This is a genomic window from Actinoplanes teichomyceticus ATCC 31121, assembly GCF_003711105.1.
GTDB classification, from domain to species: Bacteria; Actinomycetota; Actinomycetes; order Mycobacteriales; family Micromonosporaceae; genus Actinoplanes; species Actinoplanes teichomyceticus.
Genome location: NZ_CP023865.1, coordinates 7,696,595 through 7,752,497 on the forward strand (window position 1 = coordinate 7,696,595; position 55,903 = coordinate 7,752,497).

The following is a 55,903-nucleotide window of genomic DNA, read 5'->3' on the forward strand; positions in this document are numbered from 1 at the left end:
AGAACGCGACCGCCAGCGCCGGGGCCGCCGCGAACGCGATCAGCGGCGCCGACGAGGAGACCGCGAACACCGCCACGGCCAGCGCCAACACCGTCAGCGGGGCGATCGGTTGCCCGGATGAGCGCATATTCATCACCGGCCGTCGCTTCTTGCACAAGAGAAGAGCAGTGTTTGCCACTGTCGGTTGGCGGACAGTGACGGAATCGCTACAGTCACCGACGGCTCTTCGCCGCTTTCCGCCCTTCGATGCCCGGGAGGCCGATTTCCATGCCCGCATACCGTGCGGTGGTGTTTGACTTCTTCGGCACCCTGACCCGCTCGGTGCAGCGAGGTCCGCAGCACGCCGACATCGCCCGCGCGCTGGGCGCCGACCCGGAGGCGGTGCGCGGGGTGCTGGACCGGACGTTCCGGGCCCGGGCCTGCGGCCGGTACGGCTCCGCCGAGGCCACCCTGCGCTGGGTGATCGAGCAGGCCGGCGGCCGCCCCCGGCCGGGCGCCATCCGGGCCGCGATGCCGGCCCGGGTCGACGCGCTCCGCGCCGACACCCAGCTGCGGCCGGACGCGGTCAGCGCGCTCACCGCGATCCGCCGCCGCGGCATCCGCACGGCACTGATCAGCGACTGCACCCACGAGCTCCCCGCCTTCCTGCCCGGGCTCCCGGTGGCGCCGTTGCTGGACGCCCAGATCTTCTCCGTCGAGCTCGGTGTCTGCAAGCCGGACCCGAGGATCTATCTGGCCGCCTGCGAGCGGCTGGGGGTGGCCCCGGAGGACTGCGTCTACGTTGGTGACGGCGGCAGCCACGAGCTGACCGGCGCCGCCGCGGTCGGCATGACACCGGTCCGGCTGGCCGCCCGCGACCTGGCCGACCACCTGGTGTTCGACGCGGACACCAACTTCGCCGGGCGGACCGTCCGCTCCCTGACCGGGGTGCTGGACCTGCTCGATCACACCTCCGTGCTGGTCTGAGGGCGCGGTCGCGCCGTGCGAGGATGACCCGGTGAGCGGTGTGCTGGACGAGGCGGTCAAGAAGGCGTCGATCGCCTGGATCTCGGTGGGCGACGGCCCGGCGTACGCGCTGTGGTGCATGCCGGTGGAGACGTCACTGGCCGTGATCACCGGTCCCGGGGAGCAGTTCGCGGCCGGGCTGGCCGAGGCGTCACGGGCCACCGTCCGGCTGCGCGGCGACCACGGCGGGCTGATCGTGCGGACCGAGGCCACCGTGACCCGGCTCGACCCGGCCGGCGAGGAGTGGGCGGAGCTGGCGCCGCAGCTCGCCGGCAAACGGCTGAACGCCTCCGGCAGCGCCGAGGAGGTGGTGGCCCGCTGGGCGGCCACCGGCTGCGCGCTGCTGCGGCTCACCCCGGTCGAGGAGACCGTGGTGGCCACCCCGGACCTCCCGGACGATCCGGGCACGGCGGCGCCGCGCGAGACCCCGGCCCGGATCGAGGCCCGTAAGCCGTTCCGCCTGCACAAGGTCGTCCGCCGCTGAGCGCGGGCGAGACGGCGGCCCCGACCGCGGCGAGGTCAGGACCCTCGGCGCGGGGCCGCTGAGCGGAGAGGGCAGGGCCTCGGACCCAGGGCCGGTCCGCGGCGAGGGCAGGGCCCCCCGGCGCGGCGGCAGGTGGGCGGAGCACGACGGGGCCGGAAGCGCTCAGCGCATGGACCCGGGCGGGAAGCGCTCAGCGCATGGACCGGGGTTGGGAAGCGCTCAGCCGATGGACCCGGGCCGGGAAGCGCTCAGCCGATGGACCCGGGCCGGGAAGCGCTCAGCCGATGGACCCGGGCCGGGAAGCGCTCAGCCGATGAAGGGCGGGACGGCGATCCGGCCGGAGGCGACCGGGAAGACCTGGCCGCTGACCGTGGCCGACGTCGCAACCCCACCGGACGCGGTGACCGTGCACTCCAGCAGCGACGGCCGCTTCATCTCGGCGCCCTGGTGCACCCGGTACGCCGAGGTCCCGTCCGCCGGCAGCCATCCCGCTCCCACCAGCCACACCCCGAGCCCGAGCGCCGCCGATCCGGTGGCCGGGTCCTCCGGCACCGCGGAGCCGGGGACGAAGACGCGGGCGTGCGCCTCCCCGTCCTCCCACGAGAACACGCTCAGCTCGGTGACGTCCAGCCGGGCCGCCGCGGGTACGTCGATGTGGATGCCGGCCAGGGCGGACCGTCGTACCGGAAGGAAGACCCAGTCGAGCCCACAGCCGGCCGCGCGGGGCACCGCGGCCCCCGCGCCGGCGTAGTCGGCGGCCGTCAGGCCGGTGATCTCGAGCAACCCGTCGACGTCGACGGGCGCGCCGAGCCGGGGTTGCGCCCCGGTGAGCGTGGCCGCGCCCGCGGCCGTCACCCGCAGCGGCAACAGCCCGGCGTCGCACTCCTGCACCACCGTCCCCGGCCCGAACCGCCCCTGCCGCATCAGCGTCACCGCGGTCCCCACGCTGGGGTGGCCGGCGAACGGCAGCTCCAGCTCGGGGGTGAAGATCCGGACCCGGTACGTCGCCCCGGGCCGCGTCGGCGGCAGCACGAACACGGTCTCGGCCAGGTTGAACTCCCGGGCCAGCGACTGCATCTGCGCGGTGGCCAGATGCTCCGCGCCGGACACCACGGCGAGCGGATTGCCGGCGAACGGCCGTTCCGTGAACACGTCGACGATCTCGTAGGCCACGGTGGACATGTCCGGACCCTAACCTAATCTGGGGCAGTGACCATGGGGACGAGGGTTTATCTGGCCCGCCTGGCCGGGCTGCCGGTGTTCGACCCCAACGGCGACCGGGTCGGCCGGGTACGCGACGCGGTCGTCCGGCTACGCACCACCAACCGCCCGCCGCAGATCGTCGGCCTGGTCGCCGAGATGGCGCTGCGCCGCCGCATCTTCCTGCCCATCGGCCGGGTCACCAGCATGGACGCCGATGCGGTGGTGCTCGGCACCGGCGCGCTCAACCTGCGCCGCTTCGAGAAGCGGCAGAACGAGCTGCTGGCGCTGGAGGATCTGCTGGACCGCCGGGTCACCGTGACGCCGGAGCAGGCCGGCGGCGAGGAGCACCAGGCCGTCGTGGTGGACATCGGCATGGAGCTGAACCGCAACACCGAGTGGGTGGTCACCCGGGTCGCGGTCCGCGAGCACACCGGCCGGCTGGCCCGCCGCGGCCACATCTACCAGGTGGAGTACACGCGGGTCCGCGGCCTGGTCGGCCCGACCGACACGCAGGGCACCTCGAACCTGATCGCGCTGCTGGACCAGATGCGCCCGGCCGACATGGCGAACGCCCTGCAGGACCTGCCGGACGCCCGCCGCAACGAGGTGGCCGCCGCGCTGGACGACCGCCGGCTCGCCGATGTGCTGGAGGAGCTGCCCGAGCACGACCAGGTGGAGATCCTGATCCAGCTGGACCGGGAGCGGGCCGCCGACGTGCTGGAGCGGATGGACCCGGACGACGCCGCCGACCTGCTCGCCGAGCTGCCCAAGACCGAGCAGATGGTGCTGCTGGACCTGATGGAGCCGGAGGAGGCCGCCCCGGTCCGGCAGCTGATGGACTACCGCCCGGGCACCGCGGGCAGCGTGATGACCTCGGAGCCGGTGATCCTCACCCCGGACGCGACGGTGGCCGAGGCGCTGGCCCGCATCCGGGAGCCGGAGCTGTCCCCGGTGGTGGCCGCGCAGGTGTTCGTGGCGCGGGCCCCGAGCGACACCCCGACCGGGAAGTACCTCGGCATGGTGCACTTCCAGCGGCTGCTCCGGGAGCCGCCGGCGTCGCTGGTGGGCGCCCTGGTGGACAGCGGGATCGAACCGTTGCGGCCGGACATCGGGCTGGCCGAGATCACCCGGCGGATGGCGACGTACGACCTGGTCGCGATGCCGGTGGTGGACGGGACGCACCGGCTGCTCGGCGCGGTCACGGTGGACGACGTGCTGGACCACTCGCTGCCCCGGGACTGGCGTGACCGGGACGCGCACGAGGACCAGGACATCTCATGAGCGAGCCCCGCCGCGACCGTCTGGACCAGCCCCGCGACCCGGGCCGGGTGCAGCTGCCCAGGTTCGACCCGGAGGCGTTCGGCCGCTGGTCGGAGAGCATCGCGCGGTACATGGGTACGGCGAAGTTCATCGTCTACATGACCGTGGTGATCGGGGCCTGGTTCGCCTGGAACACGCTCGCGCCGGAGAGGTGGCGGTTCGACCCGTACACGTTCACGTTCCTCACGCTGATCCTGTCGCTGCAGGCGTCCTACGCCGCCCCGCTGATCCTGCTGGCGCAGAACCGCCAGGCCGACCGCGACCGGCTGGCGATGGACGAGGACCGTCGCCGTGCGGCGATGCAGAAGGCCGACACGGAGTACCTGACCCGGGAGATCGCGTCGCTGCGGATCGCCCTCGGCGAGGTCGCCACCAGGGACTTCCTCCGATCGGAGCTGGCCCGGCTGGCCGATGAGCTGGACGAGGCGGCGCTGCGGCGGGAGAAGCGGGCCCGTATGGAGTGGGAGGAGGACCACCCCTGACCTCGACGTAGCATGGTCAGCATGTCCGCACCCGCCGCAACTCTCGAGGAAGCGATCCAGGCCGCCCTGGCGACCGTCGACGACCCCGAGATCCGCCGCCCGATCACCGAACTCGGCATGGTCCAGGGCTTCACCGTCAGCGACGGCCTGGTCAAGGTCGATCTGCTGCTCACCGTCGCCGGCTGCCCCCTGCGGGACAAGCTGACCACCGACATCACCGCCGCGGTCACCCGGATCCCCGGGATCACCGGTGTCGAGATCGACTTCGGGGTGATGACCGAGGAACAGCGCAAGGCGCTGCAGGCCACGCTGCGCGGTGGCGGCGCCGCCGAGCCGGTCATCCCGTTCGCCCAGCCCGGCTCGCGCACCCGGGTGTACGCGGTGGCCAGCGGCAAGGGCGGGGTCGGCAAGTCGAGCGTGACCGTGAACCTGGCGGCCGCGCTGGCCCGCCGGGGCCTGTCGGTGGGTGTGATCGACGCGGACATCTACGGCCACTCGGTGCCCCGGATGCTGGGTGTGGAGAGCAAGCCCACCCGGGTCGAGGACATGATCATGCCGCCGCAGTCGCACGGCGTGAAGGTGATCTCGATCGGGATGTTCACCGCGGGCAACGCGGCCGTGGTGTGGCGCGGCCCGATGCTGCACCGGGCGCTGCAGCAGTTCCTCGCCGACGTCTACTGGGGCGATCTGGACGTGCTGCTGCTCGACCTGCCGCCGGGCACCGGCGACGTGGCGATCTCGCTCGCCCAGCTCCTGCCGAACGCGGAGATCCTGGTGGTCACCACGCCCCAGGCGGCCGCCGCCGAGGTGGCCGAGCGGGCCGGCGCGATCGCGCTGCAGACCCACCAGCGCCTCGTCGGCGTGGTGGAGAACATGTCCTGGCTGGAGCTGCCGGACGGCTCCCGGATGGAGGTCTTCGGCGCCGGTGGTGGCCAGACCGTGGCCGAGTCGCTGACCCAGACCGTCGGCGCCCGGGTGCCACTGCTCGGGCAGATCCCGCTGGACACCCGGGTCCGGGAGGCCGGTGACGCGGGCAACCCGATCGTCCTGGCCGAGCCGGAGGCCGCGGCGGCCAAGGCGCTCGACGCCGTCGCCGACAAGCTGGCCGTGCGCCGCGAGTCCCTGGTCGGCAAGCCCCTCGGCCTCATGGTCAACGCCAAACGCGCCTGACCCGCGACCGAGAGCCCGGAGACCCGCCACGGCGGGTCTCCAACCACCCCCAGGCGCCCCCGGTCCCCCAGCCCCGCAATCCACCGCGGCAGGTCTCCGACCAGAACCAGGCGCCCCCGCCCATCAGCCCGAGCCGCCGCGATTCGCCGCCGGTGAGCAGACAGCCGGTTCTCCGACGCCCGCGGGGTGTGCGGGTGGCGGAGAATCGTCTGTCTGCTCACCGGTTACCAGGCGAATCGCCGCGGAGCGAAGCGGAGCCAGGCAGCCCAGCGAATCGCCGCGGAGCGAAGCAGAGCCAGGCAGCCCAGCGAATCGCCGCGGAGCGAAGCAGAGCCAGGCAGCCCAGCGAATCGCCGCGGAGCGAAGCAGAGCCAGGCAGCCCAGCGAATCGCCGCGGAGCGAAGCGGAGCCAGGCTATGTAGCGTCCAGGTCGAAGCGCTGCGCCGGCCGGCCGGCCGGTGGCGTCTCGGCCGGCATACTGCCGCGGCTCGCGCCACGCAGGTCGGCGGCGGTCTCGTCGAGGTGCGAGCGGACGCCGTCCAGCTCGGTCTTGACGCCGTTCAGGTCCTGCTTCACGTCGTCGAAGAGGCTCTGCAGCGGCTTGCGCAGCGCCTGCTCGTCGTCCTCGCTGAGCAGGTGCTTGCGGATGAACGCCTTGGGGTGCAGGTCCTCCAGCTGGATGTCGGTGCCCAGTTCCCTGCTCAGGTCGGAGGTCGCGTTCTGCGCCATCGAGCGGAGCCCGCGCAGCATCCGCAGCCCGTCCCCGATGACTTTGGGCAGGCGTTCCCCGAAGATCAGCAGCGCGAGCATGAGCAGCGCGCCGATCTCCCACCAGTTCAGATTTTCGAACACGAGCGGCCTCCCAGGCGTCCGGGAGCAAGCGTACGCACGCGCGCCCGGCCCGGACACCCCACCCGGACGTCAGTTCGTCACGGAGGCCAGGGTGACCGAGGCGGACGAGTTCTTGGCGCCGCGGCGGTACTCCACCGCCACCGTCGCGCCCGGAGCGTGCTTGCGCACCAGGGCGATCAGATCGGTGCCGTCCTGCAGCGGGTGACCGTCGAGCTTGGTGAGCACGTCACCGGCCTTGAGGCCGGCTGCGGCGGCCGGGCCGGCCGGCTCCACCGAGCGCAGCTTGGCGCCGCCGGAGCCGCTGCCGCCGCTGCTCACCTCGGCGCCGATGACCGTGCGCCGGGCCTTGCCGGTGTCGACGATGTCCTGGGCGATCCGCTTGGCCTGGTTGATCGGGATGGCGAAGGCGAGGCCGATGTTGCCGGCCTCGGTCTCGTTGCCGCCGACCGAGCGGATCACCGAGTTCACCCCGATCACCCGGCCGCCCGCGTCGACCAGCGGGCCGCCGGAGTTTCCCTGGTTGACCGCGGCGTCGGTCTGGATGGCCGCGTAGTACCGCGTGGTGCCGCCCGACTCGCCGGCCTCGATGGTGCGGTCCAGGGCGCTGACGATGCCGTACGTCACGGTGTTCTCCAGCGCGAGCGGCGAACCGAAGGCGAGCACCGAATCACCCACCGCGATCGTGTCCGAGTCACCGAACTGCACCGCGGGCAGTCCGGACTTTGCGACTTTGATCACGGCGATGTCCGACTCCGGGGCCCGGCCGACCAGCTTGGCGCCGGCGGTGGAGCCGTCGCTGAAGGACACCGACATGCTCTCACCGGCGCCGTCCACCACGTGGTCGTTGGTGATCACGTAACCGTCGGCGGAGACCACGAACCCGGAGCCGATGGCGCCGGTCACGTGCACCGTCACCACGCTGGGTTGGACCCGCTGAGCCACCCCGGCCAGCGACTCGGGCGCCCGGTCGACCGACTGCGGGGTCTGCTGGCCGCCGGCCCCGAGCGGGGCGCCGACGTTGCCGACGTAACCGCCGCGGACCGCGAAGACGAACCCGAGCGTGCCGCCGATGCCACCCGCGAGCAGGGCGGTGAGCAGGCAGATCAGCAGCACCGGGGCGTACGACCGGCCGCGCGCGTCCGGGTCGGGCACCGGGTCCAGCGCCGGGCCGCCGGAGGGCGGGGGCGGCGGGAGCACGACCGCGGCCGGGGCCCGCGGGTCACGCCAGGGGTCCTGCAGCGCGTCGGTCCACCAGGGCGACCCGGACGGCGGCGGCTCGTGCCCGCCGGGCACAGACGACGCCGTGGGTGGCCGGCGCCAGTTCCAGCCGTCGGTCACGTCGGGGCCTCCAGTCATCGCTCGCCCGGCTCCGCTTCCAGGATGACACGGATCGGGAGAGTCGCGCCGTCCAGCCGCGGCCGGGGAGTCCCTGCCGCGTTGTTTATCCATCGACAGCACCGTGCATCACCGGTAGTCATCGCTCTAGTCTCTTATCCGATGTGTGTGGTTGTGCCGCCACATCGCCCCGCGTCGCACGGAGGTTCGTCATCATCGGTCCCGCCCGTTCCTTCGGTCAGGCCCCGGGCCCTTCCATGCCGTTCGCCGAGACCTACGCCGCCGAGGACCCGATCCTGCAGACGGCCCGCTCGCTGGCGAACGAGCTCGGCCTGCCCTGCGTCTCGCCCGGCGCCGGCTCGGTGCTGCGTCTGCTGGCCGCCGCCGGCAACGCCAAGGCGGTGGTCGAGATCGGCACCGGCACCGGCGTGAGCGGTGTCTGGCTGCTGCGCGGCATGCGCCCGGACGGGGTGCTCACCACCATCGACGTCGAGCACGAGCACCAGCGGATCGCCCGGCGGGTGTTCGCCGAGGCCGGCTTCGCGCCGTCGCGGACCAGGATCATCAGCGGTCGCGCGCTGGACGTGCTGCCCCGGCTCGCCGACGGGGCGTACGACCTGATCTTCGTGGACGCGGACACCACCGAGTTCGCCGCGTGCACCGAGGCGGCGCTGCGGCTGCTGCGCCCGGGTGGCGTGCTGATCGTCAACGGGGTGCACGCGGGCGGCCGGATCACCGATCCGGCCGCCCGGGACGTGGACACCCTGACCGTGCGGGAGACGGTGCGGGCGATCAGCGAGTCCGAGGACTGGATCCCCGCGGTCATCTCCTCGGGCGCCGGGTTGCTGACCGCGGTCAAGCAGGGCTGAGCGCGCTCAGGTACCGCACCAGCATCCGCGCGCCCCAGCCGGTGGCGCCCTTGGTCAGCTCCAGGTCGTGGGCCTCGGCCCAGGCCGGGGCGGACATGTCCAGGTGCGCCCAGGACTTCACGCCGCCCATGAACTCGCGCAGGTAGAGCGCGGCGACCACGGAGTGCACCTGCCCCGGCGAGCTGTGCCGGTCGGCGATGTCGCTGCGCAGGTACTCGACGTAGTCGGCGGGCAGCGGCAGCCGCCACATCCGCTCGCCGGCTGCCGTGCCGGCTGACTCCAGCGCCCGCGCCAGCGTGTCGTCCTCGCTGTACAGCGCGGCCGTCCGCTTGCCGAGCGCGACCGCGTTCGCCCCGGTCAGGGTGGCCAGCACGATGATCGTGTCGGGCGCGAGCCGCTCGGCGGCGTACCCGAGCGCGTCGGCCAGCACCAGCCGGCCCTCGGCGTCCGAGTTGGTGCTCTCGCTGGTGGTGCCGTCGTAGTGCCGGATGATGTCGCCGGGCCGGAACGCCGCCGCGCCGATCGCGTTCTCGGCCAGCGGCAGCAGCGCGGTGACCCGGACCGGCAGCGCGAGCTCGGCGGCGGCCAGCGTGGCGCCGAGCACGGCGGCGGCTCCGCCCATGTCCTTCTTCATCAGCCGCATCCCCTCGCGCGGCTTGATCGAGATGCCGCCGGTGTCGAAGGTGATGCCCTTGCCGACCAGCACCACGTGCCGGGGCGCCGGCACCGACGGGGGCGTCCAGGAGATCTCGACGAAGCGCGGCGGCGAGACCGAGCCCGCGCCGACCGCCCGCAGGCCACCGAAGCGCTCCAGCTGGTCACCGGCGAGGACGGTCACGTTCAGCCCGGTCACCCCGGCCGCGGCGTCGACCACCTGGCCGGCGAACCACTCCGGGTTCTTCGTGGACGACGGGGTGTTGGTGAGGTCGCGGGCCAGCCAGGTGGCGGTGGCGGTGGCCTGCGCCTGGGCGAGGCTCCGGTCGTACCGGGAGGCGGTGGCGGTGACCAGCTCCACCGCGGCGGTCCGGGGCGGGGTCGGCGCCTCGCGGTAGCGGTAGCCGCCGAGCCAGAGGCCCTCGGCGAGGCCGCGCAGCGCGGCCGGGTCCAGATCGGCCGGGAGCCGGACCTGGGCCGGCTCGTCGTCCTTGAGCGCGCGGACGACGGCGGCGCCGGCGGCCCGCCAGCCGGCCTCGTCGCCGTCGCCGGTGCCGGCGAGCAGGACCCGGCCGGGCCGGCGCAGCGGGCGTGGCAGGACGGTGACCTCACCGGCGCGGTCCGCGCCGGGCGTCTGCGCCGCCAGCGCGGCCACCTCGGCGCCGACGTCGCCGGGCGGCACGTCGTCGCCGACCGGCACCACCCACGTGCGTGCGTCGTCGAACTCATCAGTCAACCGGATTGCGAACACGGGAGGATGACCTTTCCGTAAGACGTGGAAAGCCCGCCAGTACGGGCGGTACCGTACCGGCGGGCTCGCGTGAAACGTCAGCCGGCGATCGACTTCAACGCGTCACCCAGTGCGTTGGCCTCGTCCGGGGTCATCTCCACGACGAGACGGCCACCACCCTCCAGCGGGACGCGCATGACGATGCCACGACCCTCTTTGGTGACCTCCAGCGGACCATCGCCCGTCCGCGGCTTCATCGCCGCCATTTTGTCTCCCCTCAGACCTACGTCAGGGTCGGTGGGTTGCCCCACAGCCACTTGCTCCTGGAATGCCAGCAGCCGCGTCACGTGCTCAGCCCCACGTGACGCGGTGCTCGTTTCCGACCGGCGGCCGTACAGGCCGTTTCACGTCTTCACGCGTTGCGGCCCACCGTGCCGATCAAACATTTTCCCTGATGAACACCGGCGAACCCAAACCCAGCCCGGGCGGATGTGACAGCATCTAGCATATCCCCTTTTGGGCTGTCACAATGTGCGGTCATGCAGGCGCGGTCCGCACTCTTCGACCTGTACGGCGATTACCTGCGCACCCGGGGCTCGCGCGCCCCGGTCGCCGCCCTGGTGCGGCTGCTCGCCCCGCTGGACATCGCGGCGCCGGCGGTCCGCACCGCAGTGTCGCGTATGGTGCGACAGGGCTGGCTCCATCCACTGCGTCTGGCTTCCGGACCGGGCTATCTGCTCACCCCCAAGGCGGCGCGGCGGCTGGACGAGGCGGCCGCACGGGTCTACCGCACCGGCCGCGGCGGCTGGGACGGCCGCTTCGACATGGTCGTGCTGCACGATGCGCCGCTGGCCCGGCGCGACGCGGACCGACTGGCCTACCTGGGGTACGGCGCGCTCGGTCCGCAGGTGTGGGTCGCCCCGCGCGCGTCCGACGAGCTGGAGACGGCGTTGCAGGAGGCCGGCGCCGGCTACGAGCGGTTCAGCGCCGGGCACACGGCCGGCTCGGCGGGCGCCGCCGGGATCGTCGCCCGGGCGTGGGACATGGACCGGATCGGACAGTCGTACCAGGACTTCGAGGAGCGGCTGCGGCCGGTCGTCCGGGCGGTGACGGCGCGCAGCTCCGACGAGGAGGCGTACGCCGCCCGGTTCCGCCTGGTGCACGCCTGGCGCTCGTTCCTCTTCCACGACCCGCAGCTGCCGGCCCCGCTGCTGCCCCCCGGGTGGCCCGGCATCCGCGCCGCCGCCTTCTTCGACAAGCACGCCGCCCGGCTGCGCCCGGCCGCCGACCGTTACGTCGAACGCTGCCTGCAGACGACCGGCAGGAGCGCTCGTGTGGGATTCTCGGAGCCATGACCGACGTGCTCCTCGTCGACCGCACCGACGCGGTCGTCACACTGACCCTGAACCGCCCCGAGGCGATGAACTCCTTCACCGTGGAACTCAAGGAGGCCCTCCAGGACACCCTGGCCGCTCTGGAGACCGACCGGTCCTGCCGGGCGATCGTGCTGGCCGGTGCCGGTGGCGCCTTCAGCGGCGGCCAGGACCTGCGGGAGCACGCGGCGCTGCTGGAGCGGGGCGCCACCGACCTGAACACCGTCCAGGTGCACTACAACCCGATCGCGCAGCGGCTGGCCAGCATGCCCAAGCCGGTGGTCGCGGCGGTGCGCGGGATGGCCGCCGGGGCGGGCGCCTCGCTGGCGCTGCTCGCCGACTTCCGGATCGGCGGGCCGAAGACGTCGTTCCTGATGGCCTTCGCCAACGTCGGCCTGGCCGGCGACAGCGGCATCTCGTGGTCGCTGCCGCGGATCGTCGGGCACGCCCGGGCGGTCGAGCTGCTGCTGCTGGCCGAGCCGGTGCGGGCCCAGCGGGCGTACGAGATCGGCATGCTGTCGCGGCTGCTGGAGGACGACGAGCAGGTGCTGCCGGCGGCTCAGGAGCTGGCCGCGCGGCTGGCGGCCGGCCCGACCGTGGCGTACGGCGCGATCAAGCGGGAGCTGTCCATCGGTGACGCCGGGACGCTGTCCGACGCGCTCGCCGCCGAGGCTCAGGCCCAGTCGATCTGCGGGGCCACCGCGGACCACCGCAACGCCGTGCACGCCTTCGTCAACAAGCGCAAGCCGGTGTACGAGGGGCGCTAGCCCTCCTCTTCCTCGTCCTCCTCCTCGGGGTCCTGGTTCGCCTCGACCCCGAGGACGAAGGCCTGCATCGCCAGCTCGTCGCCGGACGGCCAGACGTAGGTCGGCAGTTCCCGCGGGCCGAGCTCCACAACGTGCGACCAGAACTGCCGGACCGCCTCGGCCGGGGTCGCGGCCTCGATCGGCAACGCCACGCTGACCAGCCAGTTGCCCTTCGGCCGGACCGGGCCGAGCCGGTCGGCGACGTGCCGGAAGTCGGCCTCCGCGACCGGGCCGGCGGTGGCCAGCGCGCCGGCCGGGACCGGCTCGTCGAAGGCCCGGCGCAGGTACGCCAGGGTCAGCGCCCCGTCGGCCTTCTCCACCCGGGCCAGCGCCACCACGTGCTCATCGGCGACCAGCAGCGCCTCGTCACCGGGCGCCACGCCGGCCGGGCCACCGGCCACCACCACGACGTCCTGCTGGAACAACCGTTCCGTCGCCCACTGCTCCGAAGGGATGATCACCGACCACTGCGCCATGCTCCCTATCCCATCACGCGCCGGAAGCGGCGGTGACCGGTGGGACCCAACAGCCGCGCACATGGTCGTCGACCATACCGGTGGCCTGCATCAACGCGTACGCGGTGGTGGGGCCGACGAACTTGAAGCCGCGCTTCTTGAGCGTCTTGGCCATGGCCGTGGACTCCGGCGTCACGGCCGGCACGCCACCGCGGTCCGCCGGCCGCGGCCGGGGCGGCGGGGCGAACGACCAGAGCAGCTCGGTCAGCCCGCCGGGCGCCAGCTCGGCGGCGACCTTCGCGTTGTGCAGCGCGGCGTCGACCTTCATCCGGTTCCGGACGATGCCCGGGTCGGCCATCAGCCGCTCCGCGTCGGCCGCGGTGTACGCCGCCACCTTGGCGATCGAGAAGCCGTCGAAGGCGGCCCGGAACGCCGGCCGTTTGCGCAGGATGGTGATCCACGACAGGCCGGACTGGAAGGCCTCCAGGGTGAGCCGCTCGAAGAGCTGGTCGTCGCCGCGGACCGGCTTGCCCCACTCCTCGTCGTGGTACGCCGAGTACTCCGGCGCGCTGCCGCCCCAGAAGCACCGGGCCCGGCCGTCCGCGCCCGTCACGAGGTCGTCGGTCACGGCAGCCGGCCCTCCTCGACCAGCCGGCCGAACTTCCGCAGCGCGCCGGTGAAGCCGAGCTTGGAGCCCGGCCAGAGCACCGGCCAGGCGAGTTTCCCGGCCGGCCCGGACGGCAGGTGGAACCACTCGTGCAGGACGACCTGGGTGCGGTCGCCGGACATCGCCGTGCACCGCATCGCGCCCGGGCCGCGCAGCACCTTGCCGCAGTGCACGACGCGGACCTCGTACGGCGCGTTCACCCGGACCACGCGCAGCTCGTCGCGCAGCACCGCCGGGCCGAGCGCGGTGACCGCCTCGACCAGGCTGCCCTCGCCGCCGTCCCCCTCGACCACGCGGACCCGGGTGAGCGGGATCCACTCGGACTGCCGCTCCCAGCGCAGGAACGCGGCGAAGACCTTCTCCGCCGGAGCGTTCACGATCACCGTGGCGGTGACCTCACCGGCTCCGGGACGGGCGGCGTCGTCGGCGCCTCCGGCAGGGTCGTAGCTCATCGGCGCTCCGCCGGCTCCCCGTCGGCGGCGGCCGGCTGCGCGCCGGCGCCCGGTGGCAGCTCGGCGACCTCCACCACCGGATCGTCCGCCACCGGCGCCGGTTCCCCGGCCGCGTCCGGCTTCGCGGCGGCGCCCGGCGCGGCCGGCGCGATCGCGGCCTCCCGGGCGGCGCGCAGCGCGTCCGCGTCCTCCAGCCGGCCCTCACGCAGTGCCGTCACCTCGGCCTCCAGCACCCCGATCAGTTCGCCCTTGTAGCCGATGTCGTACGCCGCGCGTTGCAGCGCCTGGTCGACCTGCGCCATCCGATACCCGCGCCAGGCGGTGTCGAACCGGGCCCGGGCGATGTCCTCCTCGCCCAGCGGGCGGTCGGCGGGCAGCGGCGCCGACTGGCCGTCCGGCTCGACCGGGGTGAGCCCGGAGTCGCCCCCGCTCAGCAGAACGGTCACGCCGAAGACGATCGTCCCGACGACCAGTGCTACGACAATGAAGAGCAGAAGCTGACTCATGCGCACGATGTTGACATGTCGGCCTTCCGGTGGCGAGCCCGCCACCCTTGCGGTCAGGTCCAGGTCAGGATTCGCTTGCGCCAGGCGTACAGGATGCCGAGCGCGAGGACCGCGACGAAGACGCCCATCTCGGCGATCGCGGCGCCGCCGAACCCGGGACGGTCGAAGATCACCGCCCACGGGAAGAGGAAAACGGCTTCCACCGCGAACAGCACATAAAGGTACGCATAGACGTAATACCGGATCTGCGCCTGCGCCCAGTCGCCGCCGACCGGGTCGATCCCGCTCTCGTACGGCACCCGCTTGCCCGCCGGCTCGGCCGGGTGGGCCGGGCGCAGCAGGCGGTTGGCCCCGAACGCGGCCACGAACAGCAGCACCCCGGCGGCCAGCACCAGGCCGAGGGTGGCGTACGAGCCCAGATATCCGCTCACGATCGGGCAGCCTACCGAAGGGCACTGGCTCGCAACAGCGCACATAGCTACTGTGGGCAACGGTCCGCAGCCGCTTCCGTAAGGAGCGGCGCAGTAGGGTGGAGGTGACGATGTGCGGGCCGGCTCATCGACGTGCGTACCCAAGATCGGCCTGCGCTCTTTGGAGGTTAGAAACGTGGCCGCTCCCGCGAAGCGAGTCGAGCAGCTGGACCGGGTGGTGATCCGATTCGCCGGTGACTCCGGCGATGGTATGCAGCTCACCGGAGACCGGTTCACCTCGGAGACCGCCCAGCTGGGCAACGACATCTCGACGTTGCCCAACTTCCCCGCCGAGATCCGCGCCCCCGCGGGCACCCTGCCGGGCGTCTCCAGTTTCCAGGTCCATTTCGCCGACTACGACATCCTGACCCCGGGCGACGCGCCGAACGTGCTGGTCGCGATGAACCCGGCCGCGCTCAAGGCGAACCTGCCGGAACTACCGGCCGGCGCGGACATCATCGTCAACACCGACGAGTTCACCAAGCGCAACCTGGCCAAGGTGGGTTACCCGGTGAGCCCGCTGGAGGACGGCTCGCTGGCCGAGTACGCCGTGCACCCGGTGGCCCTGACCTCGATGACCGTCGGTGCGCTGGCCGACCACGGCATCTCGAAGAAGGACGCCGAGCGCGCCAAGAACATGTTCGCGCTCGGCCTGCTCAGCTGGATGTACTCGCGTCCGTTCGCCTCCACCCTGCGGTTCCTGGAGCGCAAGTTCGCCAAGCGGCCGGAGCTGGTCGAGGCGAACAAGGCGGCGTTCCGGGCCGGCTGGAACTACGGCGAGACCACCGAGGCGTTCGCGGTGCGCTACGAGGTCAAGCCGGCCCGGATGCAGCCCGGGACGTACCGCAACATCACCGGCAACCAGGCGCTCGCGCTCGGGCTGGTGGCCGCCACGGTGCGCTCCCGGCTGCCGCTGTTCCTCGGGGCGTACCCGATCACCCCGGCCTCGGACATCCTGCACGAGCTGTCCAAGCACAAGCGGTTCGGCATCACCACGATGCAGGCCGAGGACGAGATCGCGGCGGTCGGGGCGGCGCTCGGCGCGTCGTACGGCGGGGCGCTGGGCGTGACCACCACCTCCGGTCCCGGCGTGGCGCTCAAGAGCGAGACCATCTCGCTGGCGATCGCGCTGGAGCTGCCGCTGGTCATCGTGGACGTGCAGCGGGCCGGGCCGTCGACCGGCATGCCGACCAAGACCGAGCAGGCCGACCTGAACATGGCGCTCTACGGCCGGCACGGCGAGGCGCCGCTCGCGGTGATCGCGCCCAAGTCGCCGTCGGACTGTTTCCACGCCGCGTTGGAGGCGGCGCGGATCGCTCTGACGTACCGCACGCCGGTCATCCTGCTGTCGGACAACTACGTGGCCAACGGCTCCGAGCCGTGGCTGCTGCCGGCCGTCGACGAGCTGCCCGACCTGTCGGTGGAGTTCGCCACGGTGCCTAACGCCGAGGACGGGAAGTTCCTGCCGTACCTGCGCGACCCCGAGACGCTGGCCCGGCCGTGGGCGATCCCCGGCACCCCGGGCCTGGAGCACCGCATCGGCGGCCTGGAGAAGGCCGACCGGACCGGGGACATCTCCTACGACCCGGCCAACCACGAGTTCATGGTGCGGACCCGGGCGGCCCGGATCGAGGCGATCCGGGTGCCGGACGTGGAGATCGAGGACCCGGACGAGGACGCGCGGGTGCTCGTGCTGGGCTGGGGGTCGACGTACGGGCCGATCGGCGCCGCCTGCCGTGCGCTGCGCCAGCGCGGGCTGACCATCGCACAGGCGCACCTGCGGCACCTGGCGCCGTTGCCGGCCAACCTCGGTGAGGTTCTCAAGTCCTACGACCGGGTGGTGGTCCCCGAGATGAATCTCGGTCAGCTCGCCCACGTGATCCGGGCGCGCTACCTGGTCGATGTGGTCCCCTTCAACCAGGTCAGCGGCCTGCCGTTCACCGCCGCGACGCTGGAGAACATGCTGGAGGACGTGGTCAAGAATGGCTAGCCCGGCAATACCCCTCAAACTCACCATGAAGGACTTCAAGTCCGACCAGGAGGTGCGCTGGTGTCCGGGGTGCGGTGACTACGCGATCCTGGCGGCCGTCCAGAGCTTCATGCCGGAGCTGGGCATCCCGCGGGAGAACATCGTGTTCGTCTCCGGGATCGGCTGCTCCTCGCGCTTCCCGTACTACATGAACACCTACGGGATGCACTCGATCCACGGCCGCGCCCCGGCGATCGCGACCGGGCTGTCCGCGTCCCGCCCGGACCTGAGCGTCTGGGTGGTCACCGGCGACGGCGACGCGCTCTCGATCGGCGGCAACCACCTGATCCACGCGCTGCGCCGCAACGTCAACCTCAAGATCCTGCTGTTCAACAACCGGATCTACGGCCTGACCAAGGGGCAGTACTCGCCGACCTCCGAACTCGGCAAGGTCACCAAGTCCACGCCGGCCGGCTCGGCGGACTCGCCGTTCAACCCGATCTCGCTCGCGCTCGGCGCCGAGGCGACGTTCGTCGCCCGGACCATCGACTCCGACCGCAAGCACCTGCAGTCGGTGCTGCGGGCCGCGGCCGACCACGAGGGCTCGGCGTTCGTCGAGATCTACCAGAACTGCAACATCTTCAACGACGGGGCGTTCGACCTGATCAAGGACGCCGAGTCGCGCGACGAGCACCTGATCCGCCTGGAGCAGGGCCGGCCGATCACCTTCGGGACCGGCGACCGGTTCTCGGTCGTGCACCCCGAGGGCAGCTTCGGGCTGCGGGTGCAGGAGGGCGGCACGGCGATCGTGCACGACGCCACGATCGACGACCCGGCGTACGCGTTCGCCCTGAGCCGCCTCTCCGGCTCCGACCTGAACACCACGCCGATCGGGGTGTTCCGCGACGTGCAGCGGCCGTCCTACGACGAGATCGTCCGCAAACAGCTGCTCGACGCGCGGGCGCAGGCCACCGGCACGCCGGAGGAGATGCTCAGCGACCTGCTGAGCTCCGGCGACACCTGGACGATCCTCTGAGAACCACGCGACACGGCCCGGCATCGCTCGACGCCGGGCCGTTCCTCTTCCCGGGTACGCCCGGTGGAGTCCCGCTCGCGGGCTCCTCGGCCGCGCCCCGCGCCGTTCCCGCGTGCGACCGCGTGTCCCGGACCGCGCCGCGCGCCGCGGCCCGGCACCGCACGGACGGCGCGGTGCGGGTGGTGGCGGGGCTCGGCGTGCTCGCCTGCGGACGGGCGGGGTGCGTCGTACCGGGAAAGGGTCCTCAGAACGAGACGTCGGTCGGCGAGGTCGCGTCGTCGCGGATGTAGACCAGCAGGTCACCGGTCTCGATGGTGACCGCCTGCTCGCCGCCCAGCGGCAGCACCTTGCCGCGCCGGATCAGCGCCACCACCAGCGTGGTCAGCTCGCGCGGGTTGCGGCCGACCTCGGCCCGTTCCGCGGAGCGCATCGCCAGAGCCATCCCCTGCCCCGGCGTGAGCAGGTCCTCCACCACGTCGATCAGTGGCGGCGCGGTGGTGGTCAGGCCGAGCAGCCGGCCGGCCGTGGACGACGAGACGATCACGTGGTGCGCGCCGCTCTGCTTGAGCAGCGCGGCGTTCTCCTGCTCGCGGACCGCCGCGATGATCCGCACCTGGCCGGCCGTCAGCTGCCGCACGGTCAGCGTGATCAACACCGACGCCTCGTCCTGGTCGGTCGCGATGATCACCGACTTGCAGTTCTTCACGTCCGCCTCGAGCAGCACCGCCGAGCGGGTCGCGTTGCCCTCGATCACCACGAAACCGTTCGCCGAGGCCTGCCGCACGGCGGTCTCCCGGCTCTCCACGATCACGATGCGGGACTTGTCGTACCCGGTCTCCAGCAGCGCGTCGACCGCGGCCCGGCCCTTCGTGCCGTAACCACAGATGATCACGTGGTCCTTCAACTTGCGCCTCCACCGGCTGATCCGCAGACCCCTGCGGTACTGGTCGGTCAGCACTTCCAGCGTGGTACCGACCAGGATGATCAGGAAGAGCACCCGGGCCGGAGTGATGAACAGGACGTTGATCAGCCGGGCGCCCTGGGTCGCCGGGGTGATGTCGCCGTACCCGGTGGTGGAGAGCGACACGACCGCGTAGTAGAAGCAGTCGAGCAGGCTGAGGCCGTCCTCGTTGACGTCGCGGTATCCCTCACGGTCCGCGTAGACGACCGCCACCGCGGTCAGCACGAGGCCGAGCGCCATCGCCAGCCGCACGGCGAGAGCTCGCAACGGTCCCTGGCGGACCAGCGGTAGATGAATCATGAAGCCGCCTGCACGGACACACCCTAACGGGCGATCTGATGGTCACGCCCGGTGGACATCAGATCACTACTCGGCAGGATCCGCACCACCAGGCCCGTAACGCCCCGGCACGGCTCGGCGACCTACCGGGCTATCTGGGCGAAGCGGGCGGCGCCGTCCTCCAGGTCCGGGTGCTCGACGGCCAGCGCCATCGCCACGATGCGGTCGAAACCGAGACCGGCGCCCTCGGCGTAGGCGTCGTCGAAGGCGGCATCGCCCAGCGCCATCCGCAGCGCGGCCTGCTGCGCCGACCAGAACGCGCCGAAGGACTCGGTGCGGCGCGCCCCGCGCGCCGCCTCCGCCCCGCCGAACAGCACCGTCGCGGTCGTCGGATCGCCGCCCAGCGCGCAGCGGACCGCGATCGCCGCCACCGCGTCCGCGGCCGCGCCCCGGAACCCGTGCCGCAAGCGCGAACGCAACGCCACCACCAGATGATCGTGCGCGGCCACCAGGTCACCGCGGCGCAGCGCGACCATGCCGAGCAGCCAGTCCACCGCGCGCCGGCCCCGGTCCTCGGGCCGGGCGGCCTCCAGCTGCCGCGCCGAGCCGAGCAGCTCGGCGGCCTCGGTCAGCGCCCCGCGACGCCAGAACAGCTCGGCCAGCGCCAGCACGGCCGGCAGCGACTCGGCCGCCACCCCGGTCCGCTCCGCCTGGTCGATCACCGACCGGTAGGACCGCTCGGCCGCCTCGTCGGCCCGCTCGTCCAGCCGGATCTGCTTACCCCCCAGCGCCCGCACCAGCAGGGCCGGATCACCGGCGCGCCGCGCCGCGCGCTCCGCGCGGCGCAGAACCTCGTCGCGCTCCGCCTCGTCGTCGGTGAGGTCGGCGTGGATCAGGTACGCCCGGGCCAGCTCCGCGGGCTCGGCGTCCGCCCCCAGCCGCTCGAACAGCCCGGCGAGCAGGCTCCGGCCCTCCTGCGCCCCGCCGTACTCACGCCACCACGGGTTGAGCGCCGCGGCCAGCCGCAACCCGGACCGCACGTCACCGCCCTCGGCCGCCCAGCGCAACGCGGCCTGCCACTCCGCGACGTACGGCCCCAGATCGGTCAGCGACACGGTGCGGGGCTGGCCGTCGGTGTCCACCGCCACCCTGTCCAGGATGTCCAGCGACCAGGCCAGGTGACCGTCCCGGACGGCCCGCTCGTCACCGGCCTCGGCGAGCCGGCGCAGGGCGTACGCCCGCACGTGCGCGGACATCCGGTAGCGCGGCCCGGGCAGCACCTCGATCAGTGACTTGTCGGCCAGCTCGGAGAGCGCGCCGAGGGCGTCGTCGTCGCACCGGTCGACGGTGGCCAGGTCCACCGGACCGGCGAAGACCGCCAGCCGGCGCAGCAGCTCGGCGGCCCGGCTGCCCAGACTCCGGTACGACCACTCCAGGTTGTTGCGCAGGCTGTCGTGCCGCCCGTCGCCGCACGCATCGTTGTCCAGCGCGCCGATCGGATCGTCCAGCCGCCGGGCCAGCAGGGCGGGCGGCATCAGCCGCAGCCGGGCGGCGGCCAGCTCGATGGCCAGCGGCGAACCCTCCAGCCGGGCGGCCAGCTCGGCCAGCTGCTCGTCGTCGTCACCCCGGCGTCCCCCGCGGGCCGCCGCCGCCCGATCCCGCAGCAGGGCGAACGCGTCGGCCGGCGCCATCGGCGGGATCCGCCACACGGTCTCCCCGGGCAGCCCCAGCGGGGCCCGGCCGGTGGTCAACACGTCCAACCGCCGGCATCGACTCAGCAACCGGTGCGCCAGCGTCGCGGTCAACCCGGGCGCGGCGTCGCAGGTCTGCAGGACCACCAGCATCCGCCGCTCGGCGCACTGCTCCACAACCGTGTCGATCAACGGGCGGCCGGGCTCCGGGCGCAGGCCCAGGGCGGCGGCCAGGGCCGCGGGCAGGCCGCCCGGCGCGTTGGCGGCGTCGATCGTCCAGACCCCGCCCGGGTACGCGTTGAGCACCTGCTCGCCCACGGCCAGGCTCAGCCGCGTCTTGCCGGCCCCGCCCGGCCCGACCACGCTGACCAGACGGTGATGGCTGATCAGGGCGGTCAACTCGGCCACCTCGGCCGACCGCCCGGCGAACGAGCTGTGCTCGGCGGGCAGATTGTGCCGGGGCGCCTCGGCGGTTCGCGGACGCGGGAAGTCACGCTCCAGCTCGGGCGCGAGCACCTGGTAGAGCCGCTCGTCGTCGTCGAAGCCGCGCAGCCGGAACGAGCCCAGGGCGAGCAGGTCCACGGTGGCCAGGGTGGCGGCCGCGGCGGTGGCCATCGGCCCCCGCCCGGCGACCGCGTATGTCGCGGTCACCGCGAGCGCGGTCGCCTCCGAGCAGAGCACCTGGCCGCCGTGCGCGGCCGCCGACACCCGGGCCGCCCGGTGCACCTCCGCGCTGGCGTACTCGGTGCCGATCGGCGTCGCCCGGCCGGTGTGCAATCCCATCCGGACCTTGGGGACGGCATCCGGGCGCGGCCAGTCGTGCGCGGCCAGCCGGCGCTGGGCCTCCACACAGGCCGCGACGGCGGCGTCGGCGTTGTCGAACACCACGAAGAAGGAATCACCCTCGGTGAGAAGCTCGACACCTCCGAAGTCACTCAGGACTGCCCGTAACACAGAGCGATGCGCATTCAGCACAGCGCGATAGGTGTCACCGAGCATCCGAGCCAGTCGTGTCGAGCCCTCTATGTCGGTGAACATAAAGGTCACGAGGCCACTGGGTAGCTCGAGCCGTCCCGACACGGTTGAACCTCCGCCCCCTTTGGAAGTCGCGACTCATGCTGGCGTATCCCAGAGTCACCGCCCATCGTAGAAACGGACGGTAACCATGTGCCCGCCATGACCGACCCCTTACGGAGGACCCCTCCGATCGCGGGATCGACGTCGCCATACCGGACTACGCGTGTCGTAACGAAAGAGATCGAACGCGGAAACGACGTGGACCGGCAAAACCGTCGCGCCCTTCGGGTGTACCCGTACGTGTTATCTCACTGTGCGGGAAGGAAGCCGTGAGCAGGGGCGATTTGGCCGCACTGGGTCCGTGAGCAGGCACTGAGGGTGAGAATGGACCGGTGGTTGGCCACCATTGTCGAGGCACGACCGGAATCTAGGGGTTTATGGTAAGGAGTGGTGTAGATCACTCTGCGAGGGTGGAGTGACCGGTGCGGCCGTGGCTTCGTACCGGACGGATCGTTACGCCGCGCTGATCGTTACGCCGCGCTCACCGCGCCGCCGTGGTGGCCGCTCCATGTGCGGCACATCCGCGCGCGCGGTAGGCAGCGGTCGTCGGCGACGGCAACCTCGCCGGTCTCCGCCGGGTGGGGCGTGCGGGCCTGCGCTCGCCACGGTGCGGCACCTCGACGACCTCCGCCCGTCGGGCACGCGGCAACCTAGCCGCCTCTCGCCCGCCAGGCATACCGCAGCCTCGCCCGCCGGGCATACGGCAATCTCGCCGCCTCTCGCCCGCCGGGCATACCGCAGCCTCGCCCGCCGGGCATACGGCACCCTCGCCGCCTCTCGCCCGCCGGGCATACCGCAGCCTCGCCCACCTTCGCGTGCCGGGCGACATGGCAACCTCGCCGGCCTGCGCTGGCGGGGGTGCGGCGGCTTCGCCGCCCCCCACTCTCGCCGGGTCAGCAGCCGCAGGCGCCGCCGCAGCAGCCTCCGCCCCCACCCGCCGAGGGGGCCGGGGCGGAGCCGCCGCGGCCGGTGACCGCGACTGTGGACAGCAGCTTGACGGTGTCGTCGTGGCCCTGCGGGCAGGCGGCCGGCTCGGTGGCCTCCCGCATCGGGCGGCTGACCTCGAAGGTGTCGCCGCAGGCGCGGCAGCGATAGTCATAACGGGGCATCCGACCAGCGTAGGACCCATGTCGCGAAGCCGGTAACCGGAGTTGTCCACAGGGCTTCGGCGACCTCCCCACCGGTGGGCACGGCCCGGTAGGGTCGAGCCCGTGGCGGAGGCACGGAAGATCCCAGCAGAGCGGCCGGAGTTGCGGGCGGCGGCGCCGCAGCGGGGCAGGCCGCTGGGCGGTTCCGGCGCGGCTGCCGCGGAGGAGGCCGGGAAGGGACCCACCACGCCCGCCGAGGGGCCCGGGAGGGGACCCACCACGCCCGGTAAGGGGCCCGGGGGCGAACCGACCACGCCCGGCAAGGAGCCCGGGAGCGAACCCACCACGCCCGGCAAGGGGGCGGGATCCGGCACGGCGGCCGAGACGGCCACTCCGGCTTCGGCCGCCGGCACGGACCGGGCCGGCGGGAACGAGCGCCCGGCCGCGCCGGAGCCGACCACGGCCGCGACACCGGCCACGCCCTCCGGAACGACCGGGAACCCCGGCGAGGACACCGCGGCAGGCAAGACCGCAGGCGCGGCGACACCGGCCGCGACCGGCACGACCGAGGAGTCCGGCAACAGCGCCCCGGCGGGCAAGAGCGCAGACGCCGCGACGCCCTCCCCAACCGGCACGACCGAAAACCTCGGCAACGGCGCCCCGGCGGACAAGACCGCGACATCGGCGGCGCCCTCCGGGACCGGCCCGGCCGGCGCCCCGGGCAGCGGCGCCCCGGGCGGCGGCGCCCCGGGCGGCGGCGCCGCGACGGGCGGGGCTACCGGAGCCGGCACGCCGGGTGGCGGCGGTGCGACGGCTGTCGCCGTCCCCGCACCGCCGGCCGGCCGCAGCGCGGTGCGGCGCTGGACCGGGTGGGCGGGCCGGGGCGGCCGGGCCGTGGCGGCCTGGGCGAAACGACCCAGTGGCCGGGTGATCCTGCCCAGCGTCGTGGTCGTCGTTCTGATCGGGCTCGCCGGCGCGGCCGGCATCTACCTGGTTCCCCGCGCCCTGGAGGCGGCACCCACCCCGAGCGCCACCCCGACCTTCGCAGCGGGCGCCGCCGCTCCGGCTCCTTCGGCGAGCGGCCCCTTCGGCCTGCCCACCGGCGGCTTCCCGGCAGCTCCGCCCGCCACCGCTGTCGTCCCCGGCGCCACCACGGTCGTCCCGGGCTACCCGGCCGCGCCGACCACCGCGTTCGGCGGGGTGCCACCGGCGACCACGGCCGGCGCTCCGGGCGCGGGCACCGGCAACCGGCCGGCGGACACCCTCGCCGCCTGGGCGCAGACGACCGGCACCAAGGTGGGGATCCCGGTGGTGGCGGTCCAGGCCTACGGGTATGCCGAGCTGGTCACCGCGCAGACCACGCCCAGCTGCCACCTGACCTGGACCACGCTGGCCGCGATCGGCAAGGTGGCATCCGGGCACGGCAGTTCGAACGGCGCGGTGCTCAACGTCGACGGAGCGGTCCGGCCGACGATCATCGGCCTGCCGCTGGACGGGCAGGGCGGGCGCCCGCTGGTCGTCGACACGGATCGCGGCACGCTGGACCTCGACCCCGGTTTCGACCGGGAGGTCGGGCCGATGAAGCTCATCCCGAGCACGTGGCAGGCGAGCTCGGTGGACGCCGACCGGAACGGCACCCCGGAGATCAACGACATCGACGACGCCGCGTTGGCCGCCGCCACCGCGCTCTGCAAGGGCGCCAACGGCGGTGTGCGTGACCTGTCGAAAGCCGACGCCTGGTGGGACGCGGTCCTCAACTACGGCGCGCTGCGGACGTCGGCGCAGAAGGTGTTCGAGGCCGCCAACGACTACGGCGCCCGCAGCCGCACCTGACCACACCGGGCGGAACGGCCGGGCCCCGCGCGGGCCCCGCCCGGGCCCTCGCGCGGACTCCGCCCGGCCCCCGCGCGGGCCCCGCCGGGACCGGGGATTCCGCGGGGCTCCACGCGCACTGCTCCCGGGACGGGACGTGCCGGGCGTCCACGACGCTCGGTGAGTGTACGCGTACTTTTGCGTGGCCAGCACTTCCCTGAAGGTCGGGTAAACGGCACGATGTACGAGTGAGGGTGCGTGAATGGGATCCCCGCTCCGCGTCCGCGGCCGAGATTCACTCGCTGGTGGCGACGCTGAACGCGGCGCTGGCGGCTGACCTCGCCGACGATCCACCCTGGCGCGACGTACAGGTCCGGGACTATCTCGCCGAGACGATGCCGGGCGAGCGCCGGATCAGCTGGGTCGTCGAGGACGACCGCCTCCCGGAGGGGGAGAGCGAGATCTACGCCATGGTCAGCATGCTGCTGCTGGGCGACATCGGCGTACTGGAGATCCTGGTCAAGCCGTCTCTGCGCCGCCGTGGGCTGGGGCGCCAGCTGCTCGCCGTGGCCGCGCGGCGGGCGTACCTGGAAGGCTTCTCCTCGATCGGGGTGGAGGCCATCGGCGGCACCCCGGCCATCGGCTTCTTCGAGGCGCTCGGCTTCGAGCGGGAGTATGTGGAGACCCGCAGTGTCCTGAGTCTGGACACCGTCGACTGGGCGTCGCTGGGCTCGATGGCCAGCGGCATCAGCAGCGGCTACCGGGTGGAGTACCATCCCGGCGGCCCGCCCGCCGAACTGCTGGAGGCCTACGCGCGGACCAAGGCCGAGGCGCAGACCGACGACGACGATCTCGACCTGCAGCCCCGCTCGTCCGACCCGGAGCGGCTCCGCGAATCACTGGAGACGCTGCACCGGCGCGGCTTGAAGCCGTACATCGTGCTGGCCATCCACGAGGCGACCGGCACGGTGGCCGGGCTGACCGAGGTGGTCGTGCCGGCGCAGCACCCGGAACGCGCCGACCAGTACGACACGATCGTGGTGCGGGAGCACCGCGGCTACGGCATCGACCGGGCGATCAAGGCGCGGATGCTGTTCGAGCTGCGCGCCGCCGAGCCCGGCCTGCGTGAGGTGCAGACCTGGAACGCCCAGCACAACGAGTCGATGCTGAAGGTCAACGCCGAGTTGGGCTACCAGTCCGACCGGGACTGGTTCGAGTACATCGCCGACGTAGCCCACCTGGTCCAGCGCCTCGAACCCTCCGACTGACCCGCCGGAGATACCGCACCCCGCCGCCCGGCCCAGTGGCCGCCGAACCGTTGGTGAGGCCCCGACCGGACCACCCGTGCCTACAGAGCCACGGCCTCAGGGGTGGATCCCACGAACCGCCGCCGGGCGGTTCGTGCGCGGAGCGAAGCGGAGCCAGGCCAGATCAGCCCGGCTCAGCGCACCATCCGAGCCGCCTCCACGGCCCAGTACGTCAGGATTATCTGCGCACCGGCCCGCTTGATCGACGTCAGCGACTCCATGATCACCCGTTCCCGGTCGATCCAGCCGTTCGCGGCGGCCGCCTCGACCATCGCGTACTCCCCGGAGACCTGGTAGGCGGCGACCGGGATGTCCACCCGGTCGCGGACCGCGGCGATCACGTCGAGGTACGGCAGCGCCGGCTTCACCATCACGATGTCCGCGCCCTCGGCCACGTCCAGGTCCACCTCGCGCAGCGCTTCCCGCAGGTTGGGCGGGTCCTGCTGGTACTGCCGGCGGTCGCCCTGCAGGGTCGACTCGACGGCTTCCCGGAACGGACCGTAGAACGCGCCCGCGTACTTCGCCGCGTAGGCGAGCACCGCGACGTCCTGGTGTCCGGCCCGGTCCAGCGCCTTGCGGATCACGCCGATCTGGCCGTCCATCATCCCGGACGGCCCGACCATGTGCGCCCCGGCGTCGGCCTGGGCGACCGCCATCTCGGCGTAGATCCGCAGGGTGGCGTCGTTGTCGACGGCGCCGTCCGGGGCCAGCACACCGCAGTGCCCGTGCGAGGTGAACTCGTCCAGGCAGAGGTCGCTCATCACCACGGTGGCGTCGCCGACCTCGGCGATCAGGTCGCGGATGCCGACGTTGAGGATGCCGTCCGGGTCGAGGCCGGCCGAGCCGGTCTCGTCCTTGCTGGCGTTCTCCGGCACGCCGAACAGCATCAGGCCGCCGATGCCGGCGCTGACCGCCTCGTGCGCGGCCTTGCGCAGCGATTCGCGGCTGTGCTGGACGACGCCGGGCAGGGAGCTGATCGGCCGCGGCTCGGTCAGCCCCTCCTTGAGGAAGAGCGGGAGGATCAGCTCGGCCGGGGCGAGGCGGGTCTCCTCGACGAGGCGGCGGATCGCCGGGGTGCGCCGCAGACGGCGCGGACGGATGTCGGGGAAGGACATCTCAGCTCCCTAGGGTGCGCCGGCCGGGCCGGCGCACCTGGCGAAGGAATGGATCAGCGGAATCGGAGGGCGGTCGGCCCCTGCACCTTGGAGCCGCGGCGCTGCTTGGCGGGCATCGCCGCCAGCTTCTCGCGCAGTTCGAGGGCGTACTCGGCGAGGGCCTCGACCAGGTCGGGGACCGAGGCGTTCTTCGGCTGGGTGTCCACCCGCAGGCCGAACTCGATCGCGGTCTCCGCGGTCTTCGGGCCGATCACCGCGACCACCGTGCGGGCGTGCGGCTTGCCGGCGATGCCGACCAGGTTGCGCACGGTCGAGGACGAGGTGAACAGCACCGCGTCGAAGCCGCCCGACTTGATCGCGTCGCGGATCTCGGCGGGCGGCGGAGCGGCCCGCACCGTCCGGTACGCGGTCACGTCGTCCACCTCCCAGCCGCGCTCGATCAGGCCGGCCGCGAGGGTCTCGGTGGCGATGTCGGCGCGCGGCAGCAGCACCCGGCCGACCGGGTCGAGGATCTCGTCGTGCGGCGAGAACTCGGCCAGCAGGCCCTCGCTGGACTGCTCACCGGCCGGGATCAGCTCGGGCTGGATGCCGAAGGCACGGACCGCCTCGGCGGTGGCCTCACCGATGCAGGCGATCTTCACGCCGCCGAAGTGGCGCGCGTCCAGGCCGTGCTCGGCGAACTTCTCCCAGACCGCGCGGACCGCGTTGACCGAGGTGAAGACGACCCAGGCGTACCGGCCGTCGACCAGGCCCTTGACCGCGCGCTCCATCTGCGCCGGGGTGCGCGGCGGCTCGACCGCGATGGTCGGCACCTCGCACGGGATGGCGCCGTACGCCCGCAGCCGCGCGCTCATCGCGCCGGCCTGCTCCTTGGTCCGCGGGACCAGCACCTTCCAGCCGTACAGCGGCCGGTTCTCCCACCAGCTGAGCGTGTCCCGCTCGGCGACCTCGGCGCCGACGGTGAGCACCACCCGGCCGGTGAAGCCGAGCGCGGCCGCGACGAAGCTGTCCACCGTCGAGGTGGTGGTGTACTGCGTCTCGCCGGTGCCGTCGCCGGTCACCCCGACCGGCACGCCCGGCTCGACGCCGGCGGCGAGCAGCCCGTCGCGGACCGCGGCCAGGTCGCCGGCGTCCACCGCGACCGCGAAGGAGCCCTTCTGGGCCGCGCCGGCGAGCGCGTCGAAGTCGAGCGTGGCGACGTCGTCGACGTCGGCGGCGATGCGGACGCCGGGCAGCGGCACACCCGCGTACGCGGCGACGCCCTCGGCCTGCCCGATGCCCGGGATCACCTCGAAGTGCACCGCGGTCCGCGCGACCGCCTGCACCTCCTTGACCACCGACTCGTGGCCGAACGGGTCGCCGGCGACCAGGTGCACGGCGGCGAGCCCGGACCTGGCCGCGGACAGCAGCACCTTGGCCACGTCGCCGGGGGCACCCTCGGCCGGGCTGAACTGGGCGTCCTCCTTGGCGTCCGCGCGCACCGCGGCGAGCAGCGACTCGGGTACGCCCCGGTCGTAGACCACCTGGTCGGCATCGGTCAGCGCGGTGTATGCGCGGCGGGTCAGCAGCTCCGGGTCGCCGGGTCCGGCGCCGATGAACGCGATGCGTCCGGCTGGCTTGCTGGCGGTGCGGGTGGTCATTCTGTGCTCCCCATCAGGGTATCGGCGCCGGCGTCGAGGAGGTCGGCGGCGAGTGCCTTGCCGATCTCCGCCGCGCCGGCGGGCGTTCCGGTGCGCGACAGTCGGATGGCTCGAACCCCATCCGGGCTGATCACCGCACCGCGCAGGTGAATCATCTCCTCGCCGCGCCCGTCCCCGGGGGTCGAGCCGGCATGCCCACCCCGGACGAGGCGGGCGTAAGCGGCGACCGGGGCGGCACACCCGGCCTCCAGCGTGGCCAGCAACGCCCGTTCCGCCACGACGGCGGCCCGGGTCGGTGCGTGGTCGAGCGCGGCCAGCGTCTCGACCAGGTCCGTGTCGTCGGCCCGGCACTCGACCGCCAGCGCGCCCTGGGCCGGGGCGGGCAGCATGAGCATCGGGTCCAGCGTGTCGGTGATCTCGACGGCTCGGCCGAGGCGTGCCACACCGGCCCGGGCGAGGACGACCGCGTCGAGGTCGGCCTCGGGCCCGAGAACCCGTGCGATACGCGTGTCCACGTTCCCCCGAATCGGCGTGACCTGCAACTCCAGGCCGAGAGCCCGCAGCTGGGCGATCCGCCGGACCGCCCCGGTGCCGATCACCGCGCCGGGCGGCAGGTCGGCGAGGGTACGCCCGTCCCGGGCCACCAGCGCGTCGCGCGGGTCCTCCCGGCGGGGCACGGCGGCGATGTGCAGGCTCGGGTGCGCACCGGTGGGCAGGTCCTTGTACGAGTGGACGGCGAAGTCGATCCGGCCGTCCAGCAGCGCGTCACGCAGCGCGGAGACGAACACCCCGACGCCGAGCTGGGCCACCGGCGCGGACGAGGTGTCCCCGGGCGTGACGATGCGGACCAGCTCGACGGCACGGCCGGTGGCCGCGGTCAGCTCGTCGGCGACCATCTGCGACTGGGTGAGCGCGAGCGCGCTCCCCCGGGTGCCGAGACGCAGCGGTGCGGTGGTCACGCTTTCCCTCCGATCTCGGGTACCGCGTCAGCGTGGGTGGCGAGGGGCACGTCCAGGTCGAACAGCTGGCGGAGCAGGGCGGCGTACTGATCCCCGCCGGGCTCGGCGGCGAGCTGCCGCACCCGCACCGTCGGCGAGTGCAGGATCTGCTGGACGACCCGGTGCAGGGTACGGGAAACGTCGGCCCGTTGCTCCTGCGTGAATTCCGGGCGGCGGCCGAGCAGCTTGCGCATCTCGGCGGAGACCACCTCTTCGGCTCGGGTGCGCAGGGCGGCCACGGTCGGGGCGATCTCGGCGCCGCGCATCCAGCCGAGGAAGTTGTCCACCTCGCCGGCGACGATCTGCTCGACCGCGGCGGTCTCCGCGGCGGCGGGCAGCGCGCGGCGGCCGGCGGCGAGCCCGTCGATGTCGACCACGGCGAGGCCGGGCAGCTTCGCCGCGTCCGCGGCGACGTCGCGGGGCACCGCCAGGTCGAGCACCACCAGCGGCTCGGCGCCGGTGCGGGCGGCCAGCGCCGCGGACAGCCGCTCCCGGGTGAGCACCGGCGTGGTGGACGCGGTGGCGCTGACCACGATGTCCACCTCGCGGAGCGCCCGGGTCAGGTCGGCGAAGGGCACCGCGACGGCGCCGTACGCCTCGGCCAGCCGGTCCGCCCGCTCCGCGCTGCGGTTGGTGATCCGCAGCGGGCCGACACCGGTCCGGGTGAGCGTGGCAACCGACAGCGCGCCCATCGCGCCGGCCCCGATGACCAGGGCGGGCCGCCCGGTCAGGTCCCCGCCGAGATGGTCGGCGGCGACCTCCAGGGCGGCGGTGACGACGCTCTGGCCGGCCTTGTCGATGCCGGTCTCGGCGTGCGCCCGTTTGCCGACCCGCAGCGCCTGCTGCATCAGCTCGTGCAGCAGCCGGCCGGCCGAGTCGCTCTCGGTGGCCGCGTGGTACGCGTCGCGCAGCTGGCCGAGGATCTGCGCCTCGCCGACCACCATCGAGTCGAGGCCGGAGGAGACCCGGAACGAGTGCCGGACCGCGGCCTCGCCGTAGTGCACGTAGAGATGGCCGGCGAGGTCGCTGGCCGGGATGCCGGAGTGCTGGGACAGCACGTTGCAGATGTCGCTGAGACCGCCGTGGAACCCGTTGACCGCGGCGTACACCTCGACGCGGTTGCAGGTCGAGACCACGACGGCCTCGCTCACGTACGGCTGCGCGAGGAGCTTCTGAAGAATCTCCGGGACCTCGGCCTCGGGGATGCTGAGCCGCTCCAGTACGGCGACGTCGGCGGTGCGGTAGGACGCACCGATGCTGAGCAGATTCACGACCCGACTGCCTCCTGGTCACCCGCGGCGTCGTGGGGGCCGCCGGGAAGGGCGGTCAGCGACGCCTTGCGGTGTTCGTGGAACGAGAGGATCTGCAACTCGATGGCCAGATCCACCTTGCGCACATCGACGTTCGGCGGCACCGACAGCACGCATGGCGCGAAGTTCAGGATGCTCGTCACACCGGCGGCGACGAGCAGGTCGGCGACCGGTTGAGCGGAGGCGGGCGGGGTGGCGATGACGCCGATCGCGATCGACTCCTCGGCGGCGACCCGTTCCAGCTCGTCGATGTGCCGGACGGTCAGCCCGTTGATCACCTCGCCGACCTTCTTGCGGTCGGCGTCGAAGAGCGCGACGACGCGGAAGCCGCGGCTGGCGAATCCGGCGTAGCCGGCCAGCGCGTGTCCGAGGTTGCCGACTCCGACCAGGCAGACCGCGCGGTTCTTGTCCAGGCCGAGGATGTACTCGATCTGGTCGACGAGCAGGGCGACGTCGTAACCGACGCCGCGGGTGCCGTACGACCCGAGGTGGGAGAGGTCCTTGCGGAGTTTCGCCGAGTTGACCCCGGCCGCGGCGGCCAGGCCCTCGCTGGATACCGTTTCGGCGCCGGCCTCGGCAAGGTGGTGCAGGGCGCGCAGGTATTCGGGCAGCCGCGCGATGGTCGCCTCCGGGAGGTCCGGGAAGGCCGGGACGCCACCGGCCTCGCCGGGCGTGCTTCCGTGACGCTGCTGACTCATCTGACTCCGTGCCGACGAGGCGAACCTGCGGTGAGCCCGATCTGTGCGATACCGGTGAAACCCTCGTGGGGCGGCTGTGGTAGCGGGGCTCGTCGGAGTCACAGAGTAGGCGCTTGTGAAGGCGTGCACAAATCGCGATCTTGTCGGGACAATTGGACAAGATCGACCCGACTGTGTTAGTCGAGTCGACCCGTCGAGTATTACCGTTCCGACCCCGCCAGGGCCACCTGACTCAGAGTGACATGGCCATCTTTACCGCTTCGACGAGCGAGTCGGCGACCGGACGGCCCGATTCACGCAGTCGGACAGGGTCGGTGAAGCCGCCGGTGTAGAGCACCGCGGCGGCGCCCACCGAGTCGGCCGCGTAGGCGTCGTCCAGCGAGTCGCCGATCAGCACCACGTCGCCGCCGGCCAGGCCCAGGCCGGCCAGATGACCGGCCAGGTGCCCGGCCTTCAGACCGCCGCCCACCTCGGTGCGCCGGCCGTCGATCCGGCTGAAGACCCCGGTCAGCCCGTACGTCTCCACGGCCGGCACCAGCTCGTCGTGGAACCACATGGACAGCAGCGACTGCGTTCCCGGCCACAGTCGGATCGCGGCCATCGCGTCGGCCGCGAGGCTGATGTCGGTCAGGCCGAGCCGGTACGCGTCGTGGAAGATCCGGTCCAGCCGGCCGAACTCCTCCTCGTCCACCGCGCGGCCCAGCATCTCGGCGTAGAACTCGGCGACCGGGCGCCGGAAGGCGCGCCGGTGCTCGTCGGCGCCGACGGCGCGCGCCCCGACGGCGGCGAACGCCTCGTTGGTCGACGACACGACCAGGTGCAGATCGTCGAGCAGGGTTCCGTTCCAGTCCCAGACCAGGTGCTCAGCTGTCACGAGGGCAAAATTACAGGTGCGGCTCGCCCGGCTGTCGAGCCAGATCCCGCAGCAGCCGGGCCTCCTCGATCCGCCAGTAACCGTGCTCCTTGCCGTCCAGCAGGACCACCGGCACCCGGTCGCCGTAGTCGCGCTCCAGCTCGATCGACGAGTCGACGTCCACCCGGGTCCAGTCGCCGGGGGCGATCCGGTCCAGCGTCTGCTCGGCGACCTCGCACAGGTGGCAGCCGGTCCGGCTGATCAGGGTGAGACGGGTCATTCCAGCTCCCTCTTGCGGATCTTGCCGCTCGGCGACCGCGGCAACGACGTGACCAGTTCGATGGTCGGCAGCTTGAACCGGGCCAGCCGGGCCGCGCAGTGCACCTGCAGCTCGGTCACCGTCGGGGCCGGGTCGCCGGCGGCCACCACGTAGGCGTGCGGGCGCTGCCCGGTCTCCGGGTCCGGCCGGGCGACCACGGCCGATTCGGCGACCCGTGGATGCGCGTCCAGCACCCGTTCGATCTCGGCCGGGTACACGTTGAAGCCGTTCACCAGGATCAGCTCGCCGATCCGGTCGACGAGGATCAGGTCGCCGTCGCCGTCCGCGTAGGCGATGTCGCCGGTGGGCCACCAGCCGTCCGGCCCGGGCCCGCCGCGCCCGTCCGGCCAGTACCCGGCGAACAGGTTGGGGCCGCGCACCACGATCTCGCCCGGGTCGGTGCCGGCCGAGACGGCCGGCGCGAGGTCCAGCTCGGCGAGATCCTCCTCCGGCGACGCGCTGCCGTCCCGCCAGAGATCAACCCCGTTCCGGGTACGCAGGCGCAGCTCGACGCCGGGCAGCGGGCGGCCGATCGAGCCGGTCTTGTCCCGGTCGCTGACCGCGGTGGTGGTCAGCACCGGGGCGCACTCGGTCAGGCCGTACCCGATCAGGACGGGCTTGCCGGTGGCGGCCCGGTAGCGCGCCGCGGTCGCCCGGTCCAGCGGCGCCGCGCCGCACACCGCGGTCCGCACGCCGCGCAGCGCCTCGGCCGCGTCCGGCAGCCGGGACCAGGCCTGGTACATCCCGGGGACGCCGACCACGACGGTCACCCCGCGGTCCTCGATCAGGCGCAGCGCGTCCGCCGGGTCGAACCGGTCGACCAGCACGCCGGTGGCCGCGTGGCGCACCACGCTGCCCAGCCCGGTGTTCAGCCCGTAGGCGTGGAAGAACGGCACCGCGAGCAGCACCACGTCGTCCGGGCCGACCACCGGCGGCTCGATCCGGTCCAGCTGGTCGTGGTTGGCCGCCAGCGCGGCGTGGGTGAGCATGGCGGCCCGGGGCCGCCCGCTGGTTCCTGAGGTGTACAGCAGCACGGCGAGATCGCGGGCGGCGACCGCCGGCAGGCTCGCCTGGGCCGCGCCGTCGAGCCCCGGACCGACGCAGGACTCCGTCAGGCCCAGCCGCGACCGGTCGGCCTGTCCGATGACGATCAGCGCGCACCCGGCGTCGGTGATCGCGTGACGCACCTCGTCGGCGGTGTAGCCGGGGTTGATCGGCACCGCGACCCGGCCGGCCCGCAGGGTGCCGAACCAGGCCGTCACGAAGTCCACGGTATTGCCGAGCACGGATGCGACGCGATCTCCGGGCGCCGTCCGCGCGGCCAGGAAACGGGCTGCCCGGTTGACCTTCGCATCCAGCTGCGCCCAGGTCAGGACGGTGTCCCCGGCGATCAGGGCCGGGGCGTGCGGGCGCCGGGCAGCGGCCTGCGCGACCGGATCGCGGGCGGGTTCCTCCACGACCGCCGAGTCTGGCACAAACCCCGCCGCGGCGGGGCAACGGACAGGCCGTCCGTTGCGGCGTGTGCCGTTTCGTCCCATGGTGGTTCTGCTACCGGATGCCGATTTCGGGCGGATTAGTGGCTTTGTGCGCAGCGCACATGGTGTGCGACCCCCCGTGTCCGAAGTCGGCGATACTTCCGGTCTGTGTAACGGACTCCACACGAACGGGTGAGGTCACCGGCGATTTCCGCGGGTTGCCCCACCCCTTTTGTATGCGAGTGACCACCCTCATCCCGAGGAGGCCGCTGTGCCACACAAAGGACGGAAACGCCGCGAATCCCTGTCTGGCGGGACGGATTCGCGGTCGCCGCAGGCCCGCCGGGTTGAGGAGGCGCAGTGACTCATGTGTACGCCGGGGACCCGTACCACCGCGACGTCCTCGCCGGGCGCCATGCCCTCACCGACGGCCTGAACGCCATCCGCGAGTCGGTGGACGGAATGATCACCAACGCGATCCGCGGCGACAGCCCGAGGCGCACCGGCAACCGCCGCTCGCTGAACAACTCACCGTCCGTGCCGCCCCCCGGCGGCAACGGCAAGTTCGGCGGCAACCGGCTCGGCACGCCGCGCCCGCCGTCCCAGCCGACCGCGGGGCAGCGCTCCAACATCGGCGAGCCGGAGACCACCGGCGGCGAGCACACGGTCGTGCTGCCCACGCAGAGCAAGACCGGCCCGCCCACCGAGACCGAGCCGCCCCGGCAACCGGCCCGTCCGGACCCCGGCGACGCCGCCGCCGAGGTGTGGGCGCTGGTGGAACGCGCCCAGGCCGGCGAGGCCGAGGCGTTCGGGCTGATCTACGACCGGTACGTGGACACGGTCTTCCGGTTCGTCTACTTCCGGGTCGGCAACCGGCAACTGGCCGAGGATCTCACCTCGGACACCTTCCTGCGCGCCCTCAAGCGCATCGGCAGCTTCACCTGGCAGGGCCGGGACCTGGGCGCCTGGCTGGTCACCATCGCCCGGAACCTGGTCGCCGACCACTTCAAGTCCGGCCGCTACCGCTTGGAGGTGACCACCGGCGACGTGCTCGACGCCGACCGCGAGGACCGTGGTCCCGAGGGCAGCCCGGAGTCCGCGGTGGTCGACCACATCACCAACGTCGCGCTGCTCACCGCGGTCAAGCAACTCAACCCGGAGCAGCAGGAGTGCATCGTGCTGCGGTTCCTGCAGGGCTTCTCGGTGGCCGAGACGGCACAGACCATGGGCAAGAACGAGGGCGCGATCAAAGCGCTGCAGTACCGCGCCGTACGGGCGCTGAACCGGCTCCTGCCGGAAGGGTTCCAGTCTTGAGTCCGCGCCCCGGGATGTCGGTCCCCGATACCCGATGGTCCGCTTCCGCACCCGTAACCGGACCCGCGTGTCGCGCGTTTGTCCGGATGCGACCCGTGGCGGCCACCCGCGGCCCGGTCGCCGACGCCGGCATACGGGCCGGCGGGACACTCACGAGCGAGGGGAGGTGCCCACGGTGAAGTTCCCTTTTCCGAACTCCCGGAGCGCCGAGCGCTTCGCGGAGCAGGTCGACGATCCCGATGGCGCCGGTCGGCACCAGGCCCGCGGCGAGGCCGCTGACGAGCTGACCGAGCTGCTGGCGCTCAGCCACCGCCTGGCCGCCACCCGGCCCGCCGCCCACGTCGACGCCGAGTTCCGCGTCGGCCTGCGCGCCATGCTGGTGGCCACCGCCGAACGGGACGGCATCGGCCGGACCGCCGTCGAGGCCGATCCCGAGCCGGTCGCCGAGCTTCCCGACCACGGGCGCCGCGCCATCTTCGGCCGCCGCATCCGCACCCGGGGCGCGATCGTGCTGGGCGTGGCCGCCGGGGCGATGGCCGTCTCCGGCATCTCCGCGGCCAGCGAGAGCGCGTCGCCCGGCGACGCCCTGTACGGCGTGAAGCGCTCCACCGAGCGCGCCCAGCTGGCCATCGCCGGTTCGGACGCCAGCCGCGGGCAGCTGTCGCTGGACTTCGCCCGCAACCGGCTGACCGAGGCGACCACGATGACCGGGAACGCGCGGGCGTTCCGGGACGTGCTGGACGACATGGACGCGGACACCCGCAAGGGCGTCCGGCTGATCACCACCTCGGCGGTGTCGCGCAAGGACGCCAGGCAACTCACCACGCTGGACACGTTCGTCGCCGAGCAGCGGGCGACGTTCCAGCCGGCGCTGGAACGGCTCACCTCGGTCAATCGCGAGCGCGCGATGACCTCGCTGGGCCTGCTGACCGACGTGGCACAGCGGACCGAGCAGCTGCGCATCGGCCTGGACTGCGAGCGGGTCGTGCCGGCCGGCTCCGACGTGCTGGGCCCGCGGCTGCGCGACTGCGGGGACGGCGAGCCCACCGACAAGACACCGCCGACGGCGACGCACTCCGGTGGCGACCGGTCGACCACCCGGCAGCACGGCCAGACCACCACGCCGAGCAGGCCGGCCCGCACCAGTCCCGCGACCGCCGAGCCCACCGCCACCACGGACGCGGTCGTGCCCGGCAAGGACACCACGAAGGCCTCGGTCAGCCCGACGCCGGCCGACCGCGCCAGCAGCCCGGCCCCGGCGATCGCACCGACCGACGTGCAGGACGAGTCGTCGCCGGAGAACGACGGCGGTCTGGGCCGGTTGCTGGACGACCTGTTCTAGGAGCGCCTTCCGCAGCGCACGGCGAGGGGCGGTGCCGGATCGGTCCGGGGCCGCCCCTCAGTCGTCACTGGACGGTCCGGTACGGGGCCGGTCACCGTGCGAACGGATCCGGACGCTTCTGCAACAGCTCGTGGAGAGTGGCCTGAATCGTCTCCCGGACCTGGTCGGCCAGGTTGTAGACGACCAGCGGGTCGTCCGCGTACTCGGTGAGGTGCGCGGTCGGGATCGGCGGGCAGAACTGGATCAGCCACTTGCTGGGCAGCGGGACCAGGCCCAGCGGCCCCAGCCACGGGAAGGTCGGCGTGACCGGGAAGTACGGCACCCCGAGCAGCCGGGCCAGCGGCTTCAGGTCGGCCAGGATCGGGTAGATCTCCTCGGCGCCGACGATGGCGACCGGGATGATCGGCGTACCGGTGCGCAGCGCCGCCGAGACGAACCCGCCGCGGCCGAAGCGCTGCAGCTTGTACCGCTCGGAGAACTTCTTGCCGATGCCCTTGAAGCCCTCCGGGAACACACCGACCAGTTGGCCGCCGGTCATCAGCCGCTCGGCGTCCGGGTTGCAGGCCACCGTGGCGCCGGCCGCGCGCGCCAGCTCGCTCACGCCGGGCATCCGGAAGACCAGGTCCGCGCCGAGCAGCCGCAGGTGCCGCCGGCGCGGGTGGTTGTCGTGCAGCGCCACGGTCAGCATCAGGGCGTCCAGCGCCAGCGTCCCGGAGTGGTTCCCGACCACCAGACCGCCGCCGTCGGCCGGGACGTTCTCGATGCCGAACACCTCGGTGCGGAACCAGTCGCGGTAGAGCACCCGCAGCATCGGGTGGAACACCGACTCGGTCAGCTCCGCGTCGAAGCCGAACTCGTCCACGTCGTACGCCCCGGCGAGCCGGCGTCGCAGGAAGGCCAGGCCGCGGGCGATCCGGCGGTCCCACACGTCCGGCTCACCCGGCGGTGCCGGGCGCTCGGCGGCCGGCTTCTGCGGGATCGGGCGACGGCCGTTCAGCTTCCTCGGCTCGGGCGGCTCGGGCAGCCGGAAGTCGGCGTGCCCGGGGAGCATGTCACGGTACTCGTCCTGGCTCACCAGCGATCACGCCCTCGCGTCGGCGGAGTCGGCCGGGGTCGCGCCGGCCGCCGCCCGCGCCCGCCGGATGCCGTCCAGGATCGCCTGCTCGGCGGCGGCGAGCCGGTCGGCGGTGAGTGAGGAACCGGCCGGGTGCGCGCGGATGAACTCGTCGAACGCGGTGGCCGTGGTGCGCGGGGTGAAGCCGAACTCCCGGGTCAGCCGGGAGGTGTCCACCACCCGGCCGTGCACGAACAGGTCGATCTGGTCCAGGCCGATCTGCTCGACGCCCAGGTGCCGGGCGAGGGCGGCGGCGGTGGACAGCCCGCTCTCGGGCAGCGGGAGGGCGATCCGGCCGGCCCGGCGGACCGCCTGGGACAGCATCAGCACGCCGTCGCCGGCGACGTTGAAGGTGCCGGGATGATCCTCGGTCACCGAGCGGTGCAGCACCTCCAGCGCGTCGTCCACGTGAACGAACTGCAGCCGGGCGTCACGGCCGAGCACGGTCGGCACCACCGGCTGGGCGAAGTACCGGGTCAGCGACGTCTCGGCGGACGAGCTGATCATCGGGGCGAAACGCAGCACCGTGGCGGCCACCTCGGGCCGCCGGCGGCGGAACCCGCGGACGTACCCCTCGATGTCGAGGATGTCCCGGGCGAACGGCCCGCGCGGCACCGCGCGTGGCTCGGTGTCCTCGGTGAAGACCGCGGGGTCGCGGAACGAGGCGCCGTACGCCGCCGTGGAGGAACGCACCACCAGCTTGCGCAGTCGTGGCGCGCCCTGGGCGGCGGCCAGCACCTGCATGGTGCCGATGACGTTCTGTTCCTTCATGCCGGCGCGGCCGCCGTGCTCCGGGTCGGGAACGCTGGTCACCGCGAGGTGCACGACCGCCTCGGCGCCGAGCTCGGCGATGGCCTCGGAGGCCGCACGCGCGTCGGCCCGGATCCGCTCCACACCGTCCAGCAGGCCGAGCAGCCGTGCGGGCGGGTCATGCGGATCCAGACCGACGACACGGTCGATCCGGGGATCTGCGGCGAGGCGGGCGGCCACGGATGCGCCGAGATATCGGCTGACTCCGGTGACCACGACAACGCTGGGCGGTGAGGTCACCACGAGCGCACCTTTCGATGCTGAGCCTCGGTACCAGGTCGGCAAGAGACGGCACAGGCCGGGTCAGACACCCGGCCGGCCGTCACTTGCCCAGACGGCGACGCTGGACGCGGGTCTTGCGCAGCAGCTTGCGGTGCTTCTTCTTCGCCATACGCTTGCGGCGCTTCTTGACCACGGAGCCCATACGAAAGCCTCTCGAACCATGTTTGGTGGACCCGGCACGCCCTGACGGCACGGCCGGAGCCGGACTTGGACGGCACCCGGAGCAGCGCAGCCGACAGCGGCGCACGTGGACCCGGGAGCCAACCGGTCCAGCGTACCGGCCCGGTCCGGCAGGACCAACACGACCCCGGCCGCCCGAGGCCGTCGAGGTCTCAGGCGGTCTGCGAGAACGCGCCGCGCAGATACTCGTGTACCGCGTGCTCGGGCACCCGGAACGAGCGGCCGACCCGTACGGCGGTGAGGTCACCACCGTGCACGAGCCGGTAGACGGTCATCTTGGAGACCCGCATCAGGGTGGCCACCTCGGCCACGGTCAGGAACCGTACCTCCGAGAGGCGTTCCTCGGTCTGGGCTGGACCCGTCATCTCGTCGCACCGATCCTTTCGCAGGCACGCTCTGCCTGGCGAACGTGCGTGTCATCAGAACCGTATCGATACGGCTGTGACCAGGGCGTCGCGTTCCGTAATTTGCCCACAAAAAGTCAAGTGCGACACGCCGAATCTGCGTCCGATCAGCCGGAAAGAGTCACTTCCGTGAGGAAACCGCCCGGGCGAAGAAAGCGACGTTCGCCGGGCGCTCGGCCAGGCGGCGCATCAGGTAGCCGTACCACTGATTCCCGTACGGCAGGTAGACCCGCACGGTGTCGCCCCGCGCCGCGAGCCGGGCCTGCTCCTCCGGCCGCACGCCGTACAGCAGCTGGAACTCGAACTCGCCCGCGGACCGGTCGAACCAGCGTGCCCGGTCCTCGGCGATCGCGATCAGCCGCGGGTCGTGGGTGGCCACCATCGGATAGCCCGCACCGGACATCAGGATGTTCAGACAGCGCACGTACGACTTGTCCACGTCCAGCGACGACTGGAAGGCCACCGACTCCGGCTCGGCGTACGCCCCCTTGCACAGCCGCACCCGCGAGCCGGCGGTGGCCAGCTCCCGGCAGTCGGCCTCGGTGCGCCGCAGGTACGCCTGCAGCACCGCCCCGGTCGACGGGAAGTCACGCCGCAGCTCGACCAGCGTCTCCAGGGTCGCGTCGGTGGTGGTGTGGTCCTCGGCGTCCAGAGTCACCGTGGTGCCCGCCTCGGCCGCCGCCGCACACACCGCGCGGGCGTGCTCGTACGCCATCTTCTCGTCGATCCGCTGCCCCAGCGCCGACAGCTTCACGCTCACCTCGGCCGCCGGGGTCAGACCGGCCTCGTGCAGCCGGGCCAGCAGCGCGACGTACTCGTCCCGGGTGGCCTGCGCCTGCTCGGCGGTGGTGGTGTCCTCGCCGAGGAGGTCCAGACTGACCGCCAGCCCGTCGTCGGCCAGCTCGCGGCATGCCCGCAGCGCCTCCCCCGCATCCCCGCCGGCGACGAAGCGCCGGACCACCCCCTTGGTGACAGGCGCCGACTCGACGAGCCGCTCCAGCCGGGCGGAGCCGGCCGCGGCGAGAAACAGGGAACGGAGCATGCGCCCGAGCGTAGCCGCACGGCCCCGCCGCAGCGCGCCAGTGCGGGCGAGGAATCGCACCTCGCGGCCGGTTCCGGCTACCGTGGTCGGGTGAACTTCGATGCGTACGCCCGGACGGCGGTCGACCTCGTCAACGCCGGCCTGGACGACCTCGCCGGGCTGCGGGCCCTGTTCTCCGCCGACCAGGACTACATGCGGGACCAGGTCGTGGAGAAGGACCTGGCCACGTTCCGGCGCGCCCAGCGCCGGCTGCGCGAGGTCTTCGAGTACGGCACGGCCGGGCGCGACGCGGACGCGGTACGCGAACTGAACGCCCTGCTGGAGACGTACCCGGTGCAGCCACGCATCTCCGGGCACGACGCCAGCGACTGGCACATGCACGTCACCAGCCGCGGTTCCTCGGTCAGCGCGGAGTACCTCGCCGGCGCGGTCTGGGGCCTGGCGGTATGGCTCTGCGAGTACGGCAGCGCCCGCTTCGGCATCTGCGCCGACGAACGGTGCGGCAACGTCTACCTGGACACCTCGTCCAACAACTGCCGGCGGTTCTGCTCCGAGCGCTGCGCGACGCGCTCGCATGTCGCCGCGCACCGGGCCCGCAAACGGGCTGGGCTGGCTGGCCTCGCTCCGCTCGGCGGGCATTCCGCCCCGGTGGGTCGATGACGGAATGCGCTGGGGTCGCGGTCAGATCCCGGGCGTGGTTCCGGAGTGCGGTCCGGGTCCGACGGGCGCGGGGCGGGTGACTGGGGTTCGGGCGGCGCTCGGGTACGCGGGTCAGGCCGGGGTGGTGGCGGGGGTCAGGTGGCGCCGGGCGAACGCGAGCGCCTCGCGCAGGTCGGCCTCGCGGACCGGGCGGCTGGCGGCCCGACGAGTGTTGATCTCCAGCGCGACGGAGCCGGTGAAGCCGCGACCGGACAGCGAGCGCAGCAGCTCGGCGCAGGGCTGGTTGCCCCGGCCCGGCACCAGGTGCTCGTCGCGGCCCTCGCCGGTGCCGTCGCCGAGGTGCACGTGCTTGAGGCCGGCGCCCATCCGGTCGGCCATCGCCAGCGCGTCGATCCGGGAGGCGGCGCAGTGCGACAGGTCGAGCGTGTACGCGTCGAAGCCGGTCTCGGTGGGATCCCAACCCGGGGTGTACGGCACGAACCAGCGCCCGGCCATCTTCACCGGGAACATGTTCTCCACCGCGAAGGTGATATCGGGATACCTGTCCTGGACCTTGGCGAGCCCGGCGGCGAAATTCTTGGCGTAATCACGCTGCCAGGTGAACGGCGGGTGCACCACGACCGTGGGCGCGCCCAGCGACTCGGCGAGCTGGGCCGCCCGGTCGAGCCGCTCCCACGGGTCGGAGCTCCACACCCGCTGGGTGACCAGCAGGCAGGGGGCGTGCACCGAGAGCACCGGCACGCCGTAGTGCTCGGCCAGGCCGCGCAGGGCGCCGGCGTCCTGGCTGACGGCGTCGGTCCACACCATGACTTCGAGCCCGTCGTAGCCCACCGTGGCCGCCATCTCGAACGCGGCCGCCGTCGGCTCGGGGAAGACCGAGGAGCTGGAGAGAAGCACGGGAACGCGGGAACTCACGCCCTCCAGCGTAACCACGTCCGGCGCGGCCGGATATATCCGCTCCAAACGGTCATGATCCACGAATGCGCGTACGCTGAGCGGGATGAGCCGCACGCAACGCCCCGCGGAAGTCCCGCTCGACTTCCCTCGCGAGTGGATCGAGTTCCTCGACCCCGCCGACGAGCAGCACCTGGTCCGCGCCGATCTGACCTGGCTGCTCTCCCGCTGGACCTGCGTGTTCGGCTCGGCCTGCCGGGGCATCCTGCCGGGCCGGGCCGAGGACGGCTGCTGCTCGCACGGCGCCTTCTTCACCGACGCCGACGACGAGAACCGGGTCAAGGCGGCCGTCGCCCGGCTCACCCCGCAGACCTGGCAGCACCACCGGCGCGGGTTCAAGAACTGGACCGAGATGGACAGCGTCGACGGCGCCAAGCCGGCCCGGCGCACCGCCACCCGATCCGGTGACGGCCCGTGCGTCTTCCTCAACGACGCGGACTTCCCGGGCGGCGGGGGCTGCGCGCTGCACGCCCAGGCGCTGCGCGACGGAGTGCACCCGCTGAAATACAAGCCGGATGTCTGCTGGCAGCTGCCGGTCCGCCGGGAGCAGGACTGGATCACCCGGCCGGACGGCACGAAACTGCTGCAGTCCACGTTGACCGAGTTCGACCGGCGCGGCTGGGGTCCGGGCGGCCACGACCTGGCGTGGTGGTGCACGTCGTCGCCGGACGCGCACGTGGGCACCGAGCCGATGTACCTGTCGTACGCCCCGGAGCTGACCGAGTTGATCGGCGTCGAGGCGTACCGGAAACTCGCCGACCTCTGCGCGGCGCGCCTGGAGGCGGGCCTCATCGCCCGGCATCCGGCGACCGTGGCGGCGGAGCCGCCGACACGGCGGGGCGGGCGCCAGCCCGCCTCGCCGCGCGCGGCCCGCGACTGAGTCCTCAGCGCGCGGGCCGCGGTCCTACGGCTCGAACTTGTAGCCCAGACCGCGGACGGTGACGATGTAGCGCGGCGCGCTGGGCTCCGGCTCGACCTTGGAGCGCAGCCGCTTGACATGCACGTCCAGCGTCTTGGTGTCGCCGACGTAGTCGGCCCCCCACACCCGGTCGATCAGCTGGCCGCGGGTGAGCACCCGGCCGGCGTTGCGCAGCAGCAGTTCGAGCAGCTCGAACTCCTTGAGCGGCAGCTGCACGCCGGAGCCGTCGACGGTCACCACGTGCCGCTCGACGTCCATCCGGACCGGACCGGCGGCCAGCGTCGGGGTGCTCACCTCGGCGGTCTCACCGCCCTGGCGGCGCAGCACGGCGCGGATCCGGGCGACCAGCTCGCGCGGCGAGTACGGCTTGGTGACGTAGTCGTCGGCCCCGATCTCCAGACCGACCACCTTGTCGATCTCGCTGTCCCGGGCGGTGACCATGATGATCGGGACGGCCGACCGTTGCCGGAGCTGGCGGCACACCTCGGTGCCGGACATCTCGGGCAACATGAGGTCGAGCAGCACGATGTCGGCGCCGGTCCGGTCGAACTGCGTGAGCGCCGAGGTCCCGGTCGCGGCGACCGACACCTCGAAGCCCTCCTTGCGCAGCATGTACGACAGGGCGTCGGAGAACGACTCCTCGTCCTCGACCACGAGCACGCGGGCCAATGAAGTTCCTTCCGTCGTCGGCGACCGGGCTCAGCGCCCGGTCACACCGGACTCGATCTCAATTGCCGTCGGTGACGGCGAGGGGGATTCGGGCGGGCGCGCCGGTAGGCGCAGGGTGAACGTGGATCCGTCGCCGAGAGCGCTGGTCACGTCGACTCGGCCACCGTGGTTGGTGGCGATGTGCTTGACGATGGCGAGGCCGAGGCCGGTCCCGCCGGTCGCCCGGGACCGGGCCTGATCGGCTCGGTAGAACCTTTCGAAGATCCGGTCCACGTCCTGCGGCGAGATGCCGATGCCCTGATCCGCGACATCGATCTCGATCCAGTCGTCGTTCTGACGCACGGTCAGTTCGACCTTGGTGTCCGGTCCGGAGTAGGCGATGGCGTTCTCCACCAGGTTCGTCACCGCGGTGGCGAACTGGCTGTCGCTGCCGTACGCCATCAGGCCCTTCGGCCCGGAGTAGGTGACCTCGATGTTCTTGGCCGACGACGTCGTCCTGGTCCGGTCCAGGACCTCGGCGATCACCCAGTCCAGCGAGACCGGTTCCGGGTTGGGCAGCGGCTCGGCGCCCTGCAGCCGGGTGAGTTCGAGCAGCTCGCTCACCAGCCGGCCCATCCGCGCCGACTCGTGGTGGATCCGCTCGGCGAACCGGCGCGCGGCCAGCAGGTCCTCCGACTGCGCCTCGGGCGCCGAGTCGGGCAGCTGGGTGGCGTCCAGGAGCGCCTCGGCGAGCAGTTGCAGCGCACCGATCGGGGTCTTCAGCTCGTGGCTGACGTTGGCCACGAAGTCGCGCCGGACCCGGGCCAGGCGGTGCGCCTCGGTCACGTCGGCCGCCTCGACGGCAACGTGCGTCGCGTTCAGCGCGACCGCCCGCAGGTGCAGGCCGAGCGGGGCCTGCGCGCCACCCGCGCGACCCCGTGGCAGATCCAGTTCCACCTCACGGCGCACGCCGGTGCGGCGGACCTGGCCGGCCAGCGTACGCAGGATCGGGTGCGCCGCTATCGTGCCCGGCGCCCCGCCGGAGCGCAGCAGTCCCATAGCCCGGGCGGCCGGGTTGACCAGCACCGGGTAGTCGTCCGCGTCGAGCACGACGACGCCGACCCGCAGCGAGTCCAGACTCTTGCGGCCGAGCCCTCTGAGGCCGTGCTTGCCTGCCGGGCGATCGTCGTCCGGTTCGATGGCGGCTCTCCCCTCCGGTGAGCCGACCCCCTCCGTCTCCCCCGGCGCCGGCCGGCGGAGACGGGCGATCGTCAGCCCAGCACCGACACCGACGGCCAGCGCGGCTGGAACCAAGCCGACGGCGTATCCCCACTCCACGCTGCGATCGTAGGGTCATTGTTTACCTGACCCACAAGGCCAAGGGGGCAAACCGGGCGCTCGTTGAACAATGTTCACCACCAGGTCTGGCGTCGTTCACCGGTGTTCATGTTGACGCAGCCCCGGCGACCTAGCGTGAGCCGCACACATCGGCCGTCACCAGGCACGGGACGGCCCCGACAATCGGGACTTGAAAACATGCGCGAGGAGTTCCAGGCCGATCTCACCGAGGTGAGCCGCCTGCTGGTGACCATGGCGGAGTCGGTGCGCGCCGCGCTGCGCAAGGCGACGACCGCGCTGCTGACCGCCGACCTGAAGGCGGCCGAGGCCGTCATTCAGCGCGACGCCGACGTGGACCAGATCCACCAGCAGGTCGAGTTCAAGGTGGCCGACATGATCGCCCGGCAGGCGCCGGTCGCGCGTGATCTGCGCCGCGCGATCACCGCCCTGCACATCTCCGCCGACCTGGAGCGGATGGGCGACCTGGCCGAGCACGTGGCCAAGACCGCCGCCCGGCGGCACCCGTCGCCGGCCGTGCCGGCCGAGCTGCGCCCGGTCTTCAAGGGCATGGCGGAGGTCGCCGACCAGATGGCCGAGAAGATCACCAACGTGCTCGTCAGCCCGGACGCCGGCCTCGCCGCCGAGCTGGAGAAGGACGACGACGCGATCGACGACCTGGAGCGCCAGCTCTTCAAGATCATGCTGGCCGACGACTGGCCCTACGGCGCGGAGACCGCGATCGACGGGGCGCTGCTGGGCCGGTTCTACGAGCGGTACGCCGACCACGCGGTGAACATCAGCGAGCACACCATCTACCTGATCACGGGGGAGCCGGCGGCGGCTCAGGACTGAGCGCCCCGGCAGGTCGCGGGCCGGGACACCACGGGGGTGTCCCGGCCCGCGCTCGTTCGCGTCCGGCTCAGCGGCCCTGGTTGGCGACCGCGGCGGCGGCCTCCTTGGCGGCCTCCGGGTCGAGGTAGGTGCCGCCGGGGGTGACCGGGCGCAGGTTCTCGTCCAGGTCGTAGCGCAGCGGGATGCCGGTCGGGATGTTCAGCTTGGCGATCGCCTCGTCGGAGATCTGGTCCAGGTGCTTGACGATCGCGCGCAGCGAGTTGCCGTGCGCGGCGACCAGCACGGTCCTGCCCGCGCGCAGGTCCGGCACGATCGCGTCGTACCAGTACGGCAGCGCGCGCTCGAGCACGTCCTTGAGGCACTCGGCCTTGGGCATCAGCTCCGGCGGCAGGTCGCGGTAGCGCGCGTCGCCGAACTGGGAGAACTCCGCGTCGTCCGCGATCGGGGGCGGCGGGACGTCGTACGACCGGCGCCAGAGCATGAACTGCTCCTCGCCGTACGCCTCCAGCGTCTGCTTCTTGTCCTTGCCCTGCAGGGCGCCGTAGTGCCGCTCGTTGAGCCGCCACGACCGCTTGACCGGGATCCAGTGCCGGTCGGTGATGTGCAGAGCGATCTCGCTCGTCCGGATCGCGCGCCGCAGCAGGCTGGTGTGCACCACGTCGGGCAGCACGTTCTGCTCCTTGAGCAGTTCCCCGCCGCGCCGGGCCTCGTCCTCACCCTTGGCGTCCAGGTCCACGTCGACCCAGCCGGTGAAGAGGTTCTTGGCGTTCCACTCGCTATTGCCGTGCCGCAACAGCACCAGGGTTCCTGTCATGACCACATCTTCCCCCGTGCGGCCGATCGCGTTCAGGGCCACCCGGCAGGTGGCGGTCACCACATGGAAACCGGGTTGCGAAAACCCCTAGGTTGTAAGGGAATAGCGGCGGTTGGCCGCTTACGGGGGAGGCGTCGTGCACGGTTGGTTACGGCAAGCCGCGGGAGGACTGCCGCGGCAGTTCTGGTTCCTCTGGACCGGCACCCTGATCAACCGTCTCGGCTCCTTCGTGGTGCTCTTCCTGAGCATCTACCTCACCGGCGAGCGGCACCTCACGCAGAGCCAGGCCGGTCTGGTCCTCGGGCTCTACGGCGTGGGCGGCGCGATCGGCACGATGACCGGTGGGGTGCTCGCCGACCGCTGGGGCCGGCGGCCCACCATGCTCACCGCCCAGTTCGGCGCGGCGGCGCTGATGCTGGCCCTCGGGTTCGCCCAGTCGTACCCGCAGATCCTGGTGGTCACCGCGCTGCTCGGACTGTTCGGCGAGGGGGTGCGGCCGGCGTTCTCGGCGATGATGGTGGACGTCGTGCCGGAAGCCGACCGGGTCCGGGCGTACTCGCTGAACTACTGGGCGATCAACCTCGGCTTCGCGCTCGCCGCGATCGCCGCGGGCTTCGCCGCGCAGGCCGACTACCTGCTGCTGTTCGTGGTGGACGCGGCCACCACGCTGCTCACCGCCACCATCACGCTGATCTTCCTGGCGGAGACCCGGCCGGCGCACCGCCCGGCCGGTGACGGCACGCCCGCCCCGCGCGGCGGGATGCTGACCGCCCTGGGCGACCGGGTGTTCCTCGTCTACCTGTTGATCAACCTGCTGTCCGTGCTGGTGCTCCTGCAGCACGCGTCGACGCTGCCGATCGCCATGCTGGCCGACGGGTTCTCGGCCGCCACCTACGGCTGGGTCATCGCGGTCAACGGCCTCCTGATCGTCTTCGGTCAGCTCTTCGTGCCGAGGCTGATCGACGGACGCCGCAGCGACCGCGTGCTGGCGGTCGGCGCGCTGATCATCGGAGCCGGCTTCGGCCTGGTCGCCGTCGCACACGCGGCCTGGATGTACGCGCTGACCGTGGTGATCTGGACGCTCGGCGAGATGCTGCAGTCGCCCAGCAACGCGGCGACCGTCGCCGCCCTGTCACCACCCGCGCTGCGCGGTCGCTACCAGGGGCTCAGCTCGCTGTCGTGGTCGATCGGGACGGCGCTGGCGCCGATCCTGGGCGGGCTGGTGCTGCAGGGGTTCGGGTCGGCCGCGCTGTGGCTGGGTTGTTTCGTCCTCTGCGCGCTGGCCGCCGCCGGACACCTGCTGGCCGGTCCGGCCCGCGAGCGGCGGGCGGCTTTGCGGCGTACGCAGGAACTCGCCGGCCTGGCGGACACGCCGGCGGCGACCGGCGGCCCGGCCCCGGCCGCATCCCCGACCGCGCTGCCCCCGGCGGCCGCGGACGGCGACCCGGACCCGGCCACCTCCCCGACCGCGCTGCCCCCGGCGGCCGCGGACGGCGACCCGGACCCGGCCCTGGCCGCGACCACTGTGGACGCCGGCAACCACGCGGCCCCCTTCCCCGTGGCCCGGCAGCGGGCGGCCGCGGCCGACGCCGCCCCGACCGGGTCCGGAGCGGACATGCGGGCCCCGGTCGCCGACGGGCGGTGAACCGCGCCCGGTGACCCGCGCCATCCGGCCCGACGCCCGCCCGCACTACGGTTAGGAAAGTTTGCCGTTGCGGGCCGAGGCGCCGCCGACGGGCGCGGCGGAAGAGGGTGAGCTGGTGCGCGGGTGGCTGCGCGGGACGGTCGGCGGCCTGCCGGCGGTGTACTGGTACCTCTGGGCCGGGCTGCTGATCAACCGGGTCGGCGGGTTCGCGGTGCTCTACCTGTCGCTCTACCTGACCGCCGAGCGTGGGGCGGGATCAGCGCTCGCCGGGCTGGTGGTCGGCACCTACGGGATCGGCGGCGTCGCCGGCACGCTGGCCGGCGGCGTGCTCACCGACCGGTGGGGCCGGCGCGCCACCCTGCTCGCGGCCCACCTCGCCTGCTCCGCGGTGCTGGTGGCGCTGGCGGTCAGCTCGCCGCTGCCGGTCATCGCCGGACTGTGCCTGCTGCTCGGGCTGACCCAGGCGATGCCCGGTCCGGCGTTCGTCGCCGCGATCACCGACACGGTGCCGGCCGGGCACCGGCTGCGGGCGTTCAACCTGCAATTCTGGGCGTTCAACCTGGGGACGGCCGGGGCGTCGCTGCTGGCCGGGCTGCTGGCGCGCTGGAGCTACCTCGGGCTGTTCCTCATCGACGCGGCCAGCACCCTGGTCACCGCGCTGCTGATCGCCTGGAAGGTGCCGGAGACCCTGGGCGGGGCCGGCCGGTCCGGGCCGGCGACCGGCGGGATGCGTACGGTCCTCGCCGACCGGATCTTCCTGGCCTTCGTCGGGCTGACCCTGCTGCAGGCGCTGCTGAGCAGCCAGACCAACACCATCGTGCCGCTCGCGATGCACGGCGACGGCCTCGGGCCCGGTGCCTACGGCCTGGTCACCGCGCTGGGCGGGGCGCTCATCGTGCTCGGGCAGCTGTTCGTGCCGAAGGTCATCGACGGGCGGCGCAAGGACCGGGTGCTGGCACTGTCCATGGTCGTCATGGCGGCCGGGTTCGCGGTGCTGACCGTGGCCGACAGCCTGCCGGCGTACCTGGCCGCCGCGGCCGTCTGGACGGTCGGCGGGATGCTCGCCGCCCCGCCGAACGCCGCGATCAACTCGGAGCTGGCTCCGCCGCTGCTGCGCGGGCGGTACCAGGCGGTGTTCTACCTGAGCTTCCCGGCGGCGTCGTTCGTGGCGCCCGCGCTGGGCGGCGCCGGGCTGGAGGCGTTCGGCGCCGGGCACTGGGCGGTCGTGGCCGCGGTCGGGATGGTCGCGGCGGCCCTGCACCTGGCGGCCGGCCCGGCCCGGGAGCGCCGGGTGGCCGAGGCGCCCCGGCCCGCCCCGGAACGGCCGGCCGCCTGACCGAACGACCGCCGCCCGGCCCGCCGCGGAACGGCCGGCCGCCTGACCGAACGACCGCCGCCCGGTCCGTGGCCCGCCGCGCCACGATCCGCTTCCGGCGCGCCGGTCGCCGCCGCGACGGGCCGGTCGGGTGGACGCGGCCGGCGCCGCCTCCGGCCGGAAGCTACGCGAACGGTCAGCACCGGAGCTTTGTGCAGCGGGCCCGGCGAGCGACGCGAAAGCCGGGTGAGAGGGCCTCCGGCGACCATGGGCTGAACACATCGGACGGCCGCGGCCGGCGCGCGGTGGAATCGGCGCCCGGTGGCCTTGTAAATGCGTGGAGGGAATTCGATGAACGAAAGATCCTGCGGCACGGAACGGTGACGAGGCCGCAAAACAAAAGCGCCGGCGGCGGCGGGCGACCCCCATCCCCATAGGCGTCGCCCGCACTAACCGCCGGTCTCGGGTCGCGCCGTCCCCCAACGGCTTGTGCCACCCGTCCCCAAACGCCGATCCGCGGCGATCATTGCTGATCCACCCGTTCCCCGAACTGACGGCTCGGCGTCCATCGACCACGCTAGTTGGGGCAGTCAAGCCTCACAACCCGTATCCGTGTCGACATCTGTCTCGGGCGTCACAATCGCCAACAACCAACCGATCGGACGATCCGCCAATCACTCGTCCGGCCTCACCGGACCGGCAAAAATTACGACTCTTACCGGGAGATGAAAATGATGACGGTCGAATCAGCGGACCGCCTCGGCCGATCTTGCCGGTGGGCGACATCTCGATGAATTCGCGCTTATCGAGATCGCGTTGTGGCACGTCAGAGCGATCTCGCCGGGGCGCGGCGGACACCCGGCCGCGGCCCGCGCGCCATCGCGCACGCGTGCCGCCGGCCACCGCGGACACCGTCACCGCGTCCCGGCGGGTCCAGTGCGGACCGTCCGACCACGACGGTGCCCACGGGCGCGCTCGACGCGTCCCCGCGACCACGCGGGTCCGGGCTCAGGACCCGCCGGCACCGCCCTCGGGCGCCGCGAAATGTTTGAACGCCTGCAGGTTCGCCAGCGACTCGCCACGCTTGACGCGCCACTCCCACTCGCGGCGGATCGACGTACCGAAGCCGATCTCCAACATCGAGTCGAACGACTCGTCGGCGTACGTCAGAACCGCGCCCAGCAGCCGGTCCAGCTCGTCCTCGTCCAGCCCCTTCAGCGACACCCGGCCGGTCAGATAGATGTCGCCGGCCGTGTCGATGGAGAACGCCACCCCGTACATCCGGGCGTTGCGGCGCAGCAGCCAGGCCCACAGCTCCTCGCGCCGCTCGTCCGGCTGGCGCATCACGAACGCCTCGATACGCAGCGCGTGCTCCCCGACGATCAGGTTGCAGGCGGTCTTGAGCTTGTGCGAGCCGGGCAGCGTGACCACGTACGACGAGTCGCCGGTCGACTCCCACTCCAGCTCCCGCTCGGCTAGCACCCGCTCGATCAGCTCCGTCACCATGCGCACGTCGCCCCCTCCACCCGCGCCGTGATCAACGCCCGGTGCTCGCGCACCGCGTCCCGGTACACACCCAGCAGGGTCTGCACGGTCCGGTCCCAGGAGAACTGCGACGCGTGCGCGACCGCTCCGGCCGACAGCCGCCGCCGGTACCCCGGGGCGGCGAGCAGCCGGTCCAGCACCCGCGCCCAGTCGGCCGGGTCGTGGCCGTCCACCAGCACCCCGCTCTCCCCGTCGCGGACCGCGGTGACCAGACCGCCGACCGCGGCGGCCACCACCGGCGTGCCGCAGGCCTGCGCCTCCAGCGCGACCAGCCCGAACGACTCGTTGTAGGAGGGCACCGCGACCAGGTCGGCGGCGCGGTAGAGCGCGGCCAGGTCGGCGCCGGTCTGCGGGGGCAGGAACACCACCGCATCGGTGACGCCGAGCGAGGCGGCCAGCTCGATCAGCGCGGACGGCCGGTCCAGGCCGGTGCCGCTGGGGCCGCCGCAGATCACCAGGGTCACGTCCGTGGAGCCACGGGCCCGCAGCTCGGCGAGCGCGGAGATCAGCACGTCCGGGGCCTTGAGCGGCTGGATCCGTCCGACGAACGCGACGATCCGCCCGTGCTCGGGCAACCCGAACCGGGCCCGCTCGGACCGGCCGGGCCGGAACCGTTCCAGGTCGACGCCGGGCTGCACCACGCTGACCCGGGCCGGGTCGGCCTGGTAGTGGGTGATCAGGTCCTGCGCCTCGAACCGGGTGTTCGCCACCAGGCGGTCGGACTCGGCGACGACCTGCTCCTCGCCGATCACCCGGGCCTTCGGCTCCGGCCGGTCGCCGGCCGCGATCAGCCGGTTCTTCACCTTGGCCAGGGTGTGCGCGGTGTGCACGTGCGGCACGCCCCAGCGCTCCCGGGCCAGCCAGCCGACCTGGCCGGACAGCCAGTAGTGCGAGTGGATCAGATCGTAGTGGCCCGGCGGGTGCGCCGCCTCGGCCCGTAGCACCCCGGTGGTGAACGCGCACAGCTGGGAGGACAGCTCCTCCTTGGCCAGCCCCTCGAACGGCCCGGCGGTCACGTGCCGCACGTGCACGCCCGGCAGCATCTCGACCACCGGGGGCAGGTCGCTGGACGTGGCCCGGGTGAAGATCTCCACCTCGACACCGGCCGCGGCCAGCCGCTTGGAAACCTCGACGATGTAGACGTTCATCCCGCCGGCGTCGCCGGTGCCCGGTTGCTCCAGCGGCGACGTGTGCACCGAGAGCGTGGCTATGCGCCGTGGTGTGGGCCAGCAGACCTCAGCCACGTTCGTTCCCTCCGCTCGGGGGTCTCACCGGTAAAAGTCGTTGCGCACTTGTCATCTTCCCCGCCGACGTGGCCTGAACCACTACGCAGCGGGGTCAGGGTGACCCAGGTCATGGGGTTAGATCGGAGCATGCAGAACATCGCAGTGGTCACCGGGGCATCCAGTGGAATCGGCGCGGCCACCGCGCGCCGCCTCGCCGGCGAGGGATTCCACGTGGTGGCCGCCGCCCGACGGGCCGACCGGCTGGCGACCCTGGTCAAGGAGATCGGGCCGCACGCGACCGCGGTCACGTGCGACATCACCTCGGACGACTCGGTGGCCGCGCTGGCCGGCACGGTGGCGGAGCTCGGCGCCCCGCTCACCCTGCTGGTCAACAACGCGGGCGGCGCGCGCGGGCTGGACCCGGTCGCGGCCGGCTCGATCGAGGACTGGCAGTGGATGTACGACGTGAACGTCCTGGGCACCCTGCGGGTCACCAAGGCGCTGCTGCCCGCGCTGGAGGCCAGCGGAGCCGGCACGATCGTGACGATCGGGTCGACCGCGGCCTTCACGCCGTACGAGGGTGGCGGCGGTTACGTGGCGGCCAAGCACGCCCAGACCGCGCTGGTCGGGACGCTGCGTCTGGAGATCGTCGGCAAGCCGGTCCGGGTCGTCGAGATCGACCCGGGGATGGTGCAGACCGACGAGTTCTCGCTGAACCGCTTCGCCGGCGACCGGGAGCGGGCCGACGCGGTCTACGCCGGGGTGAAGGAGCCGCTGGTCGCCGACGACATCGCGGACATCGTCGCGTTCGCCGCGACCCGGCCGCACCACGTCAACATCGACCGGCTGGTGGTCCGCCCGATCGCCCAGGCCGCCCAGCACAAGGTGCACCGGGAGCGGTAGTCATCAAGCCGGTCGGTGCGATCACCCGAGGGACGACCAACCCCAACCGCCTGCGGCGGGTGGACAACTTCATCGCGTACCGCTGCGCGGCCGCGCTGACCGCGGCGGACGCCCCGCTGGTCGTCGACCTCGGCTACGGCGCGTCGCCGGTCACCGCGGTCGAGCTCCGCGACCGCCTGGCGACCGCGGTTCGCCCGGACGTCACGGTCATCGGCCTGGAGATCGATCCGGTACGGGTGGCCGCCGCCCAGCCGTACGCCGCCCCGCCGTTGCTGCAGTTCCGCCGGGGCGGGTTCGAGCTGGCCGGCCTGTCCCCGGTGGTGGTACGCGCGTTCAACGTGCTGCGGCAGTACGCCGAGGAGGACGTGGCGGCGGCCTGGCGGCAGATGACCGCGACCGGCGCGGTGCTGGTCGAGGGCACCTGCGACGAGCTGGGCCGGATCGCCACCTGGGTGGTGGTCGAGGCCGGCGTGCCGGCGACGCTCACCCTGTCCGCCCGGCTGCCGGTCCTGGAACATCCGGCGGTCTTCGCCGAGCGGCTGCCCAAGGCGCTGATCCACCACAACGTGCCCGGCCACCCGGTGCACGAGCTGCTGCGCGCGCTGGGCCGGGCGTGGGAGACCGAGGCGACCCCGTTCGGGCCGCGGCAGCGCTGGCTGGCCACGGTGCGGCGGATGCGCACGGCGGGGTGGCCGGTGCTGGACGGGCCGGCCCGGTGGCGTCTCGGCGAGCTGACCGTGCCGATCGACGTCGCCCTCGGCTCCGCGGCAGGTCGCCCCTGAGAGCCGGGCGACAGGCGGGTGGGTCCGATCAGTTCGCTTTCGGGTCGTTGCCGTCGCCGAGGACCTTCTTGAGGGCCTGCAGCAGGGCGTCGGCGGTGAAGGGTTTCTTGACCAGCAGGGCGTCGTCGCCGACCAGGCCCTTGGTGACGGCGATGTCCTTGGGCAGGCCGGAGATGAACACCACGCCCAGCCCGGGGCGCATCCCGGTGATCGTGCCGGCCAGTTCGCCACCGGACGCCCCACCGGGCAGGGTGAGGTCGGTGACCAGGGCGTCGATGTCGCCCGCGTGGTCCCGGCAGACCGAGATGGCCTCGTCCGGATCGCCGGCCACCAGGGTCGAGTAACCCCGGCGTTCCAGCATGCGGCGCATGATGTCGCGGAGGTCTTCTTCGTCGTCGACGACCAGGACTGTCGGCGTATCGGCGACCGGCGCCTCGGACATGGGGTCCTCCTCCCGGGCTGGGGTCGATTTCACGCTAGCCGTCAGGGGGCGTCGAGTTGGGCACTTTGCCGAGCCCGGCCGGCCGCCCGGGTGCGCGCGAAACACGACGCCGCGCGACGCGGGGGCGTCGCGCGGCGTGGCGGGAGAGAACGGTCAGCGCTTGCCGGCGGCGGCCGGGCTGCCGTTGAGGTAGCCGGTGTAGAGCACCTTGTTCGGCGAGCCGCTGCCCGGGTTACGGATCAGGCCGCTGCCGGAGTGGCCGACCAGGTCGTCACGCACCTGCCGCGGCGTCCAGTCCGGGTGGGCGCCGAGGACCAGGGCGGCCGCGCCGGCCACGTGCGGGCTGGCCATCGAGGTGCCGTTCATCGCCACGGTGGCGGTGTCCGACGACTTGCCCGCCGAGCGGATGCCGACGCCCGGCGCGAACAGGTCGACGCAGGAGCCGAAGTTGGAGAACGAGGCGCGCCGGTCGGCGCTGTCCACGGCGCCCACGGTGATCGCGTTCGTGGTGTCGGCCGGGGAGTACCGGCAGGCGTTCTTGTTGTCGTTGCCGGCGGCGATGGCGTACGTGACGCCCTTGGCGATCGACCGGTCCACCGCGTCGTCGAGCGCCTTGCTGACCGGGCCGCCGATGCTCATGTTGGCCACCGCGGGCAGCTGGGCGTTCCGGGTGACCCAGTCGATGCCGGCGATGAAGTCGGAGTACGAGCCGGAGCCGTCACAGCCCAGCACCTTGACCGCGACCAGCTTGACGTCCTTGGCCACGCCGTAGGTGGCGCCGCCGATGGTGCCGGCCACGTGGGTGCCGTGGCCGTTGCAGTCGTTGGCGGTGCGGTCGTCGTCGACGAAGTCCCAGCCGCTGGTGGCCCGGCCGCCGAACTCGCGATGGGTGGTGCGGACGCCGGTGTCGA

General features: G+C 72.8%; 56 protein-coding genes (2 of these 56 cut by a window edge). 21 read left to right on the forward strand and 35 right to left on the reverse strand.

Translation table 11 applies throughout. The annotated features are described in order from the left end of the window. On the reverse strand, positions 1-133 hold the 5' end (the start) of the coding sequence (locus tag ACTEI_RS33835; RefSeq protein WP_122981352.1) for a DMT family transporter. Its footprint begins 818 nt before the window's first position; the window shows 133 of its 951 coding nt (coding positions 1-133); the start codon lies at positions 131-133; its stop codon lies off the left edge, out of view. Positions 134-267: 134 nt separating this feature from the next. Here ACTEI_RS33835 and ACTEI_RS33840 point away from each other — a divergent pair, with 134 nt between their 5' ends. Both ACTEI_RS33840 and ACTEI_RS33845 read left to right on the forward strand, forming a co-directional pair. Continuing rightward, the gene (locus ACTEI_RS33840; protein WP_122981353.1) at positions 268-966 is read left to right on the forward strand and encodes an HAD family hydrolase; all 699 of its coding nucleotides are present in this window, start codon (positions 268-270) and stop codon (positions 964-966) included. A gap of 31 nt (positions 967-997) precedes the next feature. Continuing rightward, a complete protein-coding gene (locus ACTEI_RS33845; protein WP_122981354.1) occupies positions 998-1,489 on the forward strand; it encodes a hypothetical protein in 492 nt (163 codons plus the stop codon). Between the two features lie 306 nt (positions 1,490-1,795). On the opposite strand, the gene ACTEI_RS33850 is transcribed toward ACTEI_RS33845, so the two are convergent. Then, positions 1,796-2,671 carry a PhzF family phenazine biosynthesis protein gene (locus ACTEI_RS33850; RefSeq protein ID WP_122981355.1) on the reverse strand — a complete coding sequence of 292 codons (876 nt, stop codon included), beginning with the start codon at positions 2,669-2,671 and terminating at the stop codon, positions 1,796-1,798. Between the two features lie 27 nt (positions 2,672-2,698). Between ACTEI_RS33850 and ACTEI_RS33855 the strand changes: the two genes are divergently transcribed. The 3 genes from ACTEI_RS33855 to ACTEI_RS33865 are packed head-to-tail and all read left to right on the forward strand — an operon-like array spanning position 2,699 to position 5,664. Next, on the forward strand, positions 2,699-3,973 hold the full coding sequence (locus ACTEI_RS33855) for a magnesium transporter MgtE N-terminal domain-containing protein (protein ID WP_122981356.1): 1,275 nt from the start codon (positions 2,699-2,701) through the stop codon (positions 3,971-3,973). Continuing rightward, complete coding sequence (locus ACTEI_RS33860) at positions 3,970-4,494, forward strand: DUF1003 domain-containing protein (protein WP_122981357.1); 525 nt, start codon at positions 3,970-3,972, stop codon at positions 4,492-4,494. The genes ACTEI_RS33855 and ACTEI_RS33860 overlap by 4 nt, the downstream gene beginning before the upstream one ends. Positions 4,495-4,515: 21 nt before the next feature. After that, positions 4,516-5,664: an Mrp/NBP35 family ATP-binding protein gene (locus ACTEI_RS33865; protein ID WP_122982585.1), complete on the forward strand. Its 1,149-nt coding sequence runs from the start codon at positions 4,516-4,518 to the stop codon at positions 5,662-5,664. Positions 5,665-6,078: 414 nt separating this feature from the next. On the opposite strand, the gene ACTEI_RS33870 is transcribed toward ACTEI_RS33865, so the two are convergent. Continuing rightward, a complete protein-coding gene (locus ACTEI_RS33870; protein WP_122981358.1) occupies positions 6,079-6,516 on the reverse strand; it encodes a twin-arginine translocase TatA/TatE family subunit in 438 nt (145 codons plus the stop codon). A gap of 69 nt (positions 6,517-6,585) precedes the next feature. Further along, entirely contained in the window at positions 6,586-7,854 is a 1,269-nt protein-coding gene (locus tag ACTEI_RS33875) for a S1C family serine protease (protein ID WP_122981359.1), read from the reverse strand. Between the two features lie 254 nt (positions 7,855-8,108). Between ACTEI_RS33875 and ACTEI_RS33880 the strand changes: the two genes are divergently transcribed. After that, on the forward strand, positions 8,109-8,720 hold the full coding sequence (locus ACTEI_RS33880) for an O-methyltransferase (protein WP_122981360.1): 612 nt from the start codon (positions 8,109-8,111) through the stop codon (positions 8,718-8,720). Here ACTEI_RS33880 and ACTEI_RS33885 read toward each other — a convergent pair. Together ACTEI_RS33885 and ACTEI_RS33890 are read right to left on the reverse strand one after the other, a co-directional pair. Then, a complete protein-coding gene (locus tag ACTEI_RS33885) occupies positions 8,707-10,116 on the reverse strand; it encodes a leucyl aminopeptidase family protein (protein WP_372443196.1) in 1,410 nt (469 codons plus the stop codon). The two genes, ACTEI_RS33880 and ACTEI_RS33885, sit on opposite strands and share 14 nt — an antisense overlap. A gap of 86 nt (positions 10,117-10,202) precedes the next feature. Further along, positions 10,203-10,370, reverse strand: a complete 168-nt coding sequence (locus tag ACTEI_RS33890) for a DUF3117 domain-containing protein (protein ID WP_014447667.1) — start codon at positions 10,368-10,370, stop codon at positions 10,203-10,205. A gap of 273 nt (positions 10,371-10,643) precedes the next feature. On the opposite strand from ACTEI_RS33890, the gene ACTEI_RS33895 reads away from it, so the two are divergent. Together ACTEI_RS33895 and ACTEI_RS33900 are read left to right on the forward strand one after the other, a co-directional pair. Next, on the forward strand, positions 10,644-11,459 hold the full coding sequence (locus tag ACTEI_RS33895; RefSeq protein ID WP_122981362.1) for a PaaX family transcriptional regulator: 816 nt from the start codon (positions 10,644-10,646) through the stop codon (positions 11,457-11,459). After that, positions 11,456-12,244, forward strand: a complete 789-nt coding sequence (locus tag ACTEI_RS33900) for an enoyl-CoA hydratase-related protein (protein WP_122981363.1) — start codon at positions 11,456-11,458, stop codon at positions 12,242-12,244. The genes ACTEI_RS33895 and ACTEI_RS33900 overlap by 4 nt, the downstream gene beginning before the upstream one ends. Here the strand turns inward: ACTEI_RS33900 and ACTEI_RS33905 are convergent. The 5 genes from ACTEI_RS33905 to ndhC are packed head-to-tail and all read right to left on the reverse strand — an operon-like array spanning position 12,241 to position 14,794. Further along, on the reverse strand, positions 12,241-12,759 hold the full coding sequence (locus tag ACTEI_RS33905; RefSeq protein ID WP_122981364.1) for a hypothetical protein: 519 nt from the start codon (positions 12,757-12,759) through the stop codon (positions 12,241-12,243). The genes ACTEI_RS33900 and ACTEI_RS33905 overlap by 4 nt on opposite strands. Positions 12,760-12,772: 13 nt before the next feature. Further along, the gene (locus ACTEI_RS33910; RefSeq protein ID WP_239082155.1) at positions 12,773-13,366 is read right to left on the reverse strand and encodes a DNA-3-methyladenine glycosylase I; all 594 of its coding nucleotides are present in this window, start codon (positions 13,364-13,366) and stop codon (positions 12,773-12,775) included. Next, the gene (locus ACTEI_RS33915) at positions 13,363-13,857 is read right to left on the reverse strand and encodes an SRPBCC family protein (protein WP_122981365.1); all 495 of its coding nucleotides are present in this window, start codon (positions 13,855-13,857) and stop codon (positions 13,363-13,365) included. Before ACTEI_RS33915 ends, ACTEI_RS33910 begins: the two co-directional genes overlap by 4 nt. After that, positions 13,854-14,363, reverse strand: coding sequence for a DivIVA domain-containing protein (locus ACTEI_RS33920; protein ID WP_122981366.1), 510 nt, complete (start codon positions 14,361-14,363; stop codon positions 13,854-13,856). The genes ACTEI_RS33915 and ACTEI_RS33920 overlap by 4 nt, the downstream gene beginning before the upstream one ends. Before the next feature lie 53 nt (positions 14,364-14,416). Further along, a complete protein-coding gene (gene ndhC, locus ACTEI_RS33925) occupies positions 14,417-14,794 on the reverse strand; it encodes an NADH-quinone oxidoreductase subunit A (protein WP_122981367.1) in 378 nt (125 codons plus the stop codon). A gap of 175 nt (positions 14,795-14,969) precedes the next feature. On the opposite strand from ndhC, the gene ACTEI_RS33930 reads away from it, so the two are divergent. Both ACTEI_RS33930 and ACTEI_RS33935 read left to right on the forward strand, forming a co-directional pair. Next, entirely contained in the window at positions 14,970-16,823 is a 1,854-nt protein-coding gene (locus tag ACTEI_RS33930; RefSeq protein ID WP_122981368.1) for a 2-oxoacid:acceptor oxidoreductase subunit alpha, read from the forward strand. Further along, positions 16,816-17,838: a 2-oxoacid:ferredoxin oxidoreductase subunit beta gene (locus ACTEI_RS33935; RefSeq protein WP_122981369.1), complete on the forward strand. Its 1,023-nt coding sequence runs from the start codon at positions 16,816-16,818 to the stop codon at positions 17,836-17,838. The genes ACTEI_RS33930 and ACTEI_RS33935 overlap by 8 nt, the downstream gene beginning before the upstream one ends. A 244-nt stretch (positions 17,839-18,082) precedes the next feature. Here the strand turns inward: ACTEI_RS33935 and ACTEI_RS33940 are convergent, their stop codons facing one another. The 3 genes from ACTEI_RS33940 to ACTEI_RS33950 form a co-directional block, all read right to left on the reverse strand. Further along, the gene (locus ACTEI_RS33940; protein WP_122981370.1) at positions 18,083-19,099 is read right to left on the reverse strand and encodes a potassium channel family protein; all 1,017 of its coding nucleotides are present in this window, start codon (positions 19,097-19,099) and stop codon (positions 18,083-18,085) included. A gap of 122 nt (positions 19,100-19,221) precedes the next feature. Continuing rightward, the gene (locus tag ACTEI_RS33945) at positions 19,222-21,807 is read right to left on the reverse strand and encodes an ATP-binding protein (RefSeq protein WP_372443195.1); all 2,586 of its coding nucleotides are present in this window, start codon (positions 21,805-21,807) and stop codon (positions 19,222-19,224) included. A gap of 932 nt (positions 21,808-22,739) precedes the next feature. Continuing rightward, positions 22,740-22,955: an FmdB family zinc ribbon protein gene (locus tag ACTEI_RS33950; RefSeq protein ID WP_122981372.1), complete on the reverse strand. Its 216-nt coding sequence runs from the start codon at positions 22,953-22,955 to the stop codon at positions 22,740-22,742. Positions 22,956-23,057: 102 nt separating this feature from the next. Here ACTEI_RS33950 and ACTEI_RS33955 point away from each other — a divergent pair, with 102 nt between their 5' ends. Together ACTEI_RS33955 and ACTEI_RS33960 are read left to right on the forward strand one after the other, a co-directional pair. Continuing rightward, the gene (locus ACTEI_RS33955; RefSeq protein WP_145830763.1) at positions 23,058-24,767 is read left to right on the forward strand and encodes a lysozyme family protein; all 1,710 of its coding nucleotides are present in this window, start codon (positions 23,058-23,060) and stop codon (positions 24,765-24,767) included. Between the two features lie 227 nt (positions 24,768-24,994). Continuing rightward, a complete protein-coding gene (locus ACTEI_RS33960; protein WP_122981374.1) occupies positions 24,995-26,014 on the forward strand; it encodes a GNAT family N-acetyltransferase in 1,020 nt (339 codons plus the stop codon). A 173-nt stretch (positions 26,015-26,187) separates the two neighbouring features. Here the strand turns inward: ACTEI_RS33960 and hemB are convergent, their stop codons facing one another. The 8 genes from hemB to ACTEI_RS34000 all read right to left on the reverse strand — a co-directional run bounded on the left by hemB (position 26,188) and on the right by ACTEI_RS34000 (position 34,443). Next, positions 26,188-27,168 carry a porphobilinogen synthase gene (hemB, locus tag ACTEI_RS33965; RefSeq protein WP_122981375.1) on the reverse strand — a complete coding sequence of 327 codons (981 nt, stop codon included), beginning with the start codon at positions 27,166-27,168 and terminating at the stop codon, positions 26,188-26,190. A 53-nt stretch (positions 27,169-27,221) separates the two neighbouring features. Beyond that, positions 27,222-28,808, reverse strand: coding sequence for a bifunctional uroporphyrinogen-III C-methyltransferase/uroporphyrinogen-III synthase (locus ACTEI_RS33970; protein ID WP_122981376.1), 1,587 nt, complete (start codon positions 28,806-28,808; stop codon positions 27,222-27,224). After that, a complete protein-coding gene (gene hemC / locus ACTEI_RS33975) occupies positions 28,805-29,704 on the reverse strand; it encodes a hydroxymethylbilane synthase (RefSeq protein WP_239082158.1) in 900 nt (299 codons plus the stop codon). Before hemC ends, ACTEI_RS33970 begins: the two co-directional genes overlap by 4 nt. A gap of 59 nt (positions 29,705-29,763) precedes the next feature. Further along, complete coding sequence (locus ACTEI_RS33980) at positions 29,764-31,077, reverse strand: glutamyl-tRNA reductase (RefSeq protein WP_122981378.1); 1,314 nt, start codon at positions 31,075-31,077, stop codon at positions 29,764-29,766. Continuing rightward, on the reverse strand, positions 31,074-31,814 hold the full coding sequence (locus ACTEI_RS33985) for a redox-sensing transcriptional repressor Rex (protein WP_122981379.1): 741 nt from the start codon (positions 31,812-31,814) through the stop codon (positions 31,074-31,076). Before ACTEI_RS33985 ends, ACTEI_RS33980 begins: the two co-directional genes overlap by 4 nt. 232 nt (positions 31,815-32,046) lie before the next feature. Continuing rightward, positions 32,047-32,688, reverse strand: a complete 642-nt coding sequence (locus ACTEI_RS33990; protein WP_122981380.1) for an HAD family hydrolase — start codon at positions 32,686-32,688, stop codon at positions 32,047-32,049. Between the two features lie 10 nt (positions 32,689-32,698). Further along, positions 32,699-32,947 (reverse strand): glutaredoxin family protein, encoded by a 249-nt coding sequence (locus ACTEI_RS33995; RefSeq protein WP_122981381.1) that lies wholly within the window; start codon positions 32,945-32,947, stop codon positions 32,699-32,701. Continuing rightward, entirely contained in the window at positions 32,944-34,443 is a 1,500-nt protein-coding gene (locus tag ACTEI_RS34000) for an AMP-binding protein (RefSeq protein ID WP_239082156.1), read from the reverse strand. The genes ACTEI_RS33995 and ACTEI_RS34000 overlap by 4 nt, the downstream gene beginning before the upstream one ends. A 480-nt stretch (positions 34,444-34,923) precedes the next feature. On the opposite strand from ACTEI_RS34000, the gene ACTEI_RS34005 reads away from it, so the two are divergent. Continuing rightward, positions 34,924-35,775, forward strand: coding sequence for an ECF subfamily RNA polymerase sigma factor, BldN family (locus ACTEI_RS34005; RefSeq protein ID WP_372443197.1), 852 nt, complete (start codon positions 34,924-34,926; stop codon positions 35,773-35,775). Positions 35,776-35,950: 175 nt separating this feature from the next. Beyond that, entirely contained in the window at positions 35,951-37,117 is a 1,167-nt protein-coding gene (locus ACTEI_RS34010; protein WP_122982587.1) for a DUF5667 domain-containing protein, read from the forward strand. Between the two features lie 91 nt (positions 37,118-37,208). Here the strand turns inward: ACTEI_RS34010 and ACTEI_RS34015 are convergent, their stop codons facing one another. From ACTEI_RS34015 to ACTEI_RS34035, 5 genes are all read right to left on the reverse strand, one after another. Beyond that, complete coding sequence (locus ACTEI_RS34015) at positions 37,209-38,192, reverse strand: lysophospholipid acyltransferase family protein (protein WP_122981384.1); 984 nt, start codon at positions 38,190-38,192, stop codon at positions 37,209-37,211. 6 nt (positions 38,193-38,198) lie between these two features. Next, positions 38,199-39,284 carry an NAD-dependent epimerase/dehydratase family protein gene (locus ACTEI_RS34020; RefSeq protein ID WP_122981385.1) on the reverse strand — a complete coding sequence of 362 codons (1,086 nt, stop codon included), beginning with the start codon at positions 39,282-39,284 and terminating at the stop codon, positions 38,199-38,201. A 79-nt stretch (positions 39,285-39,363) separates the two neighbouring features. Next, positions 39,364-39,465 (reverse strand): 30S ribosomal protein bS22, encoded by a 102-nt coding sequence (locus ACTEI_RS34025; RefSeq protein ID WP_007465623.1) that lies wholly within the window; start codon positions 39,463-39,465, stop codon positions 39,364-39,366. 190 nt (positions 39,466-39,655) lie between these two features. Beyond that, entirely contained in the window at positions 39,656-39,868 is a 213-nt protein-coding gene (locus tag ACTEI_RS34030; protein WP_014694808.1) for a helix-turn-helix domain-containing protein, read from the reverse strand. A gap of 160 nt (positions 39,869-40,028) precedes the next feature. Next, positions 40,029-40,949, reverse strand: a complete 921-nt coding sequence (locus ACTEI_RS34035; RefSeq protein ID WP_122981386.1) for a proline dehydrogenase family protein — start codon at positions 40,947-40,949, stop codon at positions 40,029-40,031. A gap of 90 nt (positions 40,950-41,039) precedes the next feature. On the opposite strand from ACTEI_RS34035, the gene ACTEI_RS34040 reads away from it, so the two are divergent. After that, positions 41,040-41,609 carry a CGNR zinc finger domain-containing protein gene (locus ACTEI_RS34040; RefSeq protein ID WP_122981387.1) on the forward strand — a complete coding sequence of 190 codons (570 nt, stop codon included), beginning with the start codon at positions 41,040-41,042 and terminating at the stop codon, positions 41,607-41,609. Positions 41,610-41,720: 111 nt separating this feature from the next. Here the strand turns inward: ACTEI_RS34040 and ACTEI_RS34045 are convergent, their stop codons facing one another. Then, a complete protein-coding gene (locus ACTEI_RS34045) occupies positions 41,721-42,524 on the reverse strand; it encodes a sugar phosphate isomerase/epimerase family protein (RefSeq protein WP_122981388.1) in 804 nt (267 codons plus the stop codon). Positions 42,525-42,609: 85 nt separating this feature from the next. On the opposite strand from ACTEI_RS34045, the gene ACTEI_RS34050 reads away from it, so the two are divergent. After that, positions 42,610-43,443 carry a DUF3109 family protein gene (locus ACTEI_RS34050; RefSeq protein ID WP_122981389.1) on the forward strand — a complete coding sequence of 278 codons (834 nt, stop codon included), beginning with the start codon at positions 42,610-42,612 and terminating at the stop codon, positions 43,441-43,443. A gap of 24 nt (positions 43,444-43,467) precedes the next feature. Here the strand turns inward: ACTEI_RS34050 and ACTEI_RS34055 are convergent, their stop codons facing one another. Beyond that, positions 43,468-44,151 (reverse strand): response regulator transcription factor, encoded by a 684-nt coding sequence (locus ACTEI_RS34055; protein WP_122981390.1) that lies wholly within the window; start codon positions 44,149-44,151, stop codon positions 43,468-43,470. Between the two features lie 30 nt (positions 44,152-44,181). Next, positions 44,182-45,468 carry a sensor histidine kinase gene (locus ACTEI_RS34060; RefSeq protein WP_122981391.1) on the reverse strand — a complete coding sequence of 429 codons (1,287 nt, stop codon included), beginning with the start codon at positions 45,466-45,468 and terminating at the stop codon, positions 44,182-44,184. Between the two features lie 198 nt (positions 45,469-45,666). On the opposite strand from ACTEI_RS34060, the gene phoU reads away from it, so the two are divergent. After that, positions 45,667-46,320, forward strand: a complete 654-nt coding sequence (gene phoU, locus ACTEI_RS34065) for a phosphate signaling complex protein PhoU (protein ID WP_122981392.1) — start codon at positions 45,667-45,669, stop codon at positions 46,318-46,320. Positions 46,321-46,387: 67 nt separating this feature from the next. Here the strand turns inward: phoU and ACTEI_RS34070 are convergent, their stop codons facing one another. After that, a complete protein-coding gene (locus tag ACTEI_RS34070; protein ID WP_122982588.1) occupies positions 46,388-47,134 on the reverse strand; it encodes a phosphoglyceromutase in 747 nt (248 codons plus the stop codon). A gap of 136 nt (positions 47,135-47,270) precedes the next feature. On the opposite strand from ACTEI_RS34070, the gene ACTEI_RS34075 reads away from it, so the two are divergent. Both ACTEI_RS34075 and ACTEI_RS34080 read left to right on the forward strand, forming a co-directional pair. Further along, positions 47,271-48,779 carry an MDR family MFS transporter gene (locus ACTEI_RS34075; RefSeq protein ID WP_244940658.1) on the forward strand — a complete coding sequence of 503 codons (1,509 nt, stop codon included), beginning with the start codon at positions 47,271-47,273 and terminating at the stop codon, positions 48,777-48,779. A gap of 115 nt (positions 48,780-48,894) precedes the next feature. Continuing rightward, on the forward strand, positions 48,895-50,115 hold the full coding sequence (locus ACTEI_RS34080) for an MFS transporter (RefSeq protein WP_122982589.1): 1,221 nt from the start codon (positions 48,895-48,897) through the stop codon (positions 50,113-50,115). 987 nt (positions 50,116-51,102) lie between these two features. Here ACTEI_RS34080 and ACTEI_RS34085 read toward each other — a convergent pair. Continuing rightward, complete coding sequence (locus tag ACTEI_RS34085; protein ID WP_122982590.1) at positions 51,103-51,600, reverse strand: type III secretion system chaperone family protein; 498 nt, start codon at positions 51,598-51,600, stop codon at positions 51,103-51,105. Beyond that, positions 51,594-52,883: a D-inositol-3-phosphate glycosyltransferase gene (mshA, locus tag ACTEI_RS34090; RefSeq protein WP_122981393.1), complete on the reverse strand. Its 1,290-nt coding sequence runs from the start codon at positions 52,881-52,883 to the stop codon at positions 51,594-51,596. The genes ACTEI_RS34085 and mshA overlap by 7 nt, the downstream gene beginning before the upstream one ends. Before the next feature lie 129 nt (positions 52,884-53,012). Here mshA and ACTEI_RS34095 point away from each other — a divergent pair, with 129 nt between their 5' ends. After that, positions 53,013-53,768, forward strand: a complete 756-nt coding sequence (locus tag ACTEI_RS34095) for an SDR family oxidoreductase (RefSeq protein WP_122981394.1) — start codon at positions 53,013-53,015, stop codon at positions 53,766-53,768. A gap of 2 nt (positions 53,769-53,770) precedes the next feature. Then, positions 53,771-54,550, forward strand: coding sequence for a class I SAM-dependent methyltransferase (locus ACTEI_RS34100; protein ID WP_122982591.1), 780 nt, complete (start codon positions 53,771-53,773; stop codon positions 54,548-54,550). 28 nt (positions 54,551-54,578) lie between these two features. Here ACTEI_RS34100 and ACTEI_RS34105 read toward each other — a convergent pair whose 3' ends face one another. Both ACTEI_RS34105 and ACTEI_RS34110 read right to left on the reverse strand, forming a co-directional pair. Further along, positions 54,579-54,992, reverse strand: coding sequence for a response regulator (locus tag ACTEI_RS34105; RefSeq protein ID WP_122981395.1), 414 nt, complete (start codon positions 54,990-54,992; stop codon positions 54,579-54,581). A 153-nt stretch (positions 54,993-55,145) separates the two neighbouring features. Continuing rightward, a protein-coding gene (locus ACTEI_RS34110; RefSeq protein ID WP_122981396.1) for a S8 family peptidase crosses the window boundary here: on the reverse strand, positions 55,146-55,903 show its 3' portion. It continues 493 nt past the right edge of the window; only the last 758 of its 1,251 coding nucleotides appear in the window; its start codon lies beyond the right edge, outside the window — the gene reads right to left on this strand; the stop codon is at positions 55,146-55,148.

Bases quoted from the DNA above. Each gene is read 5' to 3' on its own strand.
- ACTEI_RS33840 (WP_122981353.1), top strand. From the start codon at position 268: ATGCCCGCATACCGTGCGGTGGTGTTTGACTTCTTCGGCACCCTGACC.
- ACTEI_RS33850 (WP_122981355.1), bottom strand. From the start codon at position 2,671: ATGTCCACCGTGGCCTACGAGATCGTCGACGTGTTCACGGAACGGCCG.
- ACTEI_RS33860 (WP_122981357.1), top strand. From the start codon at position 3,970: ATGAGCGAGCCCCGCCGCGACCGTCTGGACCAGCCCCGCGACCCGGGC.
- ACTEI_RS33865 (WP_122982585.1), top strand. From the start codon at position 4,516: ATGTCCGCACCCGCCGCAACTCTCGAGGAAGCGATCCAGGCCGCCCTG.
- ACTEI_RS33880 (WP_122981360.1), top strand. From the start codon at position 8,109: ATGCCGTTCGCCGAGACCTACGCCGCCGAGGACCCGATCCTGCAGACG.
- ACTEI_RS33890 (WP_014447667.1), bottom strand. From the start codon at position 10,370: ATGGCGGCGATGAAGCCGCGGACGGGCGATGGTCCGCTGGAGGTCACC.
- ACTEI_RS33895 (WP_122981362.1), top strand. From the start codon at position 10,644: ATGCAGGCGCGGTCCGCACTCTTCGACCTGTACGGCGATTACCTGCGC.
- ACTEI_RS33900 (WP_122981363.1), top strand. From the start codon at position 11,456: ATGACCGACGTGCTCCTCGTCGACCGCACCGACGCGGTCGTCACACTG.
- ACTEI_RS33905 (WP_122981364.1), bottom strand. From the start codon at position 12,759: ATGGCGCAGTGGTCGGTGATCATCCCTTCGGAGCAGTGGGCGACGGAA.
- ACTEI_RS33915 (WP_122981365.1), bottom strand. From the start codon at position 13,857: ATGAGCTACGACCCTGCCGGAGGCGCCGACGACGCCGCCCGTCCCGGA.
- ACTEI_RS33920 (WP_122981366.1), bottom strand. From the start codon at position 14,363: ATGAGTCAGCTTCTGCTCTTCATTGTCGTAGCACTGGTCGTCGGGACG.
- ACTEI_RS33935 (WP_122981369.1), top strand. From the start codon at position 16,816: ATGGCTAGCCCGGCAATACCCCTCAAACTCACCATGAAGGACTTCAAG.
- ACTEI_RS33940 (WP_122981370.1), bottom strand. From the start codon at position 19,099: ATGATTCATCTACCGCTGGTCCGCCAGGGACCGTTGCGAGCTCTCGCC.
- ACTEI_RS33945 (WP_372443195.1), bottom strand. From the start codon at position 21,807: ATGTTCACCGACATAGAGGGCTCGACACGACTGGCTCGGATGCTCGGT.
- ACTEI_RS33950 (WP_122981372.1), bottom strand. From the start codon at position 22,955: ATGCCCCGTTATGACTATCGCTGCCGCGCCTGCGGCGACACCTTCGAG.
- hemB (WP_122981375.1), bottom strand. From the start codon at position 27,168: ATGTCCTTCCCCGACATCCGTCCGCGCCGTCTGCGGCGCACCCCGGCG.
- ACTEI_RS33970 (WP_122981376.1), bottom strand. From the start codon at position 28,808: ATGACCACCCGCACCGCCAGCAAGCCAGCCGGACGCATCGCGTTCATC.
- hemC (WP_239082158.1), bottom strand. From the start codon at position 29,704: ATGGTCGCCGACGAGCTGACCGCGGCCACCGGCCGTGCCGTCGAGCTG.
- ACTEI_RS33985 (WP_122981379.1), bottom strand. From the start codon at position 31,814: ATGAGTCAGCAGCGTCACGGAAGCACGCCCGGCGAGGCCGGTGGCGTC.
- ACTEI_RS33995 (WP_122981381.1), bottom strand. From the start codon at position 32,947: ATGACCCGTCTCACCCTGATCAGCCGGACCGGCTGCCACCTGTGCGAG.
- ACTEI_RS34005 (WP_372443197.1), top strand. From the start codon at position 34,924: ATGATCACCAACGCGATCCGCGGCGACAGCCCGAGGCGCACCGGCAAC.
- ACTEI_RS34025 (WP_007465623.1), bottom strand. From the start codon at position 39,465: ATGGGCTCCGTGGTCAAGAAGCGCCGCAAGCGTATGGCGAAGAAGAAG.
- ACTEI_RS34030 (WP_014694808.1), bottom strand. From the start codon at position 39,868: ATGACGGGTCCAGCCCAGACCGAGGAACGCCTCTCGGAGGTACGGTTC.
- ACTEI_RS34035 (WP_122981386.1), bottom strand. From the start codon at position 40,949: ATGCTCCGTTCCCTGTTTCTCGCCGCGGCCGGCTCCGCCCGGCTGGAG.
- ACTEI_RS34050 (WP_122981389.1), top strand. From the start codon at position 42,610: ATGAGCCGCACGCAACGCCCCGCGGAAGTCCCGCTCGACTTCCCTCGC.
- phoU (WP_122981392.1), top strand. From the start codon at position 45,667: ATGCGCGAGGAGTTCCAGGCCGATCTCACCGAGGTGAGCCGCCTGCTG.
- ACTEI_RS34070 (WP_122982588.1), bottom strand. From the start codon at position 47,134: ATGACAGGAACCCTGGTGCTGTTGCGGCACGGCAATAGCGAGTGGAAC.
- ACTEI_RS34085 (WP_122982590.1), bottom strand. From the start codon at position 51,600: ATGGTGACGGAGCTGATCGAGCGGGTGCTAGCCGAGCGGGAGCTGGAG.
- ACTEI_RS34095 (WP_122981394.1), top strand. From the start codon at position 53,013: ATGCAGAACATCGCAGTGGTCACCGGGGCATCCAGTGGAATCGGCGCG.
- ACTEI_RS34105 (WP_122981395.1), bottom strand. From the start codon at position 54,992: ATGTCCGAGGCGCCGGTCGCCGATACGCCGACAGTCCTGGTCGTCGAC.